Source organism: Amycolatopsis sp. NPDC057786, from assembly GCF_042797905.1.
Taxonomy (GTDB): Bacteria; Actinomycetota; Actinomycetes; order Mycobacteriales; family Pseudonocardiaceae; genus Amycolatopsis.
The window spans coordinates 1-42,811 of the sequence record NZ_JBHVKW010000076.1 but is presented as its reverse complement, the minus strand read 5'-3'; the positions used below and the strand labels follow the sequence as shown (position 1 = coordinate 42,811).

General features: G+C 69.5%; 41 protein-coding genes. 19 read left to right on the top strand and 22 right to left on the bottom strand.

All coding sequences use genetic code 11. From position 1 onward, the window contains the following. Positions 1–159 precede the first annotated feature (159 nt). Complete coding sequence (locus ACFVM3_RS30340; RefSeq protein ID WP_378443362.1) at positions 160–1,074, bottom strand: RCC1 domain-containing protein; 915 nt, start codon at positions 1,072–1,074, stop codon at positions 160–162. A 345-nt stretch (positions 1,075–1,419) separates the two neighbouring features. Between ACFVM3_RS30340 and ACFVM3_RS30335 the strand changes: the two genes are divergently transcribed. The 3 genes from ACFVM3_RS30335 (at position 1,420) to ACFVM3_RS30325 (ending at position 4,139) form a co-directional block, all read left to right on the top strand. Then, entirely contained in the window at positions 1,420–2,046 is a 627-nt protein-coding gene (locus tag ACFVM3_RS30335) for a DUF6801 domain-containing protein (RefSeq protein ID WP_378443361.1), read from the top strand. A 64-nt stretch (positions 2,047–2,110) separates the two neighbouring features. Further along, positions 2,111–2,731, top strand: coding sequence for a DUF6801 domain-containing protein (locus ACFVM3_RS30330; protein ID WP_378443360.1), 621 nt, complete (start codon positions 2,111–2,113; stop codon positions 2,729–2,731). 31 nt (positions 2,732–2,762) lie between these two features. Next, positions 2,763–4,139 carry a DUF6801 domain-containing protein gene (locus ACFVM3_RS30325; RefSeq protein ID WP_378443359.1) on the top strand — a complete coding sequence of 459 codons (1,377 nt, stop codon included), beginning with the start codon at positions 2,763–2,765 and terminating at the stop codon, positions 4,137–4,139. Positions 4,140–4,211: 72 nt separating this feature from the next. On the opposite strand, the gene ACFVM3_RS30320 is transcribed toward ACFVM3_RS30325, so the two are convergent. The 5 genes from ACFVM3_RS30320 to ACFVM3_RS30300 form a co-directional block, all read right to left on the bottom strand. Then, positions 4,212–5,483, bottom strand: a complete 1,272-nt coding sequence (locus ACFVM3_RS30320; RefSeq protein WP_378443358.1) for a PucR family transcriptional regulator — start codon at positions 5,481–5,483, stop codon at positions 4,212–4,214. A 220-nt stretch (positions 5,484–5,703) separates the two neighbouring features. Beyond that, positions 5,704–6,498, bottom strand: a complete 795-nt coding sequence (locus ACFVM3_RS30315) for an arginase family protein (protein ID WP_378443357.1) — start codon at positions 6,496–6,498, stop codon at positions 5,704–5,706. Between the two features lie 266 nt (positions 6,499–6,764). Further along, complete coding sequence (locus ACFVM3_RS30310; protein ID WP_378443356.1) at positions 6,765–10,142, bottom strand: pyruvate carboxylase; 3,378 nt, start codon at positions 10,140–10,142, stop codon at positions 6,765–6,767. A gap of 88 nt (positions 10,143–10,230) precedes the next feature. Further along, positions 10,231–11,130: a S8 family peptidase gene (locus ACFVM3_RS30305; protein WP_378443363.1), complete on the bottom strand. Its 900-nt coding sequence runs from the start codon at positions 11,128–11,130 to the stop codon at positions 10,231–10,233. A 69-nt stretch (positions 11,131–11,199) separates the two neighbouring features. Then, positions 11,200–12,360 (bottom strand): erythromycin esterase family protein, encoded by a 1,161-nt coding sequence (locus ACFVM3_RS30300; RefSeq protein ID WP_378443355.1) that lies wholly within the window; start codon positions 12,358–12,360, stop codon positions 11,200–11,202. Positions 12,361–12,391: 31 nt separating this feature from the next. Between ACFVM3_RS30300 and ACFVM3_RS30295 the strand changes: the two genes are divergently transcribed. Then, on the top strand, positions 12,392–13,000 hold the full coding sequence (locus ACFVM3_RS30295; RefSeq protein ID WP_378443354.1) for a TetR/AcrR family transcriptional regulator: 609 nt from the start codon (positions 12,392–12,394) through the stop codon (positions 12,998–13,000). 150 nt (positions 13,001–13,150) lie between these two features. Continuing rightward, a complete protein-coding gene (locus ACFVM3_RS30290) occupies positions 13,151–13,552 on the top strand; it encodes a hypothetical protein (RefSeq protein WP_378443353.1) in 402 nt (133 codons plus the stop codon). On the opposite strand, the gene ACFVM3_RS30285 is transcribed toward ACFVM3_RS30290, so the two are convergent. The 5 genes from ACFVM3_RS30285 to ACFVM3_RS30265 all read right to left on the bottom strand — a co-directional run bounded on the left by ACFVM3_RS30285 (position 13,542) and on the right by ACFVM3_RS30265 (position 20,289). Next, positions 13,542–14,045, bottom strand: a complete 504-nt coding sequence (locus ACFVM3_RS30285; RefSeq protein ID WP_378443352.1) for a GNAT family N-acetyltransferase — start codon at positions 14,043–14,045, stop codon at positions 13,542–13,544. The genes ACFVM3_RS30290 and ACFVM3_RS30285 overlap by 11 nt on opposite strands. Before the next feature lie 2 nt (positions 14,046–14,047). Then, on the bottom strand, positions 14,048–16,087 hold the full coding sequence (locus ACFVM3_RS30280; RefSeq protein ID WP_378443351.1) for a caspase family protein: 2,040 nt from the start codon (positions 16,085–16,087) through the stop codon (positions 14,048–14,050). Further along, positions 16,084–16,464, bottom strand: coding sequence for a hypothetical protein (locus ACFVM3_RS30275; protein WP_378443350.1), 381 nt, complete (start codon positions 16,462–16,464; stop codon positions 16,084–16,086). The genes ACFVM3_RS30280 and ACFVM3_RS30275 overlap by 4 nt, the downstream gene beginning before the upstream one ends. Before the next feature lie 83 nt (positions 16,465–16,547). After that, positions 16,548–18,701 (bottom strand): ATP-dependent DNA helicase RecG, encoded by a 2,154-nt coding sequence (gene recG / locus ACFVM3_RS30270; protein WP_378443349.1) that lies wholly within the window; start codon positions 18,699–18,701, stop codon positions 16,548–16,550. A gap of 4 nt (positions 18,702–18,705) precedes the next feature. Beyond that, the gene (locus tag ACFVM3_RS30265) at positions 18,706–20,289 is read right to left on the bottom strand and encodes a DAK2 domain-containing protein (protein ID WP_378443348.1); all 1,584 of its coding nucleotides are present in this window, start codon (positions 20,287–20,289) and stop codon (positions 18,706–18,708) included. A gap of 133 nt (positions 20,290–20,422) precedes the next feature. Here ACFVM3_RS30265 and rpmB point away from each other — a divergent pair, with 133 nt between their 5' ends. Next, positions 20,423–20,614, top strand: a complete 192-nt coding sequence (gene rpmB, locus ACFVM3_RS30260) for a 50S ribosomal protein L28 (RefSeq protein WP_007031450.1) — start codon at positions 20,423–20,425, stop codon at positions 20,612–20,614. Between the two features lie 207 nt (positions 20,615–20,821). Here the strand turns inward: rpmB and ACFVM3_RS30255 are convergent, their stop codons facing one another. Genes ACFVM3_RS30255 through ACFVM3_RS30245 form a run of 3 tightly spaced genes read right to left on the bottom strand, consistent with a single transcriptional unit; the run spans position 20,822 to position 22,520 of the window. After that, positions 20,822–21,499, bottom strand: coding sequence for a uracil-DNA glycosylase (locus tag ACFVM3_RS30255; RefSeq protein WP_034320386.1), 678 nt, complete (start codon positions 21,497–21,499; stop codon positions 20,822–20,824). A gap of 11 nt (positions 21,500–21,510) precedes the next feature. After that, positions 21,511–22,041, bottom strand: a complete 531-nt coding sequence (locus ACFVM3_RS30250) for a gamma carbonic anhydrase family protein (protein WP_378443347.1) — start codon at positions 22,039–22,041, stop codon at positions 21,511–21,513. Positions 22,042–22,049: 8 nt separating this feature from the next. Continuing rightward, positions 22,050–22,520, bottom strand: coding sequence for a GNAT family N-acetyltransferase (locus ACFVM3_RS30245; RefSeq protein WP_192742791.1), 471 nt, complete (start codon positions 22,518–22,520; stop codon positions 22,050–22,052). A gap of 51 nt (positions 22,521–22,571) precedes the next feature. Between ACFVM3_RS30245 and ACFVM3_RS30240 the strand changes: the two genes are divergently transcribed. Beyond that, positions 22,572–23,318, top strand: coding sequence for a GNAT family N-acetyltransferase (locus tag ACFVM3_RS30240; RefSeq protein WP_378443346.1), 747 nt, complete (start codon positions 22,572–22,574; stop codon positions 23,316–23,318). Here the strand turns inward: ACFVM3_RS30240 and ACFVM3_RS30235 are convergent. Next, complete coding sequence (locus ACFVM3_RS30235) at positions 23,315–24,271, bottom strand: thiamine-phosphate kinase (protein WP_378443345.1); 957 nt, start codon at positions 24,269–24,271, stop codon at positions 23,315–23,317. The two genes, ACFVM3_RS30240 and ACFVM3_RS30235, sit on opposite strands and share 4 nt — an antisense overlap. Before the next feature lie 133 nt (positions 24,272–24,404). Here ACFVM3_RS30235 and ACFVM3_RS30230 point away from each other — a divergent pair, with 133 nt between their 5' ends. Continuing rightward, positions 24,405–24,638, top strand: coding sequence for an Lrp/AsnC ligand binding domain-containing protein (locus ACFVM3_RS30230; protein ID WP_005160289.1), 234 nt, complete (start codon positions 24,405–24,407; stop codon positions 24,636–24,638). Positions 24,639–24,762: 124 nt separating this feature from the next. Next, complete coding sequence (locus tag ACFVM3_RS30225) at positions 24,763–25,305, top strand: DUF3515 domain-containing protein (RefSeq protein WP_378443344.1); 543 nt, start codon at positions 24,763–24,765, stop codon at positions 25,303–25,305. A gap of 4 nt (positions 25,306–25,309) precedes the next feature. Here ACFVM3_RS30225 and ACFVM3_RS30220 read toward each other — a convergent pair whose 3' ends face one another. Next, the gene (locus ACFVM3_RS30220; RefSeq protein ID WP_378443343.1) at positions 25,310–26,239 is read right to left on the bottom strand and encodes a zinc-binding dehydrogenase; all 930 of its coding nucleotides are present in this window, start codon (positions 26,237–26,239) and stop codon (positions 25,310–25,312) included. 33 nt (positions 26,240–26,272) lie between these two features. Then, positions 26,273–27,631: a PLP-dependent aminotransferase family protein gene (locus ACFVM3_RS30215; RefSeq protein ID WP_378443342.1), complete on the bottom strand. Its 1,359-nt coding sequence runs from the start codon at positions 27,629–27,631 to the stop codon at positions 26,273–26,275. Positions 27,632–27,720: 89 nt separating this feature from the next. Between ACFVM3_RS30215 and ACFVM3_RS30210 the strand changes: the two genes are divergently transcribed. After that, on the top strand, positions 27,721–28,374 hold the full coding sequence (locus tag ACFVM3_RS30210; protein WP_378443341.1) for a pyridoxamine 5'-phosphate oxidase family protein: 654 nt from the start codon (positions 27,721–27,723) through the stop codon (positions 28,372–28,374). Positions 28,375–28,454: 80 nt separating this feature from the next. On the opposite strand, the gene ACFVM3_RS30205 is transcribed toward ACFVM3_RS30210, so the two are convergent. Further along, complete coding sequence (locus tag ACFVM3_RS30205; protein ID WP_378443340.1) at positions 28,455–29,891, bottom strand: sensor histidine kinase; 1,437 nt, start codon at positions 29,889–29,891, stop codon at positions 28,455–28,457. Beyond that, complete coding sequence (locus ACFVM3_RS30200) at positions 29,888–30,583, bottom strand: response regulator transcription factor (protein ID WP_378443339.1); 696 nt, start codon at positions 30,581–30,583, stop codon at positions 29,888–29,890. Before ACFVM3_RS30200 ends, ACFVM3_RS30205 begins: the two co-directional genes overlap by 4 nt. 136 nt (positions 30,584–30,719) lie before the next feature. On the opposite strand from ACFVM3_RS30200, the gene ACFVM3_RS30195 reads away from it, so the two are divergent. The 6 genes from ACFVM3_RS30195 (at position 30,720) to ACFVM3_RS30170 (ending at position 35,759) form a co-directional block, all read left to right on the top strand. Then, a complete protein-coding gene (locus ACFVM3_RS30195) occupies positions 30,720–32,066 on the top strand; it encodes a ferric reductase-like transmembrane domain-containing protein (protein ID WP_378443338.1) in 1,347 nt (448 codons plus the stop codon). Between the two features lie 17 nt (positions 32,067–32,083). Continuing rightward, positions 32,084–32,497, top strand: coding sequence for an FMN-binding protein (locus ACFVM3_RS30190; protein WP_378443337.1), 414 nt, complete (start codon positions 32,084–32,086; stop codon positions 32,495–32,497). Next, positions 32,494–33,231, top strand: a complete 738-nt coding sequence (locus ACFVM3_RS30185; RefSeq protein WP_378443336.1) for an FAD:protein FMN transferase — start codon at positions 32,494–32,496, stop codon at positions 33,229–33,231. Before ACFVM3_RS30190 ends, ACFVM3_RS30185 begins: the two co-directional genes overlap by 4 nt. 42 nt (positions 33,232–33,273) lie before the next feature. Beyond that, positions 33,274–33,654, top strand: coding sequence for a VOC family protein (locus tag ACFVM3_RS30180; protein ID WP_378443335.1), 381 nt, complete (start codon positions 33,274–33,276; stop codon positions 33,652–33,654). Next, positions 33,651–34,475 (top strand): class I SAM-dependent methyltransferase, encoded by an 825-nt coding sequence (locus ACFVM3_RS30175; protein ID WP_378443334.1) that lies wholly within the window; start codon positions 33,651–33,653, stop codon positions 34,473–34,475. Before ACFVM3_RS30180 ends, ACFVM3_RS30175 begins: the two co-directional genes overlap by 4 nt. 270 nt (positions 34,476–34,745) lie before the next feature. After that, entirely contained in the window at positions 34,746–35,759 is a 1,014-nt protein-coding gene (locus ACFVM3_RS30170; protein ID WP_378443333.1) for an asparaginase, read from the top strand. A 74-nt stretch (positions 35,760–35,833) separates the two neighbouring features. Here ACFVM3_RS30170 and ACFVM3_RS30165 read toward each other — a convergent pair whose 3' ends face one another. The 3 genes from ACFVM3_RS30165 to ACFVM3_RS30155 all read right to left on the bottom strand — a co-directional run bounded on the left by ACFVM3_RS30165 (position 35,834) and on the right by ACFVM3_RS30155 (position 38,263). Beyond that, a complete protein-coding gene (locus tag ACFVM3_RS30165) occupies positions 35,834–36,313 on the bottom strand; it encodes a cysteine dioxygenase (RefSeq protein WP_378443332.1) in 480 nt (159 codons plus the stop codon). Positions 36,314–36,506: 193 nt separating this feature from the next. After that, positions 36,507–37,520, bottom strand: a complete 1,014-nt coding sequence (locus ACFVM3_RS30160) for an NAD(P)H-dependent glycerol-3-phosphate dehydrogenase (protein ID WP_378443331.1) — start codon at positions 37,518–37,520, stop codon at positions 36,507–36,509. After that, positions 37,520–38,263, bottom strand: a complete 744-nt coding sequence (locus tag ACFVM3_RS30155; protein WP_126733595.1) for a 1-acyl-sn-glycerol-3-phosphate acyltransferase — start codon at positions 38,261–38,263, stop codon at positions 37,520–37,522. Before ACFVM3_RS30155 ends, ACFVM3_RS30160 begins: the two co-directional genes overlap by 1 nt. Positions 38,264–38,320: 57 nt before the next feature. Between ACFVM3_RS30155 and cofC the strand changes: the two genes are divergently transcribed. Genes cofC through ACFVM3_RS30140 form a run of 3 tightly spaced genes read left to right on the top strand, consistent with a single transcriptional unit; the run spans position 38,321 to position 42,241 of the window. Then, the gene (cofC, locus tag ACFVM3_RS30150) at positions 38,321–38,950 is read left to right on the top strand and encodes a 2-phospho-L-lactate guanylyltransferase (protein ID WP_378443330.1); all 630 of its coding nucleotides are present in this window, start codon (positions 38,321–38,323) and stop codon (positions 38,948–38,950) included. 58 nt (positions 38,951–39,008) lie between these two features. Further along, positions 39,009–41,309, top strand: a complete 2,301-nt coding sequence (locus ACFVM3_RS30145; RefSeq protein WP_378443329.1) for an RNA degradosome polyphosphate kinase — start codon at positions 39,009–39,011, stop codon at positions 41,307–41,309. Next, a complete protein-coding gene (locus ACFVM3_RS30140; protein ID WP_378443328.1) occupies positions 41,306–42,241 on the top strand; it encodes an NUDIX domain-containing protein in 936 nt (311 codons plus the stop codon). The genes ACFVM3_RS30145 and ACFVM3_RS30140 overlap by 4 nt, the downstream gene beginning before the upstream one ends. Positions 42,242–42,811: the final 570 nt, after the last annotated feature.

Here is a 42,811-nt window from a genome sequence, read left to right as displayed (position 1 = left end):
GTCCGGGCGCCCCGGGGTGTGGGGGGGGGCGGGTTTTGGGGGTGAGGGGCCCCTTTGAGACGATGAAGGTCTCAAAGGGGCCCTTCACGACATAAGAGCTCGACGCCGGGTCCATCGGAAGCACTGAGCGAGCCCGCCCACTCACCACTCACGAGACGGTCAGCAGAAGTACGGCGCTGTCGGGTCGACCAAGGCGACACCGGTGCTGTCACCTGCGGAAACGGCGTAGACCGGAGCGCACACGCCGGAAAACTTCCAGAAGTCCGTCGGCGGTTCCGTGCTGGTGTCACGGCTTTCCGACTTCACGTTGCTCCCCCAGGCGAAGACGCTCCCGTCGGCCTTCAACGCGACGTTGTGGTTGAACCCCGCGTCGATGGCGACGACGCCGGACTGCGCCTCCGGCGGAACCGTGGCCTGGCCGTAGAAGTTGTCACCCCACGCGATGACACCACCGTTCTTCAGGGCGATGCTGTGCCGGAAGCCGGCGGAGACCGCCGACACCCCCGAGGTGGCCGCCGCGGGCACGGTGATCTGGCCTTTCCCGTTGCTGCCCCAGGCGATGACGCCGCCGTTCTTGAGCGCCAGCCCGTGATCGCCGCCCGCCGAGATCGCGGTGACCCCGGACGAAACCGTCGTGGGCAAGGCCGTCCTCGAACCCCAGCTCAGCACGCTGCCGTTCGTTTTGAGCGCCAGGTTGAAGTACGCGCTGGTGGAGATGGCCGTGACCCCCGACGTCGCGGCCGCCGGTACCACGTTCTGACCGTAGAAACCGTTGCCCCAGGCGATGACGCCGCCGTTCTTCAGCGCGAGTTCGTGCGCCCAGCCGGCGGCGATCGCCGAGACACCGGACGTGGCCGCCGCCGGAACCGACAACTGGCCGTAACTGTCGTTCCCCCAGGCGATCACGCCGCCGTCCTTGAGCGCGAGGTGGGTGATCGCGCCCGCGGAGACCGCGCTGGCGCCGAGCGCGGCGGCCGGTATGGTCCCCTGCCCGTAGTCGTTGCTCCCCCATGGCCGCGCTTCGCCGGTCTGCGCGGCACTCGCCGTCCCGCAAAGGGAAACCGTTGCGATCATGACCGTAATCGCGACGCCCGCTACCCGTCGTGATCGGATTCGTCGATTCTCGGAAGACATGCGCCGAATGTTAACCCGCATCCACCGATCGGCCCCTTCTTTGTCACCCCCGGACAAACTTCATAATCGAATTCAGCGCGCACTGACAAGAAAGAACGGACCCATGGCTTGCTTCGAAACATGTCGACATGAATCCTTGTTACGTACATAACTCGCGGGTAACCTCGGTTTACCCCACCACCGAGAAAGCCGCTCGATTCGAGCATATTTGATCAGAAAAATCCGCCGAAAGGCGCATGGGGAAAGCCGCCCGAGACGTAAACTGGATCAAAGGAGATGACAGGTATGTCCCGTAGACTTGGCAAGTTGTCAGCCGGCGTCGCCACCACCGGCATCGTGTTCGGCGCCGTCGCCGTGCTCACCGCCGGCACGGCCGCGGCCGCGACCACCTACGCCACCGGCACCGTCGCCTACATGTGCAACTTCCCCGGCATCGGCCAGCAGCAGCTGGACGTGAAGGCGAACTTCACCGGACCGGACTCGGTCGCCGCCGGCGGCACCTTCACCCCGGCGTCCGTCGCGGGTTCCGCCACCATCAACGCCACCATCAACGCGCTGCTCAACGCCGCCAACTACGACGGCGTGCGCGGCAAGGCGAACATGCCGGTCACGGTCACCAACGCCTCGCCCGCTTCGGCGACGGTGACCAACCTGGACGTTCCGACGCAGATCAACCCGTACGTGCCGGGGCCGCGGACGTTCAACATCGTCCAGGACGCGGGCACCGGCGTGCCGACGTTCACGGCGGGCACGCCGGGTTCGGCGACCGCCTCGCTCGGCACCACGATCAACGCGCCACTGGACTTCCACAAGAAGGACGGCACCTGGACGCCGTGGAACTTCAACTGCACCGTGAAGAACACCAACCCGGCACAGAACCGCGCGTTCAGCCCGGCGATCCCGGTCACCTGATGAACCACCGTGCGGGGCTGGGACGCCCGCCCCGCACGGGCTCCACGACGCGAAGGGAATCCCCATGGGACGGCAGGTTCGCCGGGCGAGCGCGGTCTCGGCCGCAGTGCTCGGCGCGGTCTCGCTGCTCACGGCCGCACCGGCCACGGCCGAAACATCCTTCGGCACGGGGACGGTCACGTACATGTGCGGCTTCCCGTCGATCGGCCAGCAGCCGCTCGACGTCAGGATGACCTTCACCGGCCCTGATTCGGTGCCCTCCGGTGGCGCGATCTCCCCGAGCGGAATCCGTGGGAGCCTCGTGTTCAACGCCACCCTCAACGCCGTGACGTTCTACGCCAGCAACCGGGACGGTATTCGCGGCACGATCACCACCTCGCTGACCGGGACGAACACCACTCCGGCTTCGGCGGAGGTGACGCGGCTGAGGATTCCCGAACAGATCGCCCCGTACGTCCAGGGGCCGCGCACGGTCCTTTTCGAACAGGACACGAGCACCGTCGTACCCACCTTCGGGGCGGGGACACCCGGCCAAGCGGCCATCGGACTCGGGACCACGTTCCGCATCGACGGCGCCCTTCGCCAGAAGGACGGGACGTGGAGTCCCTGGATCTTCAACTGCACGGTGAAGAACACCAACCCGGCGCAGAACCGCGCGTTCAGCCCGGCGATCCCGATCACGTGACACACCAGCGCGAGGCAGGAGAGGAACACCCATGACACAGCAGGTTCGCCGGGCATTCGGGAGGATTCCCGTTCTGGCGGGCGTGATCCTGCTCGTGGGGGTGAGCGGCGCACTGTCCTCTTCGGCCGCGACCGATCCGGCCACCCCGCCGCCGGTACCACTGCAAGGCGCCACGTCCGCGCACCAGAGTCTCGCGAACACCTGCGTCTTCCCGGATCCAGCCGGGGAACGACCGGTCACGATGGACGTCCAGGCGACCCTGCCGAAGGTCGTCCAGACCGGAAAGTCCGTACAGGTCAAGGACTTCTCGCTGACCTTCACGATCGGCGAAGGGGCACTCGGAGCCATTGCCGAGGTCGCGGGTGGCGCGACGGTCGAACTCACGGCCGCGAACGGGGACAAGAAGACCCCGGTCCCCGTGTCATTGACGATCCCGGCGACGAAGGTACCGGCCACCGGCGACCTGAAGCTGGTCGCGACGGGCACCGTCCCCGACATCGTGCTGAACGTACCGTCCGAGCTGCGGCTGAGCACGGGCGCGCCGTCGCTCGCGCTGACCGCCGCCGAGACGCCGCTCAAGCCGATCACCTGCGTCCAAGCACCGGACCAGAAAACACTGCTCGGCAGTGTCGCGCTCCTGCCCCTCGGGAAGCCTGAACCGCGGTCCGGCAAGCCCGGTGAACCGAAGAAGCCCGGAGCCGGCGCGCGATCCGCGGACGATGTCCACGCCAGCGCTCTCTACCCCATCGCGTTGCAGCCGTTCGAACTGCAGGGCACGTCGACGATCACGAAACTCGGCGCCTTCGCCCGGTTGAAGCCCGCGTTCATGGTCAACGCGGTGTGGCACGTCGACCTGGAGAACACCGAAGGGCCCGGCAAGATCACCGGCTCCGTCATGATGCCGCCGAGCACGGTCACCTTCCTCGGTTTCGGCTTCGTCCCGATCACCGCGACCATGGAACTGCTGCCGGAGGACTACGCGACCGGCAATCACATCATCGACGTCGACGGCGTTTCGATCCCGGAACCGGAGGGCAGCTCGACCGTCCTCACCCCGCTCAAGGTCTACGCGAAACTGAGCGGGGTCACCATCAACGGGGTCGGCCTCGACGTCGGCGACAACTGCCTCACCGCCGAGTCGATCAAGATCAATCTCCGCGGGGAGAAGTACGGGATGTTCACCGGTGGCGTCGTGCGCACCGATCCGAAGTGGACGGATCCCGCCTATCGGGACTTCACCCTGCCCCCGTTTTCGGGCTGCGGCGTGAAGGAGGATCTCGACTCGCTGCTGACCGGGATGGCGTCGGGGCCGGGGAACCAGGCCTGCGTCGGAGTCAACCAGGTCGGGTTGCCCTGGGACCTGGAGCGCAAGTGCCCCAATGTGGATCCGCCGGTGGCGCGCCGCTGACGAGTGTCATGAAAGGGTCGTTCAGGACATTTTTCGTCCTGAACGACCCTTTCATGACAGCCAGGCGTACTCCTAAGACCCGCTCGGTGTCCACTGTGGACTCTTGCGCGGCGCCGGCAGCACCTCCGGCAAGGCGTAACCGGCGGGCGCGACCCCGGCCCGCAGCGCGAGCTCCATCTCGAACCGCGCCCCCGGGTCGCGCAGGTGCTCACCGAAGGTCGCCTGCAACTGCCGCATGCGGTAGCGCACGGTCTGCGGATGCACCTGAAGCCGCTCGGCGATGTCGACGACGTTGCCCTGGCTGTCCAGCCAGGCTCGCAGGGTTTCGAGCAGCCGTTCCCGCTGTTTCCCGGTCATCTCCGCGAGCGGGGCGAACAGGCGGTCGCGCAGCTGACACGTCAGCGCGGCGTCGGCGTTCACGAGCAGGGTGGCGAGGTGTTCTTCGGCGCGGATCACCCGGCGGGCCTGGATGATGCCACGTTCGGACAGGTGCAGGGCCTCGCGCGCCCAGCGGAGGGAATCGGCGACGGAGTCCAGCGGGCGGCACGGGCCGATCGAGAGCCGGTAGTCCGGCAGCGCGGCCTGCAAGGTGGCGAGGCGGGCGGCGGAGAGCTCGCCGGGGACGAGCACGCGCGGCTCAGCGCAGTCGAGTTCGGCGAGGACGTCCGAATCCACCGCGTTGTGCCGCCGAGGTCTGACGGTGTCGCCGATCGGGTGCAGCACCACCGGCGTCGCGCGCTCGGGCACCGTCCAGCCGGTCAGCTGCGCGAGTTCCGCGATCGCCTTCGTCGGCGCGGGCGGGGTTTCCAGTACCAGGTGCAGCAGTTTGCGGCGCCAGGTGTCCAGGGCGCCGGCGGTGCGCGCCTTCGCTTCGAGGTATCCGTCCAGTGCGACGGACGCGAGTTCGTCCATGAACGCGAGCATCGCGTCGGCCAGTTGCGACATCACCGCGGAGGAGAGGCCGCTGCGGCGGCCGACCCGCATGATGCGCCGCCATGAAACCCTGGCGCCGACGCGGTACGCCGACTGGAGGGTGTCGAGGCTGCGGCCTTCCCGCATCTCGTTCTGCCCGAGCCGGTGGTGGACCTCGTGTGACTGTTCCTTGGAGACGCTCGGATCCGCGATCTGGGCGACGAACAACGTGATCGCGTACTCGACGCCCGCGCGGATCGACTTGCCGTACGGCCCGTCGAGCGGGCGCGCGTACGCGGGGATGGTCGCCCGGATCTCGTCGACGATCTCGTTGGCGAGACTGCCCAGTTCCGGTCGCAAAATGTCGGCGAGCTTGCGGGGAAGCGCCGCAGGGGGCTGCGCAGCGTGTTCGATTCCGCGCTCCACCGACATCGCAGCTCCTTTGCTCCGCCCAGCGTCCCGGCACCCCACGATCGTCGTGGGGTGACAACGAACACATCGCGAAGTCGCTCGTAAATGTGTCACCTATCGCAGAAGAAACCGATTTCTTGTCACCATCGTGACAAAATCACGGGGCATCCCTGAATTTTGATGACAAGTGCCCGGCAAACGCCTCGCGCGGTACGTACGAACGGCCGATGAATACGGAGCGTCACTGCTTTCCGGTGAGCAATTCCCCGAGTACTTCGAGCACGGGCTCCAGCACGCGGACCTCGGTGCCGACGCATTCGGTGATCCCCGCACCGACGACTTCGAAGCCGCTCAGCCCGCGAAGCATCGCCACCAGGCGCCCGATCGTCAAGCCGCCGGGCTCCGGATAGTTCAGCCCGTCGAACTCTGCCGGGTCGAGCACGTCGAGGTCGAGATGGACGTAGATCTTGTCCGCACCGGCCAGGCCGGCGGCGACGTCGGCCGTCTCGACGACGAGCCCGCGGTCGACCACGGCACGCTCGGCGTCGTCGAAAGCCCTTGTCCCCGCGAGGACGACGCGTCCTGGTTCGACCGGCGGGTTCGCGGCGAACTCCGGGTCGCCCTCGCCGAGCAGTGACCGCAGCACCATGCCGTGGAACGCGCCCGACGGCGACGTCTCCGCGGTGTTGAGGTCGGAATGCGCGTCGAACCAGGCGACGCCGAGCCCCGGACCGAAGCGGTAGCGCGCGACCCCGATCGGGATCAGCTCGACGCCGCAGTCCCCGCCGATGGTGAGCACCGGCCCGCCCGGCGCCTCGAGGGCGGCGAGCTGCGCGGCCCGGTTCGCGCCGGTGAGCACCGCGCGGTTGGCGATACCGTCGACCGCGGGCGACGTTTCGCGGGTCTGCAGGATGTGGTGCACCGGCGCGCCCAGCACGTGGCCCGCCAGCTCGGCGAGCGCGACGCAGCCTTCGGGCAACTCGGGCGCGCGTTCGGTCAGAGCGCCCTGGAACTGGGGTACGGCGTTGATCAGCACCCGGTCCAGGCTAGCGGCGGCCGCAAGTCCGTGAAGAGCGGACGGCCGGGGCTTGGGCGGATCGAGATGCCGCGTTGCGAAAGGTGGTCACCCCAGGGCCCAGCGACCATGTCGCGAACGCACCTTCCGCGATTTCTGCGGCCCCGAACGGGGCTTTCGCGACACCACGCCCCGCCGCCGCGCGTGAAGGGCCCCATCCCCGCATGAAACGCGACGAAAGGGCCCTTCACCGCGTCGCATGCGGTGAAGGGCCCTTTCAGCCCACATCACTCCAGGACGAGCAGCAGGTCCCCGCCTTCCACCTGCTGGACGGCGTTGATCGCGCGCCGCGACACCTTGCCACCGGTCGCCGCGGTGATCGACGCCTCCATCTTCATCGCCTCGATGGTCGCGACCGTGGCACCGGCCTCGACCTCGTCGCCCTCGGACACCTGCAGCGTGACCACGCCCGCGAACGGCGCGGCGATCTGCTTCGGGTCGCCCTTGGCTGCCTTCTCCGTCGCCGGGATGTCCGACGCGATCGACGTGTCGCGGACCTGGATCGGGCGCAGCTGGCCGTTGAGCGTGGACATCACCGTGCGCAGACCGCGCTCGTCCGCCTCGCCGATGGCCTCCAGCTCGATCAGCAGCCGGACACCCTGTTCCAGGTCGACCGAGTACTCCTCGCCCGGCCGCAAGCCGTAGAAGAAGTCCTTGGACGGCAGGACGGAGGTGTCGCCGTACTGCTCGCGGTGCGCCTCGAAATCCTTCGTGGGCCCGGGGAACAGCAGCCGGTTCAGCGTCGCGCGCCGGTTTTCCGCCAGCCCCTTGCGGTCCTCTTCGGACAGTTCCTGCACCGGCTTCGGCTGCGCCCGGCCTTCGAGGGCCTTGGTACGGAACGGCTCCGGCCAGCCGCCGGGCGGGTCGCCCAGTTCGCCGCGCAGGAAGCCGATCACCGAGTCGGGGATGTCGAACTTGTTCGGCTCCGCCTCGAAGTCGGACGGCGAGACGCCCGCGCCGACGAGGTGCAGCGCGAGGTCACCGACCACTTTGGACGAAGGCGTGACCTTGACCAGGTGCCCGAGGATCTTGTCCGCGGCCGCGTACATCGCCTCGATGTCCTCGAACCGCTCCCCGAGGCCGAGCGAAATCGCCTGGGTGCGCAGGTTCGACAGCTGACCGCCAGGGATCTCGTGGTGGTACACCCGCCCGGTCGGCGAGGAGAGCCCCGCCTCGAACGGCGCGTAGATCTTGCGCACGCTCTCCCAGTACGGCTCCAGGTCACCGATCGCCTGCAGGTCGAGCCCGGTCGGCCGGTCCGAGTGGTCGGTGGCGGCGACGAGCGCGGAAAGCGACGGCTGCGACGTCGTGCCCGCCATGGACGCGACGGCACCGTCGACGGCGTCCGCCCCGGCCTGGATCGCGGCCAGGTACGTCGCCAGCTGACCACCCGCGGTGTCGTGCGTGTGGATGTGCACGGGGAGGTCGAACTCCTTGCGCAGCGCGGAAACCAGCCGCGCCGCCGCCGGCGCCCGCAGCAGGCCCGCCATGTCCTTGATGGCCAGGACGTGCGCCCCCGCGCCGACGATCTGCTCCGCCAGCTTGAGGTAGTAGTCCAGCGTGTACAGCTTCTCCGACGGGTCCGACAGATCCGAGGTGTAGCAGAGCGCGACCTCGGCGACGGCGGATCCGGTCTCGCGGACGGCTTCGATCGCCGGGCGCATCTGCTCGACGTCGTTGAGGGCGTCGAAGATCCGGAAGATGTCGATGCCGGTCGCCGTCGCCTCCTCGACGAAGGCGTTGGTCACCTCGGTGGGATACGGCGTGTACCCGACGGTGTTGCGGCCGCGCAGCAGCATCTGCAGGCAGATGTTCGGCACCGCTTCCCGCAGCTTCGCCAGCCGCTCCCACGGATCCTCGGCCAGGAACCTCAGCGCGACGTCGTAGGTAGCGCCGCCCCAGCACTCCAGCGAGAGCAGCTGCGGCGTGGTCCGCGCGACCACCGGCGCGACCGCGAGCAGGTCCTTCGTCCGCACGCGGGTGGCGAGCAGCGATTGGTGCGCGTCACGGAAGGTGGTGTCGGTGACGCCGATGGTCGGCGACTCCCGCAGCCAGCGGGCGAATCCGTCGGGGCCGAGTTCGGTGAGCTTCTGCTTCGAGCCGGGCGCCGGTTCGAGACCCTTGGGCAGCTTCGGCAGTTTGACCTGCGGATCGAGGGTGCGCGGACGTTCGCCGTGCGGTTTGTTGACCGTCTTGTCGGCGAGGTAGGTCAGCAGCCTGGTCCCGCGGTCGGCCGAGTGGCGCGCGGTGAGCAGATGCGGGCGCTCCTCGATGAACGACGTCGTGACGCGGCCTTCTCGGAAGTCCGGATCGTCGAGGACGGCCTGCAGGAACGGGATGTTCGTGGCCACACCGCGGATCCGGAACTCGGCGACGGCGCGGCGGGCGCGGCCGACGGCGGTCTTGAAGTCGCGGCCGCGGCAGGTGAGCTTCACCAGCAGCGAGTCGAAGTGCGCGCTGATCTCGGTGCCGGAGAACGCCGTCCCGCCGTCGAGGCGGATACCGGAGCCACCGGGCGAGCGGTACGCGCTGATCATCCCGGTGTCCGGGCGGAAACCGTTGGCGGGATCCTCGGTCGTGATGCGGCACTGCAGGGCGGCGCCGCGCAGGTACACCTTGTCCTGCGAGAGCCCCAGGTCTTCGAGCGTCTCGCCGGAGGCGATGCGCAGCTGCGACTGGACGAGGTCGACGTCGGTGACCTCCTCGGTCACCGTGTGCTCGACCTGGATCCGCGGGTTCATCTCGATGAAGACGTGGTTGCCGTCCCGGTCGAGCAGGAACTCGACGGTGCCGGCGTTGCGGTAGCCGATCTGGCGGGCGAACTTCACCGCGTCGGAGCAGATCCGGTCGCGCAGTTCGGACGGCAGGTTCGGCGCGGGGGCCAGCTCGACGACCTTCTGGTGCCGCCGCTGGACCGAGCAGTCGCGCTCGAAGAGGTGGATCACGTTGCCCGCGCCGTCGGCGAGGATCTGGACCTCGATGTGGCGCGGCTCGACGACGGCCTTCTCGATGAACACCGTCGGGTCGCCGAAGGCCGACTCGGCCTCGCGCGCGGCGGCCTCGATGGACTCACGCAGCTGCGCGGGGTCCTGGACGCGCCGCATCCCGCGCCCGCCACCGCCGGCGACGGCCTTCACGAAGACCGGGAAGCCGATCTCCTCGGCGGCGGCGATCAGCGCGTCGACGTCGGAGGACGGTTCGGAGGAACCCAGCACCGGCACGCCTGCCTCGCGCGCGGCCTTGACCGCGCGGGCCTTGTTGCCGGTCAGTTCGAGGATGTCCGCGCTCGGCCCGACGAAGGTGATGCCTTCGTCCTCGCACGCGCGCGCGAGGTCCGGGTTCTCGGAGAGGAAGCCGTAGCCGGGGTAAACGGCGTCCGCGCCCGCCTTCTTGGCGGCCGCGACGATCTCCTCGACCGACAGATAGGCCCGCACCGGGTGACCGGGTTCGCCGATCTCGTAGGCCTCGTCGGCCTTCAGCCGGTGGAGCGAATTGCGGTCTTCGTGCGGGAACACAGCCACCGTGCCCGCGCCGAGCTCGAATCCGGCGCGGAACGCGCGGATGGCGATCTCACCCCGGTTGGCGACCAGTACCTTGCGGAACATGCCGGTCCTTCCCATCATCGGATCGGTAGGTGAGGCACGTTACCTGCTCGGTCCCGCAGGGCGGGAGCTGTCGTCCAGGTGATGGACATCATCCCTGTTCGTGTTGCGCGCCCGGGCTCTGCAGCACCCGGTTCGCGGTGCCCTCGTGGACACCGGTCAGCACGTCGACCGCGGCGAGATCCACGAGCGCCTTCGCGACGTCCGGCGCGGAGGCAGCGGGATGCAGGGCCCGGTACAGCGCGGCCACCCCCGCGACGTGCGCGGCGGCCGACGACGTGCCGCTGAGCACCCTGCCGCCGCTGCCGCCGGCGTTGGGTCCCGGCACGTCCACGCCGGGGGCGAACAGGTCGACGACCTCGCCGTAGTTCGACGTCGAACCGACCTGATCACTCGCGTCGGTCGAGCCGACGGTGAGCGCTTCGGTGACCCGGCCGGGTGAGAACTTGCCCGCGTCGGTGGCCTCGCCGCCCGCCGGGAGGGCGATCGGAACGACCGCCGCGAGCGCGCGGACGGCGGCGTCGAGCTGGTCGTTGGCCGTGCCGCCGATACCGAGGACGGCGACGGCGGGCTGCTGTGCGTTCTGCGTCACCCAGTCGATACCCGCGATGATCTTGTCCGTCGCACCGCCGCCCTGCGCGTCGATCACCCGGACCGGGACGATCTGCGCGGCCTTAGCGACCCCGAAGGTCCTCGACGCGGCGACACCGGCCAGGTACGTGCCGTGACCATTGGTGTCGGTGGTGTCCGTGCCACCGTTGAGGAAGTCCTTACCGGGCTTCACCCGGCCGCCGAAGTCCGGATGCGCCGCGTCGACCCCGCTGTCGATCACGTAGACCGTGACGTCCTTCGCGTCGGTCTCGTAGTGGTAGAGCTGGTCGAGACCCATTCGCTGGTCGATCCGGTCCAGCCCCCAGTTCGGCGGGTTCTGCTGGACTTCCGTCGCGGAGGCGGGCTGCGCCACCAGCACCAGGAGCGCCAGCGCGGCCATGACCCGTACCAGTCGAATGATCATGCCTTGGCTCTACGCCTGTACCCCGGGGGCGGCAACCCCGGAGTGTCACCCGTTCGACTGGTCTTGCCCGATATGGCCGCTGACCGTCGATTTCGGGAAGCAGACCAGCGCGTCGAAGGCGTCGGCGACGTCGACGGGGTTGAACAGATGCGCGTGCCGGATGCTCTGGGGTCCCGCGATTCCCCGGCGTGGGCGGAGATCCACGAGTCCGGGTCCTTCGGCTTCGACGCTGCCTTCCGCCGGCGCTTCCAGTTCTTGGCGGTACACGGTGAAACCGAGCCGCGCGGCCGGATCGGGTTTGAGCCCGGTGGTCTCACCCTCGACCGCGGTGAGCCCGAGCGCGAAGTAGTCGTCGCCGAACTCGGCAGCCAGGTGCGTGCCTGCCGAAGGTGAGGTGAGGCCGGGGAACGGCGAGAACGGGACGCGCTGGAGGTGTCCGTTGTGGAGCATCACGACGATCTTCGTGTCGCCGCCGTGCAGCCGCCGGATCAGCCGGACGGTCTCCGCCATGTACGCGTCGCGCGAACCGCTCTGCAGGGCGGGCGCGTCGCCGGACATCATCGCGGCGACCTCGGCGAGGTACGCGTCGACGCGCAGTGCGCCTTCGACGTGGTGCTCCGCGACGGCCGTGTTCCCGTAGACGGGACGCAACGAGGTCAGGTGCGTCCTGAGCCGCGTGAGCGCCGCGGTCGCCTTGTCTTTCGCGGTCTCGTCGAGGGCGGCGTACTTGGCGGGCGCCTCCGCGCTGCTGACCGACGCGTACCCCTTGGTCGCCTCGATCGCCGCGTCGACCAGGCTCGTGGCGGCCTCGTCGACAGTGGACAGATAGGCGCGGGCCGCGTCGAGCGAGGGCACGGGCGAGCCCGCGGAACTCGGCACGTCGAGGCCGTAGTACCGGACGTCGCCCCGTTCGCGGAGCCACGTCAGCATTTCGTGCGCCTCGGGCGATTCCCCGAGCGAGAAGGTGAAGCCGTCGCGGCCGATCTCGGCGACGTCGCCTGGGGCGCCGTTCAGCCAGTCTTCGACGAGCTTTCCCTCGGCGAAACCGGATTCGAAGGCCACGACCCGGAAGCCGTGCTGTTCGACGAGGTGCTGGAGCAAACGATTGCGCAGGTCGCCGAACTCGTGGATGTGGTGGTTGTTCTCACCGATGGCGACGATCTTCGCGTCCCCGATGAGTTCGGCGATCTTCGCTGGATCTGACATACTGCCCACACTAACGCAACAGGAGTAGCAATTGGCAACCTCCGGTACCCAGCGGCCCGGCGGCCGGACCGAACGCACCCGCCAGGCCGTCTTGCACGCCACCCTCGACCTGCTGGCCGAACGCGGGTTCGGCGAACTGACCGTGGACGCGGTCGCCGAGCGGTCCGGCGTGCACAAGACCACGGTCTACCGGCGCTGGTCCTCGCCGGACGGCCTCGTCGCCGCCGCGCTGCAGATGGGGGCGGAGGACGACTGGACGGCGCCCGACACCGGATCGCTCGAGGACGATCTGTACGAAGTGGCCGCGGAGGTCGTGCGGTATTTCACCGAGCCCGCGCTGAAGGAACTGCCGACGGCTTCGGTGCTCGCGGCGTTCCAGTCGCCGCAAGCGGCCGAGGCGCTGCACGACTTCTACGCCGACCGGCACGTACGCATGGCGCCGATCGCGGAGCGGGCCGTCGCGCGGGGCGAGATCCCTTCCGGCACGGACGGCGACGAGCTGGTGCGGGCGGTGTGCGGGCCGATCTTCTACCGGCTTTTCCTGTCGCGGGAGAGCGTCACGGTGGCGGAGGCTCGGGTCACGGCGCGGGCGGTGGCGGTCGCGGCGCGGGAAGGCGCCTACGCACGGCCACGCATTTAGAGGACTGAATGCGGTAGTCGGTATTCCGAACTACCGCGTTCAGTCCTCTGGATGCGGGAGGGCCTGGCACGGACTGAGGACAGTTTTACCGTCAGCGCCAACGACTTTCCCGGCCAGACTGGTCTCTCCGCACCGAGAGAGGGGACAGTCATGACCGAGGAAGTCCGGAACGTCGAGATGCCGGGCAGGCTCAAGCTCGTCCGCGGTTTCCTTTGGGTGCAAGCGGTCCTCAACGTCCTCGCGAGCGCGCTCGTGACCACCCTCGCGATCAACGAGCTCGAACACGGCAACGAGGAGGCCGGTCTCGCGTTGGCGCTGGCGATCCTCGGTTTCGTGGTCGCCGTCGTGCTGATCGCTTGCGCCCTAAGGATTTCCCACGGCTCGCGGTGGGTACGGCCGACGGTCATCGCCGTGGAGGGACTGGTCGTGATCATGGGGTTGGTCAGCCTGGTCAACGGCGGGGCGATCACGCAGCTGATCGGGATGGGCATCGCCGTCGGCGTCATCGTCGTCCTCAACAAACCCGAGGAAAGCGCCTGGTTCAGCCGCTGACGAGGTCGATCCGGTAGCGCACTTCGGAAAGCGTGACGTCCTCGCCGGGCATGGTGTCGGTCTTCGTCGCCCCGTCCGGCACCCATCCCCCTGCCGCGTAGAAACGCTGGGCACGCTCGTTGGTGTCGAGCACCCAGAGTGTCGCCTCGCGGTGCCCCGATTCCCGCAGAGCGGCAACGGCGGTGTCGAGCAGCATCTTGCCCAGCCCCATGCCCCAGCGATCCGGGTCGAGGTAGATCGCGCGCAGTTCGCCGCGGATCCGGTCGACGGCGGTGAAGCCGAGGAGCGTTCCGTCTTCGACCAGGACCAGGATGTCGCCCTGGTTGGCGGGATCGGCGAGGGTCCGCTGCCATCGAGCGGCCCGGCCTTCGACGGAAAGATCGCGTAGATACAGCTCGGGTAGCAGGCCCTGGTACGCCGACTGCCACGATCGCACGTTCACCTCGGCGATCGGCCAGGCGTCCTCGACGGTCGCGGGGCGGATCGTGGCCATCGTCAGCCGTTCTCTTTGCGGGCGGCGAGACCGGTCACGACGGCGAGCGCGAGCACCATCGACAGTGCGATCCCCCAGCCCGCCCCGGTCACGCTCGAACTACTCGGCATCGCGTAGAAAAGCATGCACACCATGACGATGCCGCCTCCGGCCACGCCGCCGAGGAACGCGATTCCGAACGCCGACGGCCGCACGAGCACGCCGAGCATCGTGCCGATGAGGAGCGTGACCGAGACAACGAGATAGATCGCCCCCTCGTCGGCCCGGCTCGACGAGTAGCCGATGATCTCGACGGCCTCCATGACGAGGCCGAGCGCGCCGAGGAGCGCCGACACGATGGCCGCGACGGCCAGGCCGTCCCGCGGTTTCCCCAGCCCGAGCCGGAAACTCCGGTCACGCCGGACAGCCACCAGCGCGCAGACGGCCGCGACGATCAGGCAGCCGTCGGCGAGGACGAGGAGGACCGGGCCGGACGGGATCGCCGCGAGCAGCGCCAGTCCGCACAGCGTTCCCGGCCCTGTCATCCGGCGTGTCTTCGGCAGGAACATCGCGATCCCCGCCCCGATCGCGAAGGCGACCAGCGGCAGGACGGTCCAGCCGCCGTCCTCGAAGAAGTCCTCCACACTGCTGCTGAGCGCGAACGCGATGACCACCAGGTACGCCGCGGCCGTGACGGCGAGCAGCCCGGCGGCGACGGCGAACGGGTCGGGCTTCGGCCGGGCGGGCAAGACCGGTTCAGGTTTCCTCGAAGGCTGCGGAGCCGGCGCGGGCGTGTGCACCGGCCGCGGTTCCGGCACGGGTTCCTGGACGACCTGTCCCTCGACCCGCACCACCACCTCGCCGGTCGGCCCGGTCACGGTCACCCGCGCCTCGAACGCCCCGAGCTCCGCCTGGTCCAGCACGATCTCGGCCCCGTCGCCGTCTTCGGTCACCCGCAGCCAGGAATGCGAAGACGCGAACCGGCACGCCCGCGCGATCGGCGGGCCCTCCAGCCGGAGACGCGCCACCGGCCACGATCCCCGGACGACCTCACCGAACCGGACCACCTCGGGCTCGGTTCGCACTCGCGCTTCCCGCCGCGCCAGGTCGGCGGCCTCGGCGATGTGCTGGATGTCCGTCTGCGCCATCGTGGTGAGCACTTCGTGCGCGCCGATGGCGACGGAGAGGTTCTCGCTCATCAGCCGCCGCTGGAGTTCCGTCACCGCGCCGAGGCGGGTGAACATGTTCTGGTCCTCGCTCGCCGCGCGCAGATCGGCCGGGACCGGCGACGGTTTGATCCGGCGGCGCCTGCTCCGGGCCAGATACAGCTCGCCCTGCATCTCGATGTCGCGGCTGGGCGTCTGGTTCGGGTTCCGCTCCCGGACACTGTCGAACAGGTAGTCGTACAGTTCGCCGAGCGCGACCCAGCCGTCCTCGTCGCGGTCCGCGTCGCCGGTCCGGAGTCCCTCGACCAGTGCCGAGGTGAACACCGACGGACGGACGTGGTCGTCGGCGAGTTGGTCACCCTCGAAGGCGTACTCGATGGAGTTCGACGCGGTGATCACCGCACGGCCACGTCCGCCGAAACCGCCGGCCGGGAACGCGTCGAGCACGTTGGCCTCGCCGGTGGCGCGCACGGCGACCCCTTGGCTGAAGGCGCCGCCGTAGCAGCAGTCCAGCAGGAGGACGATGCTCCGCGACCGGCTCATCCGCATGCAGCGCTGGACGAAATCGGCGGGGACGGCGGTCGACGCGAGCCGCTCCGGCCGGGTGTTGCGGGCGGCGAAGAACAGCTCACCAGACTCGCTTTTCAGGCCGTGGCAAGAGAAATGCACCAGCAGGACGTCGTCGGGCGCGCTGTCGGCGAACAGGTCCTCGACCCGGCCCGCGATCACGTGCGCGGTCTCGTCGCGCACCACCTGGACGTCGAATTCGCTGATGTCGCGATCGGCGAGGACCTCGGCGAGCGCCTCCGCGTCGGCGGCCGGGGATCGCAGCGCGCTCAGCCCGGGGTTGTCGTACTCCCCGTTGGCGATGATCAGGGCACGCCGCTCGCCGGTCATGACGCCGAATGCCTGCTCACGAAGAGATCGACGAGTTTGTCCTGATCGGTGATCGTCGCTTCGGACAACTCCAGCACGTCGCCGTCGATCTCCAGCCGCACCGTGCGCTTCACCCGTCCGCCGCGCGAAAGCCATTCCCGCACGGCCGCGACGACCGAACGCAGTCCCTCGGCGGACTGGCCCAGCGTGACCAGCAGCCCGCCCACCGTCGCGACGTCGAACGCGCGTGAGCCGGGTGGCGGCGGACCGGCGGGCAGCGCCTTGACCTCGGCGACCCCGCGATCGATGAGTTCGCTTCGGAGGTACCCGGTGAGCTGGTCGACGCGCTCGGCGTCGGCCCCGTCCTCACCGAGCTGGACACGAACCGCTGACGTCATCCCCGGCCTCCCTCGCCCGTGCAGAACAAGGGAACCCCTCGGCCGGCCCGTCGGCAAGGTCCGATCGGGCAGAGATGGTCACGTCAGCTTTTTTCCAGGTACTCCACGCGATCTTCGTCGACGACGTCGGCGATCATATGCGCCAGCCCCAAGTAATTCCCCAGAGCCGGGTCCTTTTCGACGATTTCCAACGCGCGGGCCCTCGCCTCGGCGATGACGTCCTCGTCGCGCAGCAGTGACAGCAGCTTCAGGGTCGATTTCTTCCCCGACTGCGCGGCACCGAGGATGTCGCCCTCGCGGCGCAGCTCCAGGTCCATTCTGGACAGTTCGAAACCGTCCGTCGTGGACTCGACGGCGGCCAGCCGCTCGCGGGTGGTCGTCCCGTCCAGGGTCTCGGTGACCAGCAGGCACAGCCCCGGCACACTGCCCCGGCCGACCCGTCCGCGCAGCTGGTGCAGCTGGCTGATGCCGAACCGGTCGGCGTCCATGATCACCATCGCGGTCGCGTTCGGCACGTTCACGCCGACCTCGATCACGGTGGTGGCGACGAGCACGTCCAGGTCACCCGCGGAGAACGCCCGCATCACGGCGTCCTTGTCGTCGGCGGGCATCCGGCCGTGCAGGACCCCGATCTTCAGACCCTTCAACTGTCCCTCGGCCAGCTCGGGCGCCACGTCGAGGACCGCCAGCGCGGGCCGCTTGTCGCCCTTGTCCGACGCCGGTTCGTCGCCGATACGCGGGCAGACGATGTACGCCTGGTGGCCCTTGCCGCATTCCTCGCGGACCCGCTGCCACGCCCTGTCCAGCCAGGCGGGCCGCTCCGCGACCGGCACGACCGACGTCTTGATCGGCGACCGGCCGACCGGCATCTCGCGCAGCGCGGAGATCTCCAGATCGCCGTAGACGGTCATCGCGACCGTGCGCGGGATGGGCGTCGCCGTCATGACGAGCACGTGCGGGCTGGTCTCGTCGGCGCCGCGCGAGCGCAGCGCGTCCCGCTGCTCCACCCCGAAGCGGTGCTGCTCGTCGACCACGACCAGGCCGAGATCCGCGAACGACACCGTGTCCTGGATGAGCGCGTGCGTGCCGACGATGATCCCGGCCTCGCCGCTGACCGTCTCCAGCAACGCCTTCTTGCGTTCCTTGGCGCCCATCGACCCGGTCAGCAGGGTCACGCGCGTCGCGTTCTCCGCGCCGCCGAGCTCACCGGCCTGCCCGAGGTCGCCGAGCATCTCGCGCAGCGACCGGGCGTGCTGCGCGGCGAGGACCTCCGTCGGCGCGAGCATCGCCGCCTGCCGCCCGGAATCGACGACCTGCAGCATGGCGCGCAACGCGACCACGGTCTTACCGGAACCGACCTCGCCCTGCAGCAGGCGGTTCATCGGATGCTCGGTGGACAGATCACGGGCGATCTCGTCGCCGATCTCCTGCTGGCCCGACGTCAGCGCGAACGGGAGCCGTTTGTCGAAGGCGTCGAGGATGCCGCCCTCGGTGTGCGGACAGGCTTTCGCGGGCCGCGAGACCAAAGAATGCCTGCGCTGCGCGAAGATCAGCTGCACGGCCATGGCCTCGTCCCATTTGAGCCGGTCGCGCGCGGAGTTCAGCGCCTGCCAGCTCGACGGGCGGTGGATGCCGCGCAGCGCGCTCTCCAGGCTGGGCAGGCCGTACCGGGCGAGCAGCTCGATCGGCATCGGGTCCTCGTCGACCTCCAGCACGTCCAGCACCTGCCGGACGGCCTTGGCGATCACCCAGGTCGGGATCCCTTGCGCCGCCGGGTACACCGGGATGATCTCGGCGAGGAAGTCGTCCATCGCCTCGGCCTGACGATCGGCGTCGAAGAGTTCGTACTCGGGGTTCGCCAGCTGCAGGACATCGCGGAACGCGGTGACCTTGCCCGCGAAGAGCCCGTTCTTGCCGGGCACGAGTTCCTTTTCGCGCCAGGCCTGGTTGAAGAAGGTGCACTGAAGACGACGTTTGCCGTCGGTGATCACCATTTCGAGCAGGGTGCCGCTGCGTGCCTTCATCCGGCGCTTGTTGACGCGTTCGATGCGCGCCATCACGGTGGCGTGCTCGCCGAGTTCGAGCCCGGCGATGTCGGTGAGCTGGCCGCGCTCGGCGTACCGGCGCGGGTAGTGGCGCAGGAGGTCGCTGACCGTCTCGATCTTGAGGCCCTTGGCGAGTGCCTTCGCCGTCGCCGCGCCGACGACCAGCTTGAGGTCCGCGCGCAGGTTGGTCATGCGGTCACTCCACCCCCATCAGCAGCACGGCGTCGGTTTGGCCGCCCGCGTAACTCGTCACTTCGACCTCGGGATGTTCCAGGCGCAGCTGGTCGGCCAGCTCGCCGGGCAGCCGGACCGGCGCGTCGAGCCCGGTCAGCACGGTGACCAGCTCGCCGCCGAGGGCCAGCATCCGGTTCAGCACGCCGACCGCCGCCGCGACCAGGCTCGTCTCCGAGGCGGGCGCGGGCTCGATCAGCACGACCTCGCCGTCGACGAGGCCGACGACGTCACCGGCCTGCGCCCGGCCCACCCAGGTTAGCGACTCCTCCTGCGCGATCCTCAGTTCGCCACGCCTCGTGGCGGCGGCCGCTTCGGCCATCGCGACCACGTCGTCGTTGGTGCGGCGATCCTGGTCGTGGACGGCCAGCGCGGCGAGCACCTGGACGGGTGACACACACGGGATGACGACGACGTCGCGATCCGCGGCCATCGCGTGGCTCGCGGCCGCGTCGGCCGCCGCGGTCAGCTCCTGACCGCCGGGAAGGACGGTGACGTGATGCCCGGCGGCCTCGTTGATCAGGCCCAGCATCTCCTCGACCGTCGGCTGGACGCCGTGCGGGACCGAAAGCACCGCGACCCCCTCCGCGCGGAGGAGTTCGGCCAGCGGCCCGCCGTGGACCACGGCGACCACCGAACGGTCGATGCCGCCGCCGACCTCGACCGGGGTGGGCGTGATCAGCGGCTCGACCCGGACCCGGCGGGGGCGGCCGAGCTCGATCCCGGCCTCCAGCGCCGCGCCGATGTCCGCGCAATGGACGTGGACGGCGTACGCGCCGGCGCCGTCCCCGGCGACCGTGACGCTGTCGCCGAGGCCGCTGAGGGTCTTGCGAAGCCCGGGGAGACTGGTTTCGTCGACGTCGTCGAGCAGGTACATGACCTCCCAGGCCGTCGGCGACTCGATCGGGTGATGGTGATGCGCCTCGAGCGGGTGCTCCGGCTCGGTGAGGCCGCCGGAGATCACGCCGGAAAGAGCGTCGAGGACCGCGACGAGCCCGCGGGCGCCCGCGTCGACCACCCCGGCCACCGCCAGGACCGGAAGCTGCTTCGGGGTCTCTTCGAGGGCTTCGGCGGCGACGCTCGCCGCCGCGGCGGCCACCTCTTCGAGTGACCCTGTCTCGTCACGGACAGCTGCGGCGACGGTGTGGAGGACGGTCAGGATGGTCCCGGCCACCGGACGGCTCACCGCGCCCGTGGCCGCCCTGTCCGCGCAGCCGAGCGCCTCCGCGAGGCCGGGCCCGTCGATTTCCCTCGCGGCCGCCGACTCGGCGATCCCGCGCACGACCTGCGACATGATCACGCCGGAGTTGCCCTTCGCCGCGGCGACCGCGCCCTTGGCGAACGCCGACAGCGCCTCGGCGGTCGTCGCCGGGTCGGCCTCCGCCAGCGCGTCACGGGCCGCCGTCATGGTGAACAGCAGGTTGGAGCCGGTGTCGGAGTCGGCGACCGGGTAGACGTTGATGCCGTCGATCGCCGGCCGGAGCACCGCCAAGCTGTGCACACAGGCCGCCGACCAGGCCGACACCGCCGCCACGTCCAGCACCCGCACCGCGTAACCTCCTAGCTGTTCCAGCGAGGGTATCGACCCGGTGCCGGAGGGCTCTGAGCCACTGGTTACTATGGTCGAGTTGCCCAGCGTGCTGGGCGCGTCATTCTTTGTCCCAGATCCAGAGGAGTTCGACGTGGCTGCCGTGTGCGACGTCTGTGGCAAGGGACCGGGCTTTGGCAAGTCGGTCTCGCACTCCCACCGGCGTACCAACCGCCGGTGGAACCCGAACATCCAGACCGTTCACGCCAAGATCGGTCTGTCCCAGCGCAAGCGCCTGAACGCCTGCACCTCGTGCATCAAGGCAGGCAAGGTCGTTCGCGGCTGAGCCGGGTTTTTGGGGAATGGCGGGTGCTCTTCGGAGCGCCCGCCATTTTTTATGGGGTGGTGCTTGGGCGTTCCGTTCCGCGGAGCATTCCCACGCGCCTCACCTTCGCACCTTCCCGAAGTACATGAAGGACCCCTTCCTTGCGCCTAGGTACAGGAAGGGGTCCTTCATGTACTGGGGAGCGGCCGTCACGGACGCGCGTGAACGTCAGGGGAGCTTCCAGTCCACAGGACCGGCGCCCTGCTGCTCCAGCAGCTGGTTCGCCCGGCTGAAGGGGCGCGAGCCGAAGAAGCCGGCGTGCGCCGAAAGCGGGCTCGGGTGCGCCGACTCGATGCACGGCACCTTCCCCAGCATCGGCTTCAGGTTCCGCGCGTTGCGGCCCCACAGGATCGCCACCATCGGCTCGTCCCTGGCGGCGAGGGCCTTGATGGCCTGCTCGGTGACCGCTTCCCAGCCCTTGCCCTGATGCGAGTTCGACTTCCCTGGCTGCACGGTCAGCGACCTGTTGAGCAGCAGGACACCCTGGTCGGCCCAGGGCGTCAGGTCCCCGTTCGACGGCAGCGGGTGCCCGAGGTCCTCGCAGTACTCCTTGTAGATGTTGATCAGGCTCTTCGGGATCGGCCGGACGTCCGGCGCCACCGAAAAGCTCAGCCCGACGGCGTGCCCGGGCGTCGGGTACGGGTCCTGGCCGACGATCAGCACCCGCACGTCGTGGAACGGCTGCTGGAAGGCCCGCAGCACGTGTTCACCCGCCGGGAGATAGGTCCGGCCCGCGGCGATCTCCGCGCGGAGGAATTCCCCCATCGCGGCGACCTGCGGCGCCACCGGTTCGAGGGCCTGCGCCCAGCCTGCTTCGACGATGTCCTGCAGCGGTCGTGCGGTCACGGCGTGCGAGCTTACTCACGTCCGTCGAGTCGCCGGAGTTCGACCCGGAACCTCGCCGCACGCTCGACGTAGCCGTCGACGACCAGTTTGATCATGTCCGGCCCGAACGAAGTGTTCGGCCGCGTCTTCGCCGGGACGCCGAGCGCGATATGTCCACTGTCCACATGGGACCCATAGGAGAGAACCGCGCCCGCGCCGACCATCCCGCCGTCCTCGACGACGGTTCCGTTCAGCACCACCGATCCCGACGCGATCAGGCAACCCTCACCGATCCGCGCGCCTTCGATGTGCACCGAATGCCCGACGGCGGACGACTTCCCGATGATCGTCGGCTCCTTGCGGGTGCAGTGCAGGACGCAGCCGTCCTGGACGTTGGACCGCTCGCCGATCTCGATGTACCCGTGGTCGCCGCGCAGCACGGTCTGCGGCCACACCGACGCGAACGCCGCGATCCGGACGTCGCCGATCACCGTCGCGTCGGGGTGGACATAGGCGTCCGGGTGGATCGAGGGTTCGAGGTCGCCCAGTGCGTAGATCGGCATGCGTTCTCCTAGACCAGCGGCTTGCCGTAGCAGATGCTTTCCGGCTCGTCCTTGTAGTACCCGAAACCCGGGATCTCCCGGTATCCGGACGATTCGTACAGCGCGATGGCCTCCGGCTGTTTGTCGCCGGTCTCCAGCACCATGCGCAGCCGTCCGGCCTCGGCGGCCGTCCGCTCCAGATCGGCGAGGATCGCCCTCGCCAATCCGCGCCCTCGCGCCGAAGCCATCACGAACACCCGTTTCATCTCGGCATCACCCGGCAACAGGGGTTCCGGCCCATCGTGCGCCCGCCAGGCACCGCACGCGACCGGGACGTCGTCGAGGTAGGCGGCGATGAACAGCCCCCTCGGCGGGGCGAACTGCGCCGCGTCCATCGGTGTCTCGTCTTCGCTGCCGTACCGGGCGGCGAGTTCGAGCTGCGCTTCGGCCAGCAGTTTCACCGCGTCGGGGTGGTCGTAGGCCAGCACACGAAGGTCCATGGGCGCGAGATTAGCGAGAAGACTTGCCATTCCCCAAAGTAGATTGCGGTCATGTCGATCGAGACGTCCATCACCGGCCTCGCCGAGGCTCCCCTGCGCCAGGCACGCAATTCCGCCGCCTTCTGGGCCGCGACCGGCCGGTCCCGCGGCCACGAAGTGATCCACCGCCGGGGTTTCCTCGCCGTGGCCGGTGACGAGCGCGCGGGATTGCGCGTCCTGCTCCAAGAGCCGGCCCTCACCGACGGCGAGCTGGCGGAAATCACCGAGCTCGCCGCACGGGCTACAGGGCCGGTGGAGGCCGAAGATCCCTTCAGCGCCACCGATCTGAACCATCTCGGGGAGATGCGCAGCTGGCAGATGCCCGTCATGCTGCGCTCACCCGCCCCGGTCGCCGAACCCGCGATGGAGGTGGTCCGGGTGCGCGAGGAAGCGGACCTGCGGGCGGCCGAACGCGTGGTGACCGAAGCCTTCGAACTCGCGCGTTTCCGGCCGGGCGAGATGTTCCCCACGGCCATCCTCGACCAGCCGGGCGTCGAGATGTTCATCGCTCGGCTCGACGGCGAAGTCGCCGGGGCGTGCGTCACCGTCGTCGACAACGGCTTCGGCAGCCACTACTGGGTCGGCACGCCGGACGCCTTCCGCTCGCGGGGCGTGGGACGAGCCGTGATGCTCGGCTCCCTCGCCCCGCTGGCGGAGCTGCCGGTCACCCTCACCGCGTCACGGCTGGGCAAACCGCTGTACGAATCCCTCGGCTTCACCGCCGCCGCGGAGTCGACCTGGTGGGCCCCACGCTCCTAGCGCCAGTGCTGCCAGCCGCTGTCGTGCCCGTACTGCTTCCCGTCCACCGTCACCCCCGAATCCGGCATGGTGACGACGCCGATCTCGGTCCAGCCCTCCGGCAGATCGGCGAAGGAGGGGAAGGTGGCCGCGAACGCGTGGTCCTCGCCGCCGGTGAGGACCCATTTCAGCGGGTCGGCGCCGAGGGCGGTGCCGACCTCGGTCAGCCTGCTCGACACGTCGAGGTCCGCCGTCCGGACATCGATCCCGACACCGGAGGCCTCGGCGATGTGGCCGAGGTCGGACAGGAGCCCGTCGGACACGTCGATCATCGACGTCGCGCCACCGTCGGCCGCGCGGATACCCGCCTCGTAGTCCGGTTCGGGACAACGCTGCGCGTTGACCACGCTGACCGGCGAGCGGAAACCCCGCCCGAGCACGGCGAGCCCGGCCGCCGCCCAGCCGAGCCGCCCGCAGACCGCGACGACGTCGCCGGGCCGCGCGCCCGACCGCGTCACCGGTTCCCTGCCGCCGAGGTCGCCGAGGGCGGTGACACTGATCACGATCTGGTCGGCGCGCACCATGTCGCCGCCGACGATCCCGATCCCCGCGCGGTCGGCTTCGAGCCACATGCCCTGGGTGAGTTCGGTGACGAGTGCCGTCGGTGTGTCCGAGGGGCACGCGAATCCCATGAGGACGGACGTCGGGCGCGCGCCCATGGCGGCGATGTCGGTGAGGTTCACCGCGACCGCCTTGCGCCCCACCTGCTCGGCGCTGGACCAGTCGAGCCGGAAGTGGACGCCCTGCACGAGCACGTCGGTGGAGGCCACCGTCCGCCCGTCCGGGCTGGCCACGACGGCCGCGTCGTCCCCCGGTCCGAGCAGTGTCGTCTCCGGCTGTTTCCGGCCGGCGGTCACCGCCTCGATCAACCGGAATTCACCGGTCCCGGCGACCGTGCCGTCGTTCGGTGACACCCGTCACCTCCACTTTCCCTTGTCCGGACAAATATCGATCACCGATAGTCGGAAGCCCTAGGTTTTTCCCGGGGCTGGCGATACGTTGCTACAACGTTCCTACCTTGAGCCGACTTTTACGAAGGGGCGCGCCGTGGTCCACGCATACATCCTCATCCAGACCGAGGTCGGCAAAGCCGCCGCGGTCGCCGCGGAGATCTCCACCATCTCCGGTGTCACCAGTTCGGAGGATGTCACCGGCCCGTACGACGTCATCGTCAAGGCCGCTGCCGACACCGTCGATCAGCTGGGTCAGCTCGTGGTCGCCAAGGTGCAGAACGTGGAAGGCATCACGCGGACGCTGACCTGCCCGGTCGTTCATCTGTGAGTGCCTGTCGGCGGAGCTGAGGATGCACTCCGCACCGGCGACGTGAACGACCGGACAGCGTCCTGCCGACGTCGATCGCGGACGCGGGTTCACCACCGAAATTCCGAAGTGGTGTAGTTGTCCGGTGGCTGACACGGACACCGGCGCACCGCCGAAACCCCTGCTGATCGCGGCCGCCTGCCTGGCGATCCTGCTCGTCGCGGGCGTGGCCGTCTTCGGGCTGACCCGCGGCGCGGAATCCGGCGCCCCGGCCGCCGACGGTCCGCTCCCGCTCGTCCCGGTCCCGGCGCCTCAGTCGGGGTCACCCGAATGCGCGAAACTCGTCGGCGCGCTCCCGCACGAGCTCACGTCGTCCGGTAACACGCTGGTCCGGCGCAAGCTGGCCGATCCCGCCCCCGAGGCGACGATCGGCTGGGGCACCGGCGACCCGGTGGTCCTGCGCTGCGGTCTCGGCAAGCCGCCGGAGCTCACCCGGACCTCGCAGCTGCGGACGATCAACGGCGTCCAGTGGCTGCAGGTCGAGGGTGAGGGCACCGCGACGTGGTTCGTGGTGGATCGTCCCGTCTACACGGCGCTCACCGTGCCGAACACCGCGGGGACGGGGCCGCTTCAGACCGTTTCCGAGGTCATCGCCGCCAATCTCCCCCCGGTGCCGCTGCGGTTCTGAGCGCTCAGGGCAGGAGCAGGCTCTTGCCGGTGTACCGCCGCGCCTCGATGTCCGAGTGCGCGGCGGACGCCTCCGCCAGCGGGTACGTCCGGCCGATGATCGGCGTCAGCTTCCCGTCGGCCGCCTGCCGCAGCACTTGTTGCGCCATGTCCACAACGGACAGCCGGCCGCGGTCGGCGTCGCCGATCACGGTCTCCGCGCCACTGGACATGCCGTAGCCGGAGAAGCGGCCGCCGTTCTTCAGCAACGCCAGCGAGGCGGCGCCGAGTTCGCCGCCGACGCCGTCGAAGACCACGTCCAGCCGGTGGCCGCCGGTGAGGGCGAGGACGTCTCCCGTCCAGTCCACCGCCGAGTAGTCGACCGGCTCGGCCCCCAGTTTCCGCGCGATCGCCGCCTTTTCGTCGCCGCGGACCGCCGCGAAGACGATCGCGCCCGCCGCGCGGGCGAGCTGCACCAGCACGCTGCCGAGCCCGCCGACGCCGGGCGCCACCAGGATCCGCTCGCCTGCCCTGACCGGAGTCTTCTCCAGCAACGCCAGCGCGGTGCTGCCGTCGTCGAAAAGGGCCACCGCGTGCCGCGGATCCAGCCCGTCCGGAATCGGGAAGGTGTCTTCCGGCAGCGCGACGACCGTGTCCGCGTATCCCCCGCCGTAGCCGCCGGGCGCGTGGCTGAGGACCTGCTTGCCCAGCCAGGTTTCGTCGACTCCGGCACCCACCGCGTCGACGGTGCCCGCCACCGACCCGCCCGGTACGTACGGCGGCTCGACCGCGAACACGTCGGGACCTTCACCTCGCCGGATGAGGGCGTCGAGCCAGCCGACCCCGGCCGCCGTCACCGCGACGCGGAGCTCACCCTCCGCCGGTTCGGGGGTCGGCACTTCGACCTGCTCCAGGACTCCGGGATCACCGAACCGGGACACTCTGATCTCACGCATGATCGCAAGCTATGACCTCCAGTTCGCTGGAGGTCAAGCGAGCACGGCGATCAGCGGTTTCAGCGCGGATCGCAGCGCCTCGCGCGAACAGCCCGCGTAGCCGATGAGGTTCCCGAACACCGTCGGCGTCCCGGCGAAATGCCGGGCCAGCCCGTCGAGCCGGATCCCGGCGCGTTCCGCCGCCGCCATCCGGGCCGCCTCGTCGGCCGCCGAGCCGCACGGGACGACCAGATGCGCGCCCGCGTCGTCGCCGAGCACCGGGATCCCCGCCGACGTCAGCGCGGCCGAGACCAGGGAGCGGCGCTCCGACAGTTCCCGCCGGAGCTTCCGCAGGTGGCGCCCCAGATCGCCGTGCCGCGCCAGCTCGGCGAGCACCCGCTGCCCCGCCGGCGAAGGACGCGTCCCGGTCGCTTCGCGGTACTCCAGTACCGCGGCCGCGACCTGGGACGGCGCGACCATCCAGCCCGCGCCCAGCGCCGGGGTGAGGATCTTGCTCGTGGTGCCGAGATGCGCGACGACGTCGGGCGCGAGCGCGGCCAGCAGCGGCAGCGGCGCGACGTCGAACCGCAGCTCCCCGTCGTAGTCGTCCTCGATCACCAGCATGCCGTTGTCGCGCGCGAGTTCGACGAGGTCGACGCGGCGGGAGGCGCTCATCCGGCTGCCGAGCGGGTACTGGTGCGCGGGTGAGCAGTACACCGCGCGAACGTCCGCGGGGACGGCGTCCGGGCGCAGCCCTTCTTCGTCGACCGGGACGGGCACGACCTCCATCCCCGCCCGCCGGAACGCCTGCACCGCGCGCTGGTAGCCCGGTTCCTCGATCGCGACCCGGTCACCGCGCGAGAGCATCGCGCCCGCGAGTTCGATCACCGCGGCCGTCGTGCCGCCGGTCGCGAGCACCGTTCCGGCGGCGAGGCCGCGGTGCCGCAGCAGATGCTCGGACACGGCGTCCCGGTACGCGGGCAGGCCCGCCCTGTCCTCGCGGTAGGTCGGGCGCGGGTCCGCGGCGGCCCGCCACGCGCGACGCCAGGCGGCTTTCTCGATGCCGTCGGCCCACGGGACGCCCGGGGTGAGGTCGACCAGCGTGGGCGGGGCGGCGGGGGTGCCCGGCGCGGGCCCTTTCGACGGCCTGTCCGCGGGCGGTGTGGTGGTGACGTACGTGCCGGAGCCGTGACGGCCGGCGATCCAGCCCTCCGCGTGAAGCTGTTCGTACGCGGCCGACGTCACCGTGCGGCTGACGCCGAGACGGCTCGCGAGTGCTCTGGTCGAAGGCAGCCTGTCGCCGCCGCGCAGATGTCCGTCGCCCGCGGCCGCGCGCAACGCGTCGGCCAGCTGGACCGCGAGCGGGACGAGCGAATCGCGGTCGAGACTGACCGGCAGAGCGGTGTCGGACATGGTGTACTCCGCACTTCCCGAAGTGGCCTTCTCAAGTATAGGAGAATTGGACATTATTACAGGCCACTCACGGGGGTGAGACTACTCGCATGTCCACCCCGCTCTCACCTACCGACAGGACCACCCTCGGCCGCAAGAAGAACCGCGCCCTCACCGACCGCTCGGCGCTCTACTCGGTGCTCGACGAAGGCCTGATCTGCCACCTCGGTGTCGTGCGCGACGGCGTCCCGCTGGTCATCCCGACCGGCTACGGACGCGACGGCGACACGCTCTACCTGCACGGATCGACCGGCGCGCGGAGTATGCGCGATTCCGACGGCGTCGAGGTCTGTGTCACGGTGACCCTGCTCGACGGCATCGTCTACGCGCGCTCGGTCAACAACCACTCGATGAACTACCGCAGCGCGGTGATCCTGGGCAAGGCGGCCGCGGTCACCGATCGCGAACGCAAGATGCACGGCCTCCACGTGCTGACCGACCACCTCGCGCCCGGTTCGTGGGAGCACGCGAGGGACGTCAACGCGAAGGAGTTCGCGTCCGTTTCGGTGCTGGAGCTGGACCTCACCGAGGCTTCGGTGAAGATGCGCGGCGAGGGGCCCGACGATCCCGAGGACGAGGTCGCGGCCGATCTCTCGTGGGCGGGGGTGCTGCCGGTGCGGACCGTGTTCGGTGAGCCGGAGCCGTCGGCGGATCTCGTCGGTGAGTGGACGGTGCCGGAGCATGTGAAGCGGCGGGTCGGGTAGCGCTCACCAACGCTATGAAAGGTCCTTTCCTTGCAAAATTTGCAAGGAAAGGACCTTTCATAGCACGCGCGCGAGAGGGATCACGAGCGGTGGCGCGGCAGCCGCACCGTGAACGTCGTCGCCCCCGGCACGCTCTCGACCTCGATCGTCCCGCCATGCGCCGAGACCAGCGACAGCACCACCGAAAGCCCCAGCCCGGTCCCGCCGTTGCCGCGCGTGCGGGCGGTGTCGACCCGGTAGAACCGGTCGAAGATCCGCTCCCGCGCCTCCGGCGGGATCCCTGGCCCGGCGTCGCTCACCCGCAGGACGACCTCCGAGTCCGAAGCCGAAGCCGACAACGTCACCGGCGTCCCTGGCGGCGTGTGCACCGCGGCGTTGGCGAGCAGATTGTCCAGCACCTGCCGCAGGCGCACCGGATCCGCTTGCAGGACAACATCTTCCGGGAGCGCGCCGATACTCAGCGGATGCTCCGGGCGGCCGGCGGCGAAGGCCTCCCCCGCGTCGGTGATCAACTCGGCGACATCGACGTCGATCAGCCGCAGCGGCGCCTCGGTCTCCGGCGCGTCGAGGCGCGCGAGGAGCAGGAGGTCGTCGACGAGCACGCTCATCCGCTGTGTCTCTTCCCGGATCTTCGACAGATGCGCGTCGCGTTCGGCGGGTTCGTTCGCCGCGGCGTAGCGGAAAAGCTCGGCGTAGCCCCGGATCGACGTCAGCGGCGTGCGCAGTTCGTGGGAGGCGTCGGCGATGAACCGCCGCAGCCGTTCGTTCGCCTCCCGGCGCGCGACCAGCGAGGAATCGAGGTGCGCCAGCATCACGTTGAACGCCGTCCGCAGTTCCTCGACCTCGGCACCGCCGCCGCTGGCCTGCGCGCGCACCGGGAGATCGGCGTTCGCGGTGAGATCGTGCGAAGCGATGTCGTGCGCCGTCCCGGCCATGTCGCTCAGTGGCCGCAGCCCGCGCCGCAGCACCAGCCGTCCCGCGATCACCAGCACCGCCAGCGCCAGCAGGAACGCGACGACCTCGACCATGATCAGCTGGCTGACCGTCCGGTCCAGATCGGCCTGCGGCGCGGCGCTGACCAGCACGATGTTCTGCGCCGGTTCGATCGGGCAGGCCCGGACGCGGTAGGTGCCCTTGTCCTCGATGTAGACGGTGCGCAGGACCTCGGTCCGCGTCGCGTCCTCGGCGACCTTTTCGAGCGCCTTCGTGTCCGGCGGCAGGGAACCACCCGCCTGCGGCCGCGCGTCGCCGTTCTGTACCGCGAAAACGGCGGAGAACCAGCCGTAGGCCTGCTGCGGTTTCCCGCCGTGCGTGGTGCGCAGCGACGGCACCTGGCTGATCTGGGTCTTGGCGAGCTGTTCGTCGAGCCGGTCGTTGAGATAGCCCTTCATGATGCCGACCATCACGGTCCCGACGACGGCGAACACGACCAGCGCCAGCGCGCCGAGCCCGAGCGCCAGCCGCGTGCCGAGCCTCGATCGACGCCAGGCGTCGTACCACCGGCGCAGGATCTTCATCTCGCCGCCTGCCGGACGACGTAGCCGACACCGCGCACGGTGTGGATCAGCGGTTCGCCGCCCGCGTCGAGTTTGCGGCGCAGATGCGAGATGACGAGTTCGACCACATTGGACCGGCCGCCGAAGTCGTATTCCCAGACGTGGTCGAGGATCTGTGCCTTGGTCAGCACCGAAGGCGAACGCCGCATGAGGTAGCGCAGCAGTTCGTACTCGGTCGGGGTCAGCTCGGCGGGTTTGCCGCCGCGGGCGACCTCGCGGGTGTCCTCGTTCAGGGTCAGATCACCGACTCGCAGCACCGCCGCCTTGGCCTGGTTGGTGCTCCGCCGCAGGACGGCGCGCAGCCGTGCCATCAGTTCCTCGACGGAGAACGGCTTCACGAGGTAGTCGTCACCGCCGCGGGTGAGCCCGGCGACCCGGTCCGCGGTCGCGTCCTTCGCGGTGAGGAAGACCACGGGCACCGCCGTCCCGGACTCGCGGAGCTTGTCCAGCACGGTGAACCCGTCGATCCCTGGCAGCATCAGGTCGAGCACGACGATGTCGGGCCGGAATTCGGCGGCGCGTTCGAGCGCGGCCTCCCCCGATCCGGCGGTGACGGCCTGCCAGCCCTCGTAGCGGGCGACGGTGGCCACCAGGTCGGCGATATGCGGCTCGTCGTCCACCACCAGCAGGCGGACGGGGTTCTCGGTGTTCACAACGCCATCCTCCGTTAACGCGCGCGCGAGGGCGAGGCGGGAGCGCACACGACAGGAAGCCGACAGGTTCCGCCAAGAAAGGTCACAGGTTGGCCCAGCAGGCTCGGCACTTGAACCGGACCGAGAGGAACCACGTGTGACCACCATGACGCAGACCGCCGTGAGACCGCGCCCGGCGATCCGTCCCAGGATCGCCGCACGCGCCGGGCTCTTGCTCTTCCTCGGGGCCAACGTGGCCGCCGTGACCATGCTCTTCTTCGCCGCCGGGCCATCGGACAACGTGCTGATCAGCATCGGCAGGCTCGCCGGGCTGTACGGGGCGCTGGCGATGGCGTTCCAGCTGCTGCTGGTCGCCCGGCTGCCGTGGCTCGACCGCCGCCTCGGCATGGACCGGCTCACCGGCTGGCATCGCTGGACCGGGTTCAGCCTGCTGTGGACGCTGCTCGCCCACTTCGTCTTCATCGTCTTCGGCTACGCGCAGGTCGAGGACAACGGCGTGGCCGAGGAGTTCGTCACGATGGTGACCAAACTGGAGGGGATCCTGCGCGCGGTCGTCGCGTTCGCGCTGATCCTGCTCGTCGGTGCCGTTTCCGCCCGGTTCGCCCGCCGCCGTCTGGCGTACGAGACCTGGCATTTCCTTCACCTCTACACCTACGCCGCGGTCGTGCTGGCGTTCAGCCACCAGATCGCGCTGGGCGGATCGTTCGCGTCGTCGCCGGGGGCTCAGGTCTACTGGTGGGCGGTGTGGGGTGTCGCGCTCGGCGCCGTCGTCGCCGGCCGGGTGATGCTGCCGCTGGCGCGTAACCTGCGTCACCGCCTGAAGGTCGTCGCCGTCGTCCCCGAGTCCCGCGACGTCGTCTCGGTGTACATCTCCGGCAAGCATCTCGACAAGATGCCGGCGCGGGCGGGCCAGTTCTTCCTGTGGCGCTTCATGACCCGTGATCGCTGGTGGCAGGCGAATCCGTTCTCGCTGTCGGCCGCACCGGACGGCCGTACCCTGCGGCTGACCGCGAAGGCCGCCGGTGACGGCAGCGCGTCCCTGCGGTCCCTGAAGGTCGGCACGCGGGTGTTCGCCGAAGGACCGTACGGCGCGTTCACCACGATGCACCAACGGAAACCGGACGCGTTGCTCGTCGCGGGCGGTGTCGGGATCACGCCAATCCGAGCGCTGCTGGAGGAGATCTCCGGACACGTCGTGGTGCTCTACCGCGTCCGCGACGAACGCGACGCCGTCCTCCTGCCCGAGCTGATCGGGCTGGCGCGGGCACGCGGCGCGGTCGTCCGGGTCCTCAGTGGACCGTCCGATCAGGCCGGTCCGGTCCTCGGCGCGCCCAACCTGCGGCGGATGGTGCCGGACATCACGGACCGGGACGTCTTCGTCTGCGGCCCGCCGGGAATGACCTCGGCGACGCTGCGCAGCCTTCGGGAGCTGCGGGTGCCGTCCCAGCAGGTCCACGCCGAACGTTTCAGCCTCGCCGCCTGAGCCAGGGAGTCCCGATCATGAAGAAGACCATCGTCGCCGCCACGGTCGCCCTTTCGGCCGCCGGTTTCCTCGGTGTCTGGCTGTATGAACCCGGCCCTCTCGGCACGGAGACCGTGGCCGTCGCCGCGGCGCCGAGTTCGTCTACTTCGGACGGTGGAGCGTCCGAAGGCGCCGAGCGCACCATCGACGGTTCGGTGGAGAGCAACAGGTATGGCACCGTCCAGGTGCGGCTGGTGATCTCGCCGGAGGACAAGATCTCCGAAGTCCGCCTGCTGCAACGGCCGACCAGCGGCCGCGGGGTCGCCGCGATCCCGATCCTGCAGGAGGAGACGCTGACCGCGCAGAGCGCCGACATCGACACCGTCTCCGGGGCCACGTCGACGAGCGAGTCGTACGTCAAATCGCTGCAGGCGGCGCTGGACGCCAGATGAACCGCGTCGAACAGGTGATGGGGCTGCCGATCTCGGTCGACGTCCGGGCGGGCGGCGCCCTCGTCGACCACGCGATCGACGGCGTTTTCGGCTGGCTGCGGGAGGTCGACGCGCGGTTCAGCCCGTTCAAGGCAGGCAGCGAGGTGTGCCGCTACGACCGCGGTGAACTCGCGCCGTCGGAGCTGAGCGACGACCTCCTGGAGATCCTGTCGTTGTGCGATCACTACGAACGGTTGTCCGGCGGGGCCTTCACCGCGCGGCTCCCCGGCCGGCGGCTCGATCCGAACGCGGTGGTGAAGGGCTGGGCGGTGCAGCGGGCGGCGTCCCTGTTGCTCGCCGAAGGCTTGGACGTGTTCTGTCTCAACGCCGGCGGGGACGTCGTCACCGCCGGCGAACCGGAACCCGGCCGCGCCTGGCGGGTCGGCATCCGGCATCCCGAACGGCCGGGCGCGGTCTGTGCCGTGGTCGAATCGTCCGGTGGCGCGGTCGCGACCTCGGCGGAATACGAACGCGGCGCGCATATCCTGGACGGACGGACCGGGCGCCCGCCCGCCGGTCTGCTGAGCGTCACGGTCGCCGCCGACGACCTCGTCACCGCGGATTCCCTGGCCACGGCCGCGTTCGCGATGGGGACCGAGGGGATCGCCTGGGTCGCCTCACAACCGGGGTGCCAGGTGCTGGTCATCGACGCGGAACGGCAGGTGCACCGGTCGCCGGGTTTGCGACTCGCTTAATCCGTTGGCCGGGCTTCGCGAGCTCGGGCAGACTGCGGCGTCATGACCTCTGTCGTACAGAACTTCTTCTTCGACTGCGCCGACGCCTACGAACTGGGACGCTTCTGGAGCGGCGTCGTCGGCAAGCCGATGGCCGACGACGATCAGCCCGGTGACCCCGAAGCGATCATCGAGATGGACAACGGTGTCACGCTGTTCTTCGGGCAGGTCCCGGAGCCGAAGACCGTGAAGAACCGGATCCATCTCTGCCTCACGCCGGACATCCCGCGCGACGAGGAGATGGAGCGCCTGCTGAAGCTCGGCGCGACCCTCCTGCACGACCGGCGCAACCCGGACGGCACCGGCTGGGTCGTCCTCGGTGACCCCGAAGGCAACGAATTCTGCGTGCTGCGCAGCGCCGCCGAAAAAGCCGCCACGTCGTGACGGACTACCTGACCGTCAACCGGGCGAACTGGGACGAACGCGCTCCGGCGCACGCCGCTTCGGCGGACTACGGCTACGAGAAGTTCGTCGCGGACCCGGCGCACCTCAGCGGCGTGGTCACCTTCGACCGGCCGCTGCTCGGCGACGTCTCCGGCGCCAGGGGAGTGCACCTGCAGTGCCATATCGGCACGGACACGCTTTCTCTGTCCCGCCTCGGCGCACGGATGAGCGGACTCGACTTTTCCGCGCCCGCGCTGGAGATCGCGCGAGGGCTGGCCACCGAGACCGGCACGGAGATCGACTATCACGAGTCCGATGTGTACAGTGCCGCCGACGTGCTGGGCGCCGGGGAATTCGACCTCGTCTACACGGGAATCGGCGCGCTCTGCTGGCTGCCGGACATCGCCCGCTGGGGACAGGTCGTCGGCGCGTTGCTGCGGCCGGGCGGACGGCTGTTCATCCGCGACATGCACCCGATGCTGGGCACCCTCGACGAGACGCAGCCGCTCATCACGCCGCGCTACCCGTACTTCGAGCAGGCCGAACCGCTGGTGTTCGACGATCCGGGGACCTATGTGGACACCGACGTCTCGTTCCAGCACAACCGGACGCACGAATGGAACCACGGGCTCGGCGAGATCGTCACTTCGCTCCTCGGCGCCGGGCTGACCCTGACGCGGCTGGTGGAACACGACAGCGTGCCGTGGAACGCGCTTCCCGGGTTCATGACACTGAACGAGGCGACCGAGGAATGGCGGCTGACCGAGAATCCGCGGCGGCTGGCGGCGAGTTTCACGATCGAAGCTGTGAAGGCGCGTTGAGCGCGTGGTGTCGCGAAAGCCACTTTCGGGACGTCTGATGTCTCGAAATTGGCTTTCGCGACATGATCGCCAGGGCGATGCGGGGCCCGGCCACGGCCGACGTTGCGAAAGTGGCTTTCGCAACCCGGCCGGGCCCAGCACTCGGCAGACCACCTGCAGTACATGAAGGCGAGCAACAAGGACACCGGTACCAAGCCGGTCGGGTCTCGTGAGTGGTAAGGACGGTTGGAACCGGCCTTACCACTCACGAGCTTTTGGAAGAATGTCCTCATGAGCGTCTTCCTTGAGAAACGGCCCCTTGTCGCCGTCGCCGCCCTGGGCGGCACCATCTCGATGGTCCCCGGCGACGGTAAGGACCACGCCGTCCCCCGGCTCACCGCCGCCGACCTGCTCGGCGACCTCGGCGAGAACCTCGAGATGGACGTCCGCGCCGAGACGCTCGCGGGGATTTCCAGCGCGTCGATGGATTTCGCGACGCTGATCAGGACACGGGAGTGGGCAGCTCGGGCCGTCGACGAAGGCGCTGACGGCGTCGTCGTGGTCCAGGGCACGGACACGCTCGAAGAGACCGCGTACTTCTTCGAGCTGACGTGGGCTTTCGAGGCGCCGATCGTGATCACCGGCGCGATGCGCAACCCCAGCCTGCCCAGTGCCGACGGCGCGGGGAACCTGCTGGCCGCGTTGACCGTCGCCGCCGATCCCCGCAGCCGGGGCCGCGGCTCGCTGGTCGCGTTCAACGACGACGTCCACGCCGCGCGCTGGGTCCGCAAAACGCATTCGAGCCACGTCGAGGCGTTCTCCTCGAATCCCGCCGGACCGCTCGCGTTGCTGAGCGAGGGCTTGGTGCACTACTTCCACCCGGTCGCCGCCCGCCCGGCCGCGTTGTCCTTGGAGAACGCGGACTTCTCCGGGCTGGTGCCGATCGTCGAGAGCGGTGTCGAGGACACCGGCGAGCTCCTGGAAACGCTGGTCAAGGCCGGGGTGAAGGGCGTGGTGCTCGCCGCGAACGGCGCCGGGCACGTTTCGGCGGGATCCGCCGACGTGATCGAACGGGTCCTGCCCGAGGTGCCGATCGTGGTCGCCGGCCGCACCGGCGCCGGGCCGACGTTTCGCGGCACCTACGGTTTCCGCGGTTCCGAATCGGATCTGATCGCGATGGGCGTGACCATGGCGGGCTGGCTGGACCCGCGCAAATCCCGGCTCCTGCTGCACACCCTGCTCGCCACCGGCGCTTCGCGAGACCGCGTCGACGCCGAATTCCGGCTGCGGGGTGACCTCGCCTGACCCGGCGTTTCGTCCTCTGAATGCGGTAGTTGCACGCGCAAGGAACGCATTCAGAGGACGAAACGCGGAAGGTGTCAGTCCCGGACGGGACCCGAGACGGGGTCCAGGTGGTACGGCCGCATGGCGCGGGGCCGGTGCCGGTAGACGTGCACGCTGACGGCGGGATCCGGGCCGTCGTTGCGCACTTCGTGGACGTAGCCGGGGCCGAAGACGCGAGACTGGCCTTCCGAGAGCGAATGCAGCTCGGTCACGGCTCGCCCGTCGACGGCACGCCTGGCGACGGTCTCGCTCAGCTTCCCGCTGACCACGGTGAACGCGCCCGCGGCGAATTCGTGGTCGTGCAGGTCGGTGCGCTGGCCGGGCAGCCAGCTCATCAGCCAGATCTCCTGCAGTTCGTCCGCGTCGACGAGCGCGGAGAAACGCTCGTCGGGGTCGTAACGCAGCAGATGCCGCCAGCGGTCACGGTCCGCGGCGAATTCGAGCGCGACGCGCACCGGGTGGCGCAGCGCGGGGTTTTCGGGAATGACCAGCGTGTTGGCCGGGACGGCGAACATGGAGAAGTCCTCGCAGAAGGAAGAAGGGTGTCGAGCTGGGCCGGGGCGGGGTTCACCGACAACAGAGACACGCGCACGCGACCACGCCAAGACCCGAGAGGCCCCGCGACACAGTCATCCCACGTGCGAACATGCGCTCAGCGAACCAGCACGGAGCACGCCGGTCAACTGATCCCACTCCGTGGACCGCGCCTCAGGACCACTCGTGCTTCTGCGACCGGCCGAGCAGCTCGGCTCCCGCGCGCCGCGGGTCGACCCCTTCGTGGCATACGCGGTGCATCGCGTCAGTGATCGGCATGTCGACACCGAGCCCCATCGCGAGTTCCCGGATCGACGTGCACGATTTGACGCCCTCGGCGACCTGACCGCCGGTGGCCGCGAGCGCCTGCTCCAGCGTGTCGCCCCTGCCGAGCCGCTCGCCGAAGGTCCGGTTGCGCGACAACGGCGACGAGCAGGTCGCCACCAGGTCGCCGACGCCGGCGAGCCCGGCGAAGGTCAGCGGGTCGGCGCCCAGTTTCGCGCCGAGCCGGGCCATCTCGGCCAGCCCGCGGGTGATCAGGGTGGCCACGGTGTTCGCGCCCAGCCCGAGCCCGGCCGCCATCCCGCAGCTGAGCGCGATGACGTTCTTGCACGCCCCGCCCAGCTCGCAGCCGACGACGTCGGTGTTGGTGTACGGCCGGAAGTACTGATTGAAGCTCGCCCGCTGGATCGCCTTGGCGTTGTCGTGGTCGGTGCAGGCCAGCACCGCCGCCGCCGGCTGCCCGAGCGCGATCTCCTTCGCCAGGTTCGGCCCGGACACGACCACGATCTGCCCGGGGTCGACGCGGGCGATCTCGGCGATGACTTCGCTCATCCGCTTGAGCGTGCCCAGTTCGACGCCCTTCGCGAGGCTCACCAGGATCGCGTCGGCGGGCAGCAGACCGGACCACTCCGACAGATTGGTCCGCAACGTCTGGCTCGGCACCGCGAGCACCACGGCCTGCGCGCCGTCGAGGGCCTCGGCCGGATCCGAAGTCGCGGTGATCCGCTCCGGCAGTTCGATATCGGGTAAATAGGACGAATTGCGGTGCCGGTCCCGGATGTCGGCCGCGACCTCGGGCCGCCGGGCCCAGATCGTCACGTCCCGGCCGGCGTCGCCGAGCACCTTCGCGAACGCCGTCCCCCACGATCCGGCGCCGAGCACGGTCACCCGCTGGACCTCGGCCATCAGGCGTCGTCCTCCGGCTTCTTCGCGGGCGGTTCCTCCTGGCGGATCTCCGCGAGCAGCGCGGTGATCTCGGTCATCATCAGATCGGTGACCTCGCGCAGCTTGGCCGCGCTGCGGGTCGAACCGTCCTTGTAGGCGGAAAGATCCATCGGCTCGCCGACCAGATGCGTGATCGTCTTGCGCGGGAACGGCGTGAACTTCTTCGTGTAGCCGTTGAAGATGTGGTTCGTGCCCCAGCGGGCGATCGGGATCACCGGCACGTCGGTCTCCAGCGCGAGCCGCGCGGCACCGGTGAACGGCTTCTTCGGCCAGCCGTCCGGGTCCTTGCTGATCGTCCCCTCCGGATAGATCACGACGACCTTGCCGTCACGCAACGCCTGGTGGGCGGCCTTGAGGCTGTCTCCGGCGGCGGCGGAACCGCGCGAGACCGGGATCTGCCCGGCGCCGACGAAGATCTTGCCGAAGAGCGGCGCCCTGGTCAGGCTCTCCTTGCCGAGGAACCGCGGCACCCGCTTCTGCCGGTGCACGAAGACCGCGTCCACCGCCGGGTCCATGTGGGACACGTGGTTGAGCAGGAGCAGCGCGCCACCTTCGCGGGGGATCCGCTCGGCGTTGCGGTAGACCCGCTTGCCGATGGCCGTCGCCGGGTAGAACAGTGCGGCGGCGATGCCCACCCAGATGCCGCCCTTCTCACGCCGGGCCAATTCGTCCTCCTCGAAGTCACACGTGTCGTCCCAGGCCACTGATCCTGCCGCGCGCATCCGAGCGCGGTCCAGGGAGGGTCGGGTAAGAAGTGAGATGTGGACGTGGACCTGATAGTGCCGATGAAACGCCCCGCCGAGGGCAAGTCCCGGCTTCGCGGCGCGGTCGTGCCCGAGCGGCACGCCGAACTGGTGCTGGCCCTGGCCTACGACACGGTGTCCGCGGCGACCTCGGCGGACGGGGTCCGCCGGGTGCTGGTGGTCGCCGCCGACCCGGTGTCGGTGGCGGAGCTCACCGAGCTCGGCGTCGAAATCGTCACCGAACCGTCGCGCGGCGGATTGAACGCGGCCCTGCGCCACGGCGAGGAGCTGCTGCGCCGGGACTCGCCGTCCGGTCTCGTCGGCGCGCTGCAGGCCGACCTGCCCGCGCTGCGGACCGAAGACCTCACCGCCGCCCTCGCCGACGCGGACGGGCGTCGGGCGTTCGTCGCCGACCGGCAGGGAACGGGCACGACCCTGTTGCTCGCGGGGGCCGGCCACGCGCTGGCCCCCCGGTTCGGCGCGGGTTCCGCGCGGGCGCACACCGCGTCCGGTGCGACGCCGCTCACGATCGCCGCGGAATCGCTCAGGGCCGACGTGGACACCGCGGATGATCTCGCTCACGTTCGCACTCTGGGTGTCGGAAAGCGCACTTCAACGCTGCTGGGAACACCCTGCGTGGTGATGTGACGAGAGTTCACCCTGGCGACCCGCGCGCGGCGCACATAATCGCCCCGAGTGGTGAACAATGAAGCCCGTGAGCACAAATGACGGCGGCACCCCGAACTCGGCAAGGAAGCGGAAGACCTCCGCCGCGAAACCGGAACCCGGCAACGGCACGGCGAAACCCGCCAGGGCGAGGAAGACGACACCGGCGGCGAAGACCACCCCGCGCGTGACGCGCGGCGGTTCGGCGAGCCGTCCCGCGCAGGAGTTCCGCGCGCTGCCCGCCGCGCCTCCCGCGGTGACGTCGGCGCCCACCGCCGTCGAATCCCTGCCCGACGACCGGTACTTCAACCGTGAGCTGTCCTGGCAGGATTTCAACGCGCGTGTGCTCGCGCTGGCCGAGGACGAGTCGCAGCCGCTGCTCGAACGCGCCAAGTTCCTGGCGATCTTCGCGTCCAATTTGGACGAGTTCTACATGGTGCGGGTCGCCGGGCTGAAACGCCGCGACGAGACCGGGCTGCCGGTCCGCAGCGCGGACGGGCTCACCCCGCGCGAGCAGCTGGCGTACATCGCCAAACGCAACCAGGACCTGGTCGAGCGGCACACGAACGCCTTCGAACTGCACCTGCGGCCGCAGCTGGCGGAAGAGGACATCCTCATCGTCGGCTGGAACGACCTGGCCGGCGCCGACCAGCTCCGGCTGTCCAACTACTTCAGCGAGCAGATCTTCCCGGTGCTCACACCGCTGGCCGTGGATCCCGCGCACCCGTTCCCCTACATCTCCGGCCTTTCGCTCAACCTGGCCATCACCGTCCGGGACCCCGAAGCCGGCACGGAGCGGTTCGCCAGGGTCAAGGTGCCGAGCAACGTGCCGCGCCTGATGCGGATCGAGCAGCAGCCCAGGGAGAGCCACACCGCGACGTTCCTTCCGCTGGAGGAACTGATCGCCGCCCACCTCGGCGAGCTGTTCACCGGCATGGAGGTCACCGAGCACCACGCGTTCCGGGTCACCCGCAACGCGGACTTCGAGGTCGAAGAGGACCGGGACGAGGATCTTCTCCAGGCACTGGAACGCGAACTGGCCCAGCGCCGGTTCGGCCCGCCGGTGCGGCTCGAAGTGGCGCAGGACATGAGCGAGCACATGCTCGAACTGCTGCTGCGCGAACTGGAGGTCGACCCGCGCGACGTCGTCGAGGTCCCCGGTCTGCTGGATCTCACCTGTCTGCACCAGTTGTCCGGTGTCGACCGGAAGGAACTCAAGGACCGCCCTTTCGTTCCCGCCACGCATCCGGCGTTCGGTGAGCGCGAGACGCCGAAGTCGGTGTTCGCGACCCTGCGCGAGGGCGACGTCCTCGTGCACCACCCGTACGACTCGTTCTCCACCAGCGTCCAGCGGTTCATCGAACAGGCCGCCGCGGACGACAAGGTGCTGGCGATCAAGCAGACGCTGTACCGCACGTCCGGCGACTCCCCGATCGTCGACGCGCTGATCGACGCCGCCGAGGCCGGCAAGCAGGTCGTCGCGCTGGTCGAGATCAAGGCGCGGTTCGACGAACAGGCCAACATCACCTGGGCCCGCACCCTGGAACGCGCGGGTGTGCACGTGGTCTACGGGCTCGTCGGGCTGAAGACGCACTGCAAGGTGTCGATGGTGGTGCGCCAGGAGGGTTCGACCATCCGCCGCTACTGCCATATCGGCACCGGCAACTACAACCCGAAGACCGCGCGCCTGTACGAGGACCTCGGCATCCTGACCGCCGACCCCACGATCGGCGCGGATCTGACGGATCTGTTCAACGTGCTGACCGGTTACTCCCGCCAGGACACCTACCGCAACATCCTCACGTCGCCGCACGGGATCCGCCGCGGCATCGTGCGCGCGATCGGCGAGGAGATCGAACTCGCCCGCGCCGGCCAGACCGCCGGGATCCGGATCAAATGCAACTCGCTCGTCGACGAGCAGGTGATCGACGCGCTGTACCACGCCTCACAGGCGGGGGTGCCGGTCGACATCGTGGTGCGCGGGATCTGCTCGCTGAAGCCGGGTGTGGAGGGGCTGAGCGAGAACATCCACGTGCGGTCCATCCTCGGCCGGTTCCTGGAACACTCGCGCGTCTTCACCTTCCTCGCGGGCGGCACGCGGTGGATCGGCAGCGCGGACATGATGCACCGCAACCTCGACCGCCGGATCGAGGCGCTGGTGCGGGTCAAGGATCCGAAGCTGACGGCTCAACTGGACTACATCTTCGAATCCGCGTTGCACCCCTCGACCCGGTGCTGGGTGCTGAACTCGACGGGCGAGTGGACCCCGTTCCCCGCGTCGGGCGACGACGTCCGCGACCACCAGGTCGAGCTGGCGAAGCGGCACGGGGCGGCGGGATGAGCGGGGTCATCCGGGCGGCGGGAGCCGTTCTCTGGCGTCGTGACGGGGACCGGATCGAGGTCGCGCTGGTCCATCGGCCGCGCTACGACGATTGGTCGCTGCCGAAGGGAAAGCTGGATCCCGGCGAGACCATCGCGGGCGCGGCGGTCCGGGAGATCGAAGAGGAGACCGGATTCGAGGCGGTCCTCGGCCGCTATCTGGTCCGGACCGAATACACCGTGGCGGGAGTGCCGAAAACGGTCGACTACTTCTCCGCGCACGCCGTTTCCGGTGCGTTCGCTCCGAATGAGGAAGTCGACGAGTTGCGCTGGCTCGACGCGGAGGCGGCGGAGAAACTGCTGACGCGGCCCGAGGACGTCCGGGTGCTGCGCGAGTTCTCCGCGCTGCCGCCCGAACTCACCACGGTGATCCTGGTGCGGCACGCCAAAGCGGGTAAACGCGACGAGTGGAACGGCGACGACGACCTGCGGCCGCTGTCGGACGCGGGCCAGCGCCAGGCTGAGGCGCTTCGTGCGCTGCTGCGGCTCTACGCGCCCGGCAGGGTGCTCTCGGCGCCGCGGCTTCGCTGTGTCCAGACGGTGAACGGGCTCGCCGAAGACCTCGGGGTCGAGATCCGGCACGAGCCGCTGCTGTCGGAAGAGGGCTACTGGCCGGACCCGGTGCTCGGTGTCGCACGGCTGCTGGCCATCGCCGGTGACGGCGGGACGCCGGTGATCTCCAGCCAGGGCGGGGTGATCCCGGACGTCGTCAGCGCGCTGGCCGACCGCGACGGCGTCGACCTGACCGCCGCGCGCGGCGGTGTGGTGCCGTCGAAGAAAGGTTCGTTCTGGGTGCTGTCGTTCCGGGCGCCGACCGAACAGGACGGGCCGGTGCTGGTGGCGGCGGACTATTTCGCGACGCCTTTGCCCACGCCCGCTCCCGCCCACCCCTGACGCGGTCGCGGTCGCGGCGATGACGTTGCGAAAGCCACTTTCGCAACGTTGAAGGTTGCGAAAGTGGCTTTCGCAACCTCCGGCGAGCGAGGACCGGGCCTGCCCATCCCTGACGCTTCGCCTGCGCTTATCCCCGAACTCGCGTGTCTGGAGCCGTATCACGCGTGCTTGGAGCCGTAACTCACGAGTTCGTCTCCAATCACGCGAGTTACGGCTTCAATCACGCGAGTTACGTCTTTGATCACGTGAGTTCGGTGTCTGGACACGGGAAAGCCGTGCGGCTCCCCCACGTGGGTGACGTGCCTTACTCCGGCAGTGTTCCCGCCCGTCGCTCCACTGTGGAGGGCAGCGCCGGGAAATCTCGGCGATGCGTCCATCGGAGTGACCGGCCGAAGCGGATTCTTTTCCGCGCCTTCGCCCACCGGCACGAGAATCGCATCACATGCGCCGCTGAGCCACCGTGGATCCCTTCGGGGACATGATCCCCGGCCCGTCCCGCGCGAGCGCGTCGGGCGAAACCAGGCGGTCGCACGGTATACCGGCCGAAAAATGCGGCAGGGCCCCGCGCCG

What these genes read in the sequence shown, in the direction of transcription:
- ACFVM3_RS30245 (WP_192742791.1), bottom strand. Translation starts at nt 22,520, where the DNA reads ATGGACCTTCGTGTGCTGGCCTACGACCACCCCGACGCGGTGAAACTG.
- ACFVM3_RS30210 (WP_378443341.1), top strand. Translation starts at nt 27,721, where the DNA reads ATGTCCACCCCGCTCTCACCTACCGACAGGACCACCCTCGGCCGCAAG.
- ACFVM3_RS30215 (WP_378443342.1), bottom strand. Translation starts at nt 27,631, where the DNA reads ATGTCCGACACCGCTCTGCCGGTCAGTCTCGACCGCGATTCGCTCGTC.
- ACFVM3_RS30140 (WP_378443328.1), top strand. Translation starts at nt 41,306, where the DNA reads ATGAGCGGGGTCATCCGGGCGGCGGGAGCCGTTCTCTGGCGTCGTGAC.
- ACFVM3_RS30220 (WP_378443343.1), bottom strand. Translation starts at nt 26,239, where the DNA reads ATGCGTGAGATCAGAGTGTCCCGGTTCGGTGATCCCGGAGTCCTGGAG.
- ACFVM3_RS30185 (WP_378443336.1), top strand. Translation starts at nt 32,494, where the DNA reads ATGAACCGCGTCGAACAGGTGATGGGGCTGCCGATCTCGGTCGACGTC.
- ACFVM3_RS30285 (WP_378443352.1), bottom strand. Translation starts at nt 14,045, where the DNA reads ATGGCCACGATCCGCCCCGCGACCGTCGAGGACGCCTGGCCGATCGCC.
- ACFVM3_RS30240 (WP_378443346.1), top strand. Translation starts at nt 22,572, where the DNA reads ATGTCGATCGAGACGTCCATCACCGGCCTCGCCGAGGCTCCCCTGCGC.
- ACFVM3_RS30320 (WP_378443358.1), bottom strand. Translation starts at nt 5,483, where the DNA reads ATGTCGGTGGAGCGCGGAATCGAACACGCTGCGCAGCCCCCTGCGGCG.
- ACFVM3_RS30330 (WP_378443360.1), top strand. Translation starts at nt 2,111, where the DNA reads ATGGGACGGCAGGTTCGCCGGGCGAGCGCGGTCTCGGCCGCAGTGCTC.
- ACFVM3_RS30170 (WP_378443333.1), top strand. Translation starts at nt 34,746, where the DNA reads ATGAGCGTCTTCCTTGAGAAACGGCCCCTTGTCGCCGTCGCCGCCCTG.
- ACFVM3_RS30325 (WP_378443359.1), top strand. Translation starts at nt 2,763, where the DNA reads ATGACACAGCAGGTTCGCCGGGCATTCGGGAGGATTCCCGTTCTGGCG.
- ACFVM3_RS30190 (WP_378443337.1), top strand. Translation starts at nt 32,084, where the DNA reads ATGAAGAAGACCATCGTCGCCGCCACGGTCGCCCTTTCGGCCGCCGGT.
- ACFVM3_RS30205 (WP_378443340.1), bottom strand. Translation starts at nt 29,891, where the DNA reads ATGAAGATCCTGCGCCGGTGGTACGACGCCTGGCGTCGATCGAGGCTC.
- ACFVM3_RS30280 (WP_378443351.1), bottom strand. Translation starts at nt 16,087, where the DNA reads ATGACCGGCGAGCGGCGTGCCCTGATCATCGCCAACGGGGAGTACGAC.
- ACFVM3_RS30160 (WP_378443331.1), bottom strand. Translation starts at nt 37,520, where the DNA reads ATGGCCGAGGTCCAGCGGGTGACCGTGCTCGGCGCCGGATCGTGGGGG.
- ACFVM3_RS30340 (WP_378443362.1), bottom strand. Translation starts at nt 1,074, where the DNA reads ATGATCGCAACGGTTTCCCTTTGCGGGACGGCGAGTGCCGCGCAGACC.
- ACFVM3_RS30275 (WP_378443350.1), bottom strand. Translation starts at nt 16,464, where the DNA reads ATGACGTCAGCGGTTCGTGTCCAGCTCGGTGAGGACGGGGCCGACGCC.
- ACFVM3_RS30180 (WP_378443335.1), top strand. Translation starts at nt 33,274, where the DNA reads ATGACCTCTGTCGTACAGAACTTCTTCTTCGACTGCGCCGACGCCTAC.
- ACFVM3_RS30290 (WP_378443353.1), top strand. Translation starts at nt 13,151, where the DNA reads ATGACCGAGGAAGTCCGGAACGTCGAGATGCCGGGCAGGCTCAAGCTC.
- ACFVM3_RS30165 (WP_378443332.1), bottom strand. Translation starts at nt 36,313, where the DNA reads ATGTTCGCCGTCCCGGCCAACACGCTGGTCATTCCCGAAAACCCCGCG.
- ACFVM3_RS30145 (WP_378443329.1), top strand. Translation starts at nt 39,009, where the DNA reads ATGAAGCCCGTGAGCACAAATGACGGCGGCACCCCGAACTCGGCAAGG.
- ACFVM3_RS30250 (WP_378443347.1), bottom strand. Translation starts at nt 22,041, where the DNA reads ATGCCGATCTACGCACTGGGCGACCTCGAACCCTCGATCCACCCGGAC.
- ACFVM3_RS30310 (WP_378443356.1), bottom strand. Translation starts at nt 10,142, where the DNA reads ATGTTCCGCAAGGTACTGGTCGCCAACCGGGGTGAGATCGCCATCCGC.
- ACFVM3_RS30335 (WP_378443361.1), top strand. Translation starts at nt 1,420, where the DNA reads ATGTCCCGTAGACTTGGCAAGTTGTCAGCCGGCGTCGCCACCACCGGC.
- ACFVM3_RS30300 (WP_378443355.1), bottom strand. Translation starts at nt 12,360, where the DNA reads ATGTCAGATCCAGCGAAGATCGCCGAACTCATCGGGGACGCGAAGATC.
- ACFVM3_RS30305 (WP_378443363.1), bottom strand. Translation starts at nt 11,130, where the DNA reads ATGGCCGCGCTGGCGCTCCTGGTGCTGGTGGCGCAGCCCGCCTCCGCG.
- recG (WP_378443349.1), bottom strand. Translation starts at nt 18,701, where the DNA reads ATGACCAACCTGCGCGCGGACCTCAAGCTGGTCGTCGGCGCGGCGACG.